The following is a 57671-nucleotide window of genomic DNA, read 5'->3' on the forward strand; positions in this document are numbered from 1 at the left end:
GGTAGTTCAGTTGGTTAGAATGCCTGCCTGTCACGCAGGAGGTCGCGGGTTCGAGTCCCGTCCGGACCGCCATTTAATTTCATATTTTTTGTGGCTCAGTAGCTCAGTCGGTAGAGCAATGGACTGAAAATCCATGTGTCGGCGGTTCGATTCCGTCCTGAGCCACCATCTTTATTTTTGCCGGCCTAGCTCAATTGGTAGAGCAACTGACTTGTAATCAGTAGGTTGGGGGTTCAAGTCCTCTGGCCGGCACTTTAATCCGTGTGGAATTGTCCATGCGGATTTTATTTTGTTTTTTGACTTAATTCCCTAAAATAACCAAAAATATGACAACGATATTACAATCTGTTTTCTGGTCTATTATTTTGTTTTTTTGTAATTAGAATGTGCTAGAATTAAAAAGGTTGCCGAATCTTGTCAAAAAATATCATTCTATTACATAGAGGTTTTGTTTTTTAGTAGGAGGAGAAAATGTTAGTTCAGGAAAATCAAAACGAACAAGAACAACTACAATTGCAAATACCCAGAAAGAAGTATATTCAAACATGTTTAGCTTTTTTATTAGCGATAATGGTTTCTTTTGCATTTACAAGTCAGATTAAAGCGGATGAACGATCTGTTCATACTATCTATCATGTTTATGTTGATGATCAACACCTCGGTATTATCAAAAACGATGATCCAATCTATGAATATATTAATGAACTAGAAGAGAAGCATGAAGAAAAATTCCCTGAATTATCGCTGGCTGTTGGGGAAAATGTTCGAGTGATTCCAGAGTTTGTTTTTAATAAAGAAGACGAAGATGAAGAAGTGTTAACGAAACTAGAAGATGAATCAATCGTTCAAGCAGAGGCTGTTGCCTTAGTCATAAATGAAAAGCCAATTGTTTATGTAGCGAGTCTTGAAGAAGCAGAAGAAGTATTACAATTGCTTATTACACAATATGTGGATGAAGAAGAGTATGAGCAATTTTTAGATGCCGAAAAGGAAGATGGTCAATTAGAGGTTGGTGACCAGCAGGTTACGAGTGTGACTCTTACAGAAGAAATAACTGAGGAAGAAGTATTGGTTCTTCCAGAGGAAGTTGTTTCTGTTAAAGACGCTATTAAAAAGTTTAACAAAGGTGTACTAGAAGAGCAGCCATATACCGTTAAAGAGGGCGACGTACTAGGTACGATAGCAAGTAATCATAACCTTACTACTTCAGAGCTTTTAGAGCTAAATTCAGAGTTAGATAGAGATAGTGTCATACGTGTCGGCGATGAGATGAAAGTGCAAGCTTATAAACCAGTTGTAAAAGTTCAATCAACATATGTAACAAAGAAAGAAGAAGAGATTCCTTTTGAAACAGAAGTGCAAGAGGATGAATCGATGTTCAAAGGCGACCAAAAAGTAACGCAAGAAGGTCAAGCCGGTGTGCAAGTGATTGAATATGAAGTAACAGAAGAAAACGGCAGTCTGACAAGGAGAAAGGTTCTTTCTGAGGAAGTTACAAAAGAGCCTGTGAAGAAAGTAGTAACAAAAGGGATAAAAGTGATCCCGTCGCGTGGGTCAGGAACGCTTGGTTGGCCTGCAGTTGGTGGCTATATTTCAAGTTATCAAGGAAACCGCTGGGGCAGGTTCCATCGTGGAATTGATATTGCAAGACCTAGCAATTACAATATATTAGCTAGTGATAATGGCACAGTTACATTTGCAGGGACTCAAGGTGGTTATGGGAATCTTGTTCGAATCAACCACAATAATGGAATGGAAACGTTGTATGCTCATTTAGCTTCCATTGATGTGAGCGTTGGGCAAACAGTTTCTAAAGGACAAAAAATTGGTGTGATGGGGCAAACAGGGAACTCCACTGGAATCCATTTACACTTTGAAGTCTATCAAAATGGTCAATTAAAAAATCCAATGGATTTTCTAAATCGTTAAGTAAGAGACGTTCCTCTTTTGAGGGACGTTTTTTTGTAAATAATTTTGCGTGAAAATAGCTGGATTACCAGTCGTTCCTATCAACGCAGGGTACTCACATGTGTTAGAATGAGTATTAGACTACAATGGACGGGAGAGATCTGCATAATGGATAAACGTATTTTAGTTGTAGATGATGAAAGACCAATAGCAGATATATTAAAGTTCAACCTTGAAAAAGAAGGATATGATGTCATTTGTGCCTACGATGGTTTAGAGGCCATTGACCTAGTTAATAAAGAAGAACCTGATCTAATCTTACTAGATATTATGCTTCCGCATAAAGATGGAATGGAAGTGTGCAGAGAAGTCCGGAAGAAATTCGATATTCCAATCATTATGTTAACAGCTAAGGACTCAGAGATAGACAAAGTATTAGGACTAGAGCTTGGAGCAGACGATTATGTGACGAAGCCATTTAGCACAAGAGAGTTGTTAGCTCGCGTGAAGGCGAACTTACGCCGTCATAAGTCAAGCGGAGAAGAAGCAACAAATCAAAAGGAAATAGCTGTTGGAGACTTAACAATTTATCCAGAAGCATACCAAGTAAAGAAACGCGGCGAAGCTATTGATTTAACTCATCGTGAGTTTGAATTGATTCATTATTTAGCAAAACATCTTGAACAAGTCATGACACGAGAGCATCTATTGCAAGCAGTTTGGGGCTATGATTATTTTGGAGATGTGCGGACAGTCGATGTAACGGTTCGTAGACTGCGTGAAAAAGTAGAGGACAACCCTAGTTATCCTATTTGGATTATTACAAGACGAGGGGTAGGGTATTATTTATCATCACCTGAACCAAAGGAGCAATCATAAATGGATCGAAAAGTTGGCTTTTTTAAGTCGATCCAGTTCAAATTAATCATTATCTATGTATTGATTATATTTATCGCTATTCAAATTATTGGTGTGTATTTTACGAGGCAGTTAGAAAGTCAGCTTGTTTCGAACTATTTTGAAATGTTAGATGACCGTGCGAACTTATTATCATTCAACCTTGCCCAGGAAATGACGAAAAATAAAGATGATCGTAATGCATTGACATCCAATATTAACAGCCTGCTTCGTGATACATTTACAATTGATCAGTCAGAGGTTCAGGTAATTGATCAAAATCGTGTCGTTATAAGTACATCTAATCTATCAAATCGTCATATTGTTGGCCAGCAAAGTACAGAGGTTCGAGTAAAGCGAGCTTTACTCGGAAATAAGTTCGAAGATGTGCTGCGTGATCCGGTAACAGGTCACAGGATGCGTGTACTTGCTGTGCCTATTAAAACCGATGATGGGTCTATTGGTGCATTATATATTGAAGCATCGATGGAAGATATTTATAGCCAAATTGGACAAATTAATAGCATTTTACTTAGTGGAACATTTATTGCCTTAATTATTTCTTCTGTGTTGGTTATTCTTGTTGCAAGGACCATTACATCACCAATTATGGATATGAGAAAGCAAACAATGCGAATGGGCCGAGGCGATTTTACAAAACAAGTTAAAGTTTATAGCGCTGATGAGATTGGTCAGTTAGCGGCATCCTTTAATGATCTAACAATGAAGCTCCAAGATGCAACCTTAACGAGGGATCGCGAGCAGAAACGGTTAAAGTCTGTGTTGACACATATGACTGACGGTGTAATTGCAACCGATCAAAATGGAAGAATTATATTAATGAACAAAAGAGCTGAAGAACTATTAACTGTCTCTAGTCATACTGTTATGGGTCAGTTGCTGCCAGATGTCCTTCGTTTATCAGATACATTCGCACTATATGATTTATATGAACACTCGGATTCTGTTCTTCTTGACTTTAGTACGTCTGAAGAAGAGTATTTGCTTGAAGCGAACTTCTCAGTCATTCAAGAAAAGGATGGACCGATTAATGGTCTTATTACTGTTTTACATGATGTCACTGAGCAAGAGAAAATTGAGCATGAACGTCGTGAGTTTGTAGCAAATGTTTCTCATGAGTTACGAACGCCACTGACAACAATGAAGAGTTATTTAGAAGCTCTAGAAGATGGTGCGATGTCTGATAAAGAACTTGGACCGCGCTTTTTAAGTGTAACTCAAAATGAAACAGAGCGAATGATTCGACTAGTGAATGATTTGCTGCAGCTTTCTAAAATTGATACTAAAGATTATAAATTGAAGTTCCAATCTGTTGATGTTGGATTGTTCCTTCATGATATTATCGATCGATTTGAGATGATTGCTGAGGAAAAGGAAATCACCTTCACTAGAAAAATACCAGCAAAACCTACGTATGCTAAAATGGCGGCAGATAAGATGACACAAGTTATTGATAATGTTATTTCAAATGCGATGAAGTACTCACCAGAGGGGGGCAATATTACAATTGCTATGCTGCATCAAGGACATCAATTGCAAATTAGTATTTCCGACCAAGGGATGGGAATTCCAAGAGAGAGTCAGGCGAAGATATTTGACCGTTTTTATCGTGTTGATAAAGCAAGGGCAAGGAGTGTTGGTGGAACAGGCCTTGGGTTGGCGATTGCTAGGGAGCTTATTCATGCCCATAAAGGAGAAATTTGGGCTGAAAGTGAGTATGGAAAAGGGACAACGATCTTCTTTACATTGCCATATTATGCAATGAAGGAGGGTGGACGATGAACTACGAGCATATAAAATCAACCATTTTAATTGGATTGATTGGGATAAGTATTATTTTGACCTGGCAGCTCTATACCTTTCAGCCAGAAATAGCCCTTCTTGATGATACCGTATCAAGATATGTTCCTGACTCTATGAATGAAGAACGTGAAGAGCGAATGATTTCAGAAGTAATCTTACCTGAGCAAATCATTGTTCATCGCGATGAAGAGTATGCCATGATTCCAAAAGATGCAAATGAGTTTGAACAGCTCTATAATAAGCTGTTTACAGCAAACTTTTATGAAGTGAATATGCTTTCAACTGACAGTTTCCCAACACGAGAAACAAACAGCGGGGTTGAGTTTATTTTTCCTGATGCCATTCCAATAGCAGTCTTTCAAAACGTATTTGGTTTAAATGAAGAAGAAGTTGCCTTTCCAGCTATTGAAGTTGATCGCTTGTTCCTTTTTGTAGAAGAAAACGATAAAATTCATATGCAAATTTTATCAAGTGAAGAAGAGCGCTTAGTAGAATTTGAAACTAGCTTATTAGCTCGAGAGTTTGAAGAAGCATATGTTGGAAAGTTTGAAGAGTTCATTAAAGTATCGACTGTATTGGATGAGTCAGAGTACGCGGATCGTCTTAATGAGAAAGTTTATGTACCATCTGAGCCTGTAATAGCTGAAAGATTATCTTTTGCTACTTCAGCTTTGTCTGCTGAATTTTATAAACAATCTCTCTTTACAGATCCAGGTTCAGTAAAATTTTATCAGCAAACAGATGGAGAAGATTCATATACGGATGGAAATCGAATCATCACAATGCAAAATAACGGCCTATTTATGGAGTATTTCAATCCTGTATTCGTTGAAACACAAGAGCGAAGTACAAAGCATATTGTCCAAAGTAGTTACGAGTTTATTAATGGCCATGGGGGGTGGACGAATGATTATTTCCTCTCTAGCTGGAACACATCAGATATCCGCGATGAGGTAACGTATCGGATGCATGTGAACGGGTTACCTGTTATTACGTTTGAAGGACAAGGAGATATGGCGTTACACATTAGCCGTTCAGGGACACAAATCGTTAATTACACGAGGCCATTATTCGAGTTGGATTCGTTTCCGATTGATGCAAGAGAGCAGATACAGTTACCTTCTGGTGAGGAAGTAATTGAACAATTAAAGAAGCAAGAGTTCTTTGATGAAAGAAGATTAACAAAGGTAACGGTTGGATATGAGATGGTCACAAGAAGTACCTCGTTTGTGACGATTGAGCCGCATTGGTTTATTTACTACGGAAACAGATGGCAAAAGGTAACCTTTGATAAGGAAGAAGGTGACGCTAATGGATTGGAGTAGAACAAAAACTATTTTCATTATCACCTTCTTGCTTCTGAATGTTTTCTTATCGTGGCAATTGATTGAAACACATAATATGAATCAGATTAGTATGATAACAGAAGCAACCATTCAAGAAGTATTACGAGAAAATAATGTGAAAATAGAAATAGATTTACCAGAAGAAGATTCTTCAGGACTACTTGTTGTTGGAAAACATGCAGATTTGTCACAAGAGGAAGTTCCAACTCTTGATGCACAAGAACTCGAATTAATTGATAAACACACAATCTTATCTGAATTAGAAGAGCCTTTTCCATTAACTCGGGAGGATTTTTTAGCAGAACTGAGTACATTTTTATCAACATATGTATTTGAGGGAGACGAATACCGATTTGGTGGATTTGATTCAGGAAAAAATCGAGTATTTTTGTACCAAGTGTTTGGAGATAAGACTGCTTACACATTGGATGATGAACCACTTATTCTTCAGCTTGATGAACAACTGCAAATTGTCAGCTATCAACAGCGCTATTTCCAGTTTGAAGAACAAGATGGAGAAGAACGTGAAATGCTTTCAAGCTTAAAAGCGATTGAAGTTCTATTAAATGACCAATTAGTACGACCGAATCAAACGATTACGAATGTTCAATTTGGTTATTATAGCTTTTTTAGCCCAACAGGTGATGTTCAAGTGTTTGCACCAATGTGGCGTGTCACAGTTGATGGAGAAACTTATTTAGTTCATGCCATAGGTGGGTCTGTACAGCAGCTCACATAAGTTTTGGTGAGGGGAATGATATAAATGACATTACGCTTTAGTGTGCTGGCAAGCGGCAGTACAGGCAATGCTGTCTATGTAGAGACAGAAGAGCAGCGTTTACTTATAGATGCAGGTTTAAGTGGAAAGAAAATGGACGAGCTCTTTCAAAAGATTAATCGGGATCCTAAAGACTTAAATGGAATTCTCGTAAGTCATGAACATTCAGACCATATTAAAGGGGTCGGAATATTTGCTAGAAAGCATAAGCTTCCTATTTATGCTAATGAAAAAACGTGGAAAGCGATGGAAGGTCAGCTTGGAACGATTGCTACTGATCAAAAATTTACGTTTGCAACAGGAGAAGTGAAGGCGTTTGGCAACATCGATGTTGAGTCTTTTGGTGTCTCACATGATGCGGCAGAACCGATGTTTTTCACGTTTCAACACGAAGGGAGAAAGCTTGTTCTTGCAACAGATATGGGCTATGTAAGTGACCGGATCAAAGGGACAATTGATAAAGCAGATATTTTTATTTTTGAATCGAATCATGACATGAATATGCTTCGAATGGGACGGTATCCATGGAGTGTTAAACGTCGTATTCTAAGCGACGTAGGACACGTGTCAAATGAGGATGCAGCGCTTGCTCTATCAGATGTGATTGGAGACAATACAAGCCGTATTTACTTAGCTCATTTAAGCCTTGATAATAATATGAAAGATTTAGCTCGTCTCTCGGTTGAACAAGTGTTAAAAGAGCAAGGAATGGCCATAGGAGAGCAATTTGAGCTATATGACACGGACCCACAAAACCCAACTGCATTAGCTGTAGTTTAGAGAAAAAGAGAATTCATTATAGAGGGCAATGAAAAAGGTTGTTTTCCCTTTTTAGTGTCCTCTTTCTCTGTTGTTTTTTGTAGAAAAAATGAATACGGCGGTAGTTTCAACGACTATGCGTCAATTTTGTTGGGAATTATAGAAGAAGTGTAAAAAATTTATAAAAAACGTTTAAGTCCCTATTTTTTAGGCAAATTCTTATTATAATAAGAAGTAAATATGACTAATTAATTAGGAAAAAAGGGTGGTGTTACAAAATGGGTTATTATGATGATCATGTAACAGAACAAATAAGTAGACGCAACAATCGGAATCGTGGAGTTCCTATCATTGCAGCGTTTATTGGATCCATCATTGGGGGATTGTGTGTATTATTTTCAATTCCTATTTTATCTAACTTTGGACTATTACCATATAATTTGAACACCGAGCCTGAATCGGTAGCTGTATTTGATTCACAAACACCGCAAGAGGGACTGCAAACGGTGAGTCTTGATGTAAATAGTAACGTCACACAGGCGGTAGACAGAGTTTCTGATGCCGTTGTTGGAGTGATTAACATGCAACAATCCAACTTCTTTTCTTCATCTGATTCGAACGAAGGAACAGGTTCAGGTGTGATCTATAAGAAGAGTGGAGATAAAGCATATGTTGTGACAAATCACCACGTCATTGAACGTGCGAATGAAATTGAAGTAAGCCTAGCAGATGGCACTAGAGTACCAGCCAAATTACTAGGAACCGATGTCATCACAGATTTAGCTGTTCTTGAAATTGACGGTGAAAATGTAGAAACGGTAGCAGAGTTCGGTAGCTCAGAGACGTTACGTGTAGGAGAACCAGCTCTAGCAATTGGAAATCCATTAGGTCTGCGTTTTTCTAGTACAGTAACACAAGGAATTATTAGCGCAACAGAGCGTAGTATTCCAGTAGACTTAACTGGAAATGGCCAAATCGATTGGCACGCAGAAGTACTGCAAACAGATGCAGCGATTAATCCAGGAAATAGTGGCGGTGCATTAGTGAATATTGAGGGGCAGGTTATCGGTATCAACTCAATGAAGATTGCGCAAAGCTCTGTAGAAGGGATCGGTTTTGCAATCCCAACAGCTATTGCTCTTCCGGTTATAGAAGATTTAGAAAGTATTGGTGAAGTACGCCGACCGCAAATGGGTGTCGGTATTCGTTCATTAAGTGAAATTCCAAGTGCCTATTGGCAAGAAACATTAAAGCTGCCTGAAGACATCAAAGGTGGAGTTGTTGTTACAAGCATCGCACCAACATCACCAGCAGATCGTGCCGGACTGCAAGAGTATGATGTCATTGTTGAAATTGACGGAGAAGAAATAGCAGACGGACACGATTTAAGGAAGTTTCTCTACACAGAAAAGAAAATAGGCGATGAAATAGACGTCACCGTTTACCGAAACGGAAACCGCGAAGTTATTAACGTGCAACTAGCAGAACAACAAAGTTTTTAAAGACTTAAAGGAAAAAGGTCGGTTTTTACCTTTTTCCTTTAAGTCGAAGCACTGAGCGGAGCCGCCGTAATGTTTTAAGCCTTTTGAGTGATCTTCTCAAAAGGCGCACGGCGAGTGGAGCCAAGTGCAACTCATGTTCGCACTATTCATAATGAAAGGTCGGTCCTATGACCTTTTTTCTTTAAGTCGAAGCACTGCACAGTCATGCAGTCAGTAATTGTTACGTTAGAGCAGTTGAGAACACCACTTCTCACTGCTCTTTTTCTATTTCATTTATCCACAGCTTCAAAACAGGGTATGCTATAATGGAAAATGCAAAACGAAAGGACGTTATATATGTACTATGCTTGCAATGAACACATTGAAGTGGCAATTGATATGGTAGTAGATGAGGAGGAATTAGCACCAGTTGTTGAAAAAGTAGAAACAAGTAAGGAGCCATTATCCACAAGCTGTAGTTTTTGTGATAGCGCAGCCATCTACAGTGTGGATACATAATTGTTTATCCACTATGTTGATATGTGGATAACTGCTGTGGATAATTATTAGGGGGTTATACACATTGTGAATATCCAAGTTGTTACGGTTGGCAAATTAAAAGAGAAATATTTAAAGCTGGGGATAGATGAATACACAAAACGGTTGGGTGGTTACGCAAAAATAGAAGCGATAGAGGTAGCAGATGAAAAAGCGCCAGAACAAGCTAGTGATGCAGAAATGAAACAAATTAAGGAAAAAGAGGGAGAACGGATTTTAGCAAAAATTCATCCTGATACACACGTAATTGCTTTAGCAATTGACGGGAAGATGATGACATCAGAACAGCTCGCAGATAACCTTGATAAGCTAGCTACTTATGGAAAGAGTAAGGTAGCTTTTGTTATCGGTGGGTCGTTAGGGTTAAGTGAAGATGTGATGAAAAGAGCAAATGAGAGTTTGTCGTTTTCAAAAATGACGTTTCCCCATCAGTTGATGAAGCTAGTGTTGCTGGAGCAGATTTATCGGGCTTTTCGGATTAATCGGGGTGAACCTTATCATAAATAAATGAGGTTAAATAAAAGCGATTCCTAAATATAGGAGCCGCTTTTATTCATTCTCCAGAAAAAGTTTTTTAGATAAGCCACAAATTTGAGCTACACACATGGCAAATTGTCATTACCTGTATAAAGAACAGATGGACTATTCCACCTATGAATTATTAAGGAAAAGATCTATCCAATTTGGCAAAAACAAATAGAAATTACTTGAAAATTTAAAAATATTGACATATACTTAGTTTATCGGATGAACTAAGTGAAAATAACTTGATTCTCATTATTTAAGAAGCGCAGAGAGTCTTGTCATGACTAATTAAAATTTGGAGGGTTGAAAATGAAAAAGGTAGTAATAACAGGTGGAAGTGGTTTACTTGGTTCAGCAGTAATAAAAGAATTTTTAGAACATGGTTATGAAGTCATTAATGCAGATATTAAGTATCCAAAAGAAGCACTTTGCAGGACAGTCATTACAGATTTAACGAATTTAGGTGAAGTATATGGGGTATTAGCAGGTGCTGATGCAGTTGTCCATCTTGCAGCTATTCCGGTAGCATATTCACATCCTAACGAAGTAACCTTTCAAAATAATGTCATGTCCACTTATAACATTTTAGAAGCTGCAGGGAATTTAGGGATTAAAAAAGCGGTAATATCTTCAAGTGAGTCTTCATATGGTATATGTTTTTCAAAGCAAAATTTAAAGCCTCAATATGTGCCAATAGATGAGGATCACCCGCAATTACCGGAAGAAAGCTATGGTTTATCTAAGATTGTAAATGAGAAAACCGCTGATATGATCCACCGCAGAACGGGGATGCAGGTAGTATCCTTCAGATTGGGAAATGTCATATCTCCTGAAATGTATAAGAATTTTCCTGAATTCATCCATAATCCTGAACAGCGAAAACCCATTTTGTGGAGTTATATTGATACACGAGATGCTGCGACTGCTTATCGCTTAGCCGTTGAAGCAGAGGGACTTGGTTCTGTTACCCTTAATATTGGGGCAGATGAAACAAGTATGGATATTGAGAGTAAACAATTAATGGAAATATGCTTTCCTGATGTAAAAGACTTTAGAAAAGATTTAACAGGCTTTGACCCTCTATTAAATAATGAAAAGGCTAAGAAACTCTTAAATTGGAAGCCTATTCATAAATGGAGAAATTATGTGAATCTATAATTCTATGTTTAACATTTTTATATAAGGAGAGATAAACAAAATGGGTAGCATACAAAATACAACCACATTACATAACGGTGTAAAGATGCCATGGTTGGGCTTTGGTGTTTTTAAGGTTAAAGATGGGGAGGAAGTTGTGAATTCAGTAAAGACGGCTCTAGAAATCGGCTACAGAAGCATTGATACTGCAGCCATTTATGGAAATGAAGCAGGAGTCGGTAAAGCAATTGCTAAATCAAATGTCCCTAGAGAAGAATTATTTATCACCACAAAAGTTTGGAACGCAAATCATGGCTATGAAGCTACTCTTGCAGCTTTTGATGAGAGTATGGAGAAGCTAGGTTTAGACTATTTAGACCTTTATTTAATTCACTGGCCCCTTCCTTCTCAAGGCAAATATTTAGAAACATGGAAAGCGCTTGAGAAACTGTATAAGGATGAACGTGTTCGTGCCATTGGTGTAAGTAATTTTAAAATTCATCACCTTGAAGAGATCATCGCAAACTGTGAAATCAAACCGATGGTCAATCAGGTAGAATATCACCCGCGATTTAATCAACGAGAATTGCATGGTTTTTGTAAAAAGCACGGCATACAGCTTGAAGCATGGTCTCCATTAATGCAAGGAGAACTGCTTAATGAACCAACTTTAATTGAAATTGCAAAAAAATACAATAAATCAACTGCCCAAGTCATTATCCGCTGGGATATACAAACGGGAGTAGTAACGATTCCAAAGTCAGTAAAACCTCACCGAATTGCTGAAAATGCAGATGTTTTTGATTTTGAACTTTCACAAGAGGACATGGACAAAATTAATGCCCTGAATCAGGATCAACGTATGTTTGCGGATCCAGATGATTTTGATAGAGTATAGGTTTAGTATCTTACATTTAGCATGTAGGGATTAATAAAGAGGGATGACCTGGGTAAGGGCGGAATCCCTAATGAATGGCACTATGTCGATTATGTCAGTTGGGCAATTTGGCGGCGCAGGATTGATTATTATTTAAATGACAGATGTCGAACCTGATGGACGCATTACAGGCCATGATTGGAATATGGTCAGAAACATATCTTGAGCCCTTCAAGAGAATTATAGAACAATGCCAACAACGTGGGGCGAAGGTTCTATTCAGATTGCAGAAAAGCAGAGGATGCTGACGAACATAGTACCCATCTAACCAAATACAAATCAGCTCTAGGAAAAACGGAGTTCCAAAGAATTGGAGCTCCGTTTTTCCTGTTATCTATTCGTTTTAGTAAGGAGAGTATGGGTATAGGTATGGGTAAGGCGAGTACGGGTAAGGCGGATAATAAGGGTATGGTGGGTAATAATAACCAAATCCAGGTCCCGGGGCCAATAGTGCACCAGTAGCAAGACCTCCTAAAAAACCTAATCCTAATCCTAAACCTGGTCTACCGAATCCATGGTGTATTCGTTGATTATTGACACCAATTAGTCCCTTATTAAATGCTTCTCGTCTACCGCAAAATGGATAATTAGTCAAAGCAAATCCCTCCTATTTATTTATATACTTAAGGATATGTTTAAGTAGCCTAATAGGGTTGGGCATATGCCATAAAACTAAGAAATTAAAACAAATGAGTTAGAATTCGCGTCCGATTGCTCTATTATGTTCACGAAATACTTCGCCAAACCCTTTCATACGAAAGTCGGTAAAAAAATGGTTTCTACCATGCGTACCATTTCAGATCTAATTTGGACTTTGATTTTTGTTATTTCTGTTGGTCTATTTGCCGTTAAGGTCGATCAGCAGGTCAAGAGTCTCAACTTGATAGGTAATATCTAAATTGGTTGTTGGTTCATCAAGAAACAATATGTCTGGCTAATTTTTATGTTTATCTTTAATCGCATCTTCAACAAGAATAATTCATATTGTTTTGTATGAAGTACTTTTTTCCAAAGCTTTTATGTCTGTTTCGGTCTTCAGCGGCATTATGAAGATGTCTTTCTCATGCTTTTACAGGCTGTTTCGGTCTTCATCAGCGTTATGAAGGCTCTTTCCCATGCTTTTCTGGACTCGTTTGGCCTTCATCAGCTTTATGAAGGGTATAAGCTTATTCAACTCTTTGCTGCGTTGAACCTGTTAGTCTCAAAAGGTCTGTTTTTGACCTTTTAAACTCCTACGAAGCAACTTTATAGTTTGTAAAGTGGGAGGGGATACCTTTCCTTCAGTCCATGTATCTACAGCTCGCTCACTCCCGCTTATTCCTCTATAGCCCGAACCTACAGTAAAACGAGTAGCAAGTATTCCCCTTCCTTATCATATAAATTTATATATCGATTCCATATATTTCGAAGAAACCATCTTTTCGAATTAAATGAAATGGGGAATGACATGATACATGTAGCCGGAAGGCCGTTTTCACTAGACAGTACAATAGACTTCGGGAGGGTAGAAAGAGTCATTATTCAACAAATGCTTGATTCGCCTGAATTTTTTTCTTATCATTCCATGAATGAATTTAGATTTGAAATAAACATTAGAAAAAATATTATGGAAAGTGCAAAAGAGATGAATGCGAGTCAAGTGACGTTTACGATCTTTGAAAGCGCATATTGTAATCCTACATACTGGGATTTAACAAATGCTGGAGGCTTTTTGTTAAGGCCTGGTGTGCGACCATCTGATGCCATTGTCGATATTTATCGGAACGGCTCTCTTTATGGATTTGAATGCGCGACTGCCATCATCATTATCTATTACCAGGCGATCTTAAAAAGTATTGGCAGACGTCATTTTGATTCTATTTTTCAAAATCTATATTTATACAGTTGGCATACAGATCCTGACTTACAATTACACATCTTCAATTCGAATCGTTTTTTGGCTGGCGATGTTGTGTATTTTAATAATCCTGATTATCATCCAACTACGCCATGGTATCGAGGAGTAAACGCCGTCGTGTTGAGTGATGGATCGTTTTTTGGACATGGAGTTGGAATCGTGACCGCTGAACAGATGATACAATTTTTAAATTCAGAAAGATCCCCAGGAAGTACGCAGTCTGCATACTTAGCCAATTTAATCACAAGGTTTTCCCCTGCAACGTTGCTGCTATTGACTTTACAAAGTCATCGTAATTTTTATAAAAAGCAAAAAATTGTCATACACCATAATCATTGTTCTATATCCAGTTTTGTTTATCAGTTTTATCTGGATAACCATATTGATTAATTCCTTGCTAACTGTTTGTTGTATGTAATAAACCGGGACATCCACCCATTTATTAGGTTGACAGGTTCATATTTCAACTAGGTGAGTATAATGTAGTGTAAAATATACTAACCGAAAAGGAAGTGTTGAGATATGTATGGTAACGCAAATATCCCCCCTAATATGATGGCTGGAGCAAATGTTCCACCAAATATCCCTCCTAGCATGGTGGCAGGAGTAATGGATGCACCTATGCCATATTCGGCTGCCCCTGTTTATGGATATGGATATACAGCTCCAACTCGTGGGCACGGCTTCGTATTAATTGTAGTCCTGTTTATTTTATTAATCATTGTGGGATGTAGTTTCCCTAAATGCTAATATAAGAGTCAAAGAGGGCGGTTTCCCTCGGTCGATGATGAACCGGAGCAATAAATCTTATAATTGAAATACGGTTGGATAAACAACCTCAGCAGGCAGCTAGGGGAGAAACAAACCCATAGATTTCAGTTATTTATTAAAAACTGTTTATCTATGGGTTTGTTATGAGTTTAATAAATCGTTTCCATTTTAAGCCGCTCGTTCCTTGAGTGCTGCTCGTATTTGAGAGAGTTTTTTATCGTCAATATTATAAAAATTAATATTAACTAAAGCTAACGCTAAGACAATTGCTGGTATTAAAGCGGTACCAATTAATATCCCAAACAAAGCTTGTGAGGATTGCGCTTGGTTTGCAACAAATCCAAATTGGGATAGTACGAGACCTGGAATCGCTCCCCCTAATGCCATTCCGCATTTAAAGAAGAAACCTATGAGTGAGTAAATAAGACCACTTAACCTCTTTCCTGTTACATACTCACCGTATTCAATCGTTTCGGGAATAAGCGCCCACATAAATGCTCCAGCCGTTAATGTTCCAATCGCTGTTACGACTCGTGAAATTAAAATCAATTCAATCATGGTTGGGGGAATCAGCAATAGAGAAAGCGTTCCCACGATACTTAGAATAAGAGAGAGATTAAGCAAGGCTTTCTTTCCAAGTTTTCTATTGAGCCATGGAATTAATGGAATACATAGAAAAGCAGGTAAAGAGCCTAACAATGCATATAGCCCAACAAGATCTTCTCTTCCAAGGTTATACGTGACATAATAAACACCAATCGAGTTACTTATAGAGTTCACACCGAAAATGAGAACAAAGAAAATACTTAAGACTACTAGTGGTCGGTTTTTTGCAAATTGCTCAAAGATATCAGTGAACTTAATTTTTGCATCATTGTTTACTGGTTTCACTCGTTCTTTTGTACTGAAAAAGCAAAAGAGTAGTAATAAGGCACCTACTAGCCCGATGATTCCCATTGTTAATTGCCAACTTCTAGTAGGGCTTGCTATTTCACCAAAGTAGTTTGATAGAAAGGGTACAAAATAAGCGACAATGACGCCCCCTAGATTCGCAAAGATCATTCGCACTGATGTTAAACTAACGATTTCATTACTATTTTTCGTGAGTGCCGGTGTCAATGCTGCATACGGAACATTAACGAAAGTGTAAACAATCGATAGTCCGATATAGGTTACATAAGCATAAATTAATTTTCCACCTTCAGTGAAATCCGGTGTCGTAAAACAAAGAAAAGCTAATCCTGCAAACGGAATTGCCCAAAACAACAAATACGGTCTAAATCGACCAAACCTTGTATTTGTCTTATCGACTAATGAGCCGACCAATGGGTCACTTATCGCATCAATTAAGCGTACAACAAGAAACATCGTTGCAGCGGCACCTGGAGAGATGCCATAAATATTTGTGTAGAAAAAAAGCAAGTAAATAGAGGTTGTTTGATAAATTAAATTACTGGCTAAATCACCTGATGCATACCCTATCTTTTCTCTCATTCCTAACTTAGAATTTTCTTGAAGAGAGGGCTGCGGTTGAACGCTTGGCATATGAGTCATCTCCTTGTTTTTTAAATCGAATGATTTATGGGAATATTATTTTTACGACTTTTAATAAAAGGGCTTATAAAACCAAATTTATATAATATAATCTTTAATTAAAGAGTTAAAGCGCATACAACTTAGTTAGTTCGGCGGATGAACTAACTAAGTTGCATAATTTAAATTACCACACACTTCCTCTACTTGCAATAAGAAAAAAATGAACTTATAAAACAAATATTTTTCAAGAGACTGTGCATATTAATACGGTTGTCAGGAAGTTGTTGTAATAATCCTCCATAACCTTAAGACATTAATTCCCTTAAATAAGTTATTTCCATCCATGAAGAATTGTGCTCTAATAATGATTAGAACAATATTCATTCTGTTCTAAGTAGTGATAGAAGTGAGGAATGAAGGTTGAAAAAGTTTAAAAAGTTTTACTTAGAGATTACAAGTATTTGTAATCTTGCTTGTAGCTTTTGTCCGCCGACAGAAAGGCAAAAGCAATTCATATCTGTAGAGGATTTTTCGAAGAGATTAGACCAAATAAAACCCCACACAGACTATATTTATTTACATGTAAAAGGTGAGCCACTGCTTCACCCTAAAATAGATCAATTGTTAGACTTAAGCCATGAGAAAGGGTTTAAAGTTAATATTACTAGCAATGGAACATTAATTAATAAAAACAAACACAAACTATTAAATAAACCTGCACTAAGGCAGATGAATTTTTCACTTCATAGCTTTGACGGGCATGCTGGTTCTACTGATAAAGAAGGATACGTGATGAGTATACTTTCTTTTATTAAAGAAGCAACTAGTCAATCAGAAATGATTGTGTCGCTAAGGCTATGGAATCTCACACAAGATAATATGACGAATCTTGAAAGACAACGGAATCGTAAAATCCTTGAAATCATTGAGAAAGAATTTGATTTAGATTACAAAATTGAAGAAAAAGTATCCCCTGGAAGCGGTGTGAAAATAGCTGAACGGATCTTCATTAATCAAGATTATGAATTTCAATGGCCCGCTTTACATGAAGAAGAGGATGATGGGAAAGGCTTCTGTCATGGGCTTCGAAACCAAGCAGGTATTTTAGCTAATGGGACGGTTATTCCTTGCTGTCTAGATGGGGAAGGAATTATTAACCTCGGCAATATTAATAAGAGTTCATTTTCTGAGATTATTGAAGGGGATAGAGCTAAAAAGCTTGTTGATGGTTTTTCACGAAGAGTTGCAGTTGAGGAACTATGTAGGAAGTGTGGTTATCGTAAGAGATTTGGGAAGTAGATAATAAAAGATGCAGTTCAGTTAAGCATGCTAGATGTATACAAAAAATGTAAAGGGGTGTCAAAATAACCTTGAGACGCCCCTTACATTCAATTGTACTTTTAAATTAATGTCACATTAGAACCGAACTTGCCATTTTGCACGTTTTTTCGGAGAAAAGAAACTATTTCTGCTTTTTCTTGATTCAATTCTATTTTCACAAATATCATTCGCTGCTTCAATGGTCGTAATATTTTTTGCATCGGCTTGTGAAAATACTTCGAGCAGGGAATGGTAAATGGCTTTTGTTTTATTTAAAACTCGATCTTTGTTTGGCGTATATAATTCGTCTGTAACTTGAATAATTCCGCCACTATTCACAATATAGTCAGGAGCATATAATATGCCTTTTTCCTTTAATTTTAGAGCACATTCTTCATGGAGAAGCTGGTTGTTAGCTGCACCTGTAACTCCCTTTACTCGTAGTTGATCAATCGTTTGTTCATTGATAATACCGCCAATTGCACATGGTACAAAAATATCTGCATCAACCCCATAAATTTCTTCACCTTTAACTGGTACAGCTGTTCTCCCCATTTTCTTAGCCTTTTCAACTAAGTGATTTACTGTTTCTAAATTAACATCTGTTATATATAAATCAGCACCTTCTGCTAATAGATGCTCTGCAACCTTAAAACCAACTTTCCCCAAACCTTGGATAGAAAAGCATTTCCCTTTTAAATCTTCATTACCATATAATGTGTTTGCTACTGCTTTAATACTATAAAGAACACCGAGAGCAGTTGGAATGGAAGTTTCACCCCCACCACCGTATTCTTCTGGTAATCCGGCAATACAATTGGTTTCTTTATAAGAGTAAACAAAATCTTCCAATTCTGTACCCATATCAGTCCCTGTATAGAACCTGCCATTTAGCGATTCAACGAATTGTCCGTATGCTCGAAACAATTCAGGTGTTTTATCTTTCGCTGGATCACCGATAATCACTGCTTTTCCTCCACCAAAATCAACATCAGCTGCAGCACATTTATAAGTCATGCCTTTTGACAGTCGTAATACATCCTCTAGTGCTTCTTCTGTAGTTTCATAGTCTCTCATTCTAGTTCCACCAATGGCTGGTCCTAAAGTTGTGTCATGTATTGCAATGATTGCTTTTAAACCTGTTTCTGGATCATTACAAAATAAAATCTGTTCATGCTCTTGCATCTTTTCGAATAAATCCATTGAAATTGTTTGCGAAGTTTCTTCAATGTTACTTTTTGTTAGAATAGTTTTCATTCCTAATTACCTCCAGTTATATGTTCATTTGTAGCAAAATTGTAAACACGCTTTCGTTAAAAGTGGGCGTTGATTTAACCGCTTTCATTTATTTCGGTTTGAAAAAACAGTGCTTAGCTAGAACTACTAAGCTCTTTATAAGGCATTGGATTTGAACATTCAATTTTTGTCTTTTCTATATATTCAATGATGTTAGGATAGAGGTCACTAACATCATCACAGGTAATATTCTTCCCATTAATGAGAGAAAAAGGTTGTACAATACATTGCCCACAATAGTTTAGACATTCATCTTCTATAACATTGATAGTAGGTAATTTGTTTAAATGGAGTTTCACTTCCTGTAATTCATTTTTAAAGTTATTTGGACAAAATTTCACTTTATGTTTCATTTTCAAACCCTCCTTACAAATTTATTTGGTGATGTAGTGATTATAGTTATAGGTGAAAAACTTGTGCAAGTACGGATGTGAAAGCACAACCGCACTATCGTGATAAAGTAATTTGACCGTTATCAACATTCATATAGAAAAGAGAGATCAGAGTAATGTTAGATGTTATATCTTTATTCATCTACTAGTTTCATGCGTTAAAGTAAGCGTTTGCAATAGGTCGTTCGAAATATTATTCTTTTTACAGATCCAAACTTCAATTCAAGGGGGACCTAACAATGGCCAAAGATGTAACGGAATTAAATAACCACACAAAGAAGGATGTTTTTCCAGTAGAAAGTTTTCATCACTTGGAGCTCTACGTTGGCAATGCGAAACAGTCTGCTTTTTATTTCTGTCATGCATTTGGATTTGAGATAAAGGCATATCGTGGACTTGAAACAGGAAGCCGCGACCGTGTTTCCTATGTACTTGAACAAGGAGCCATTCGTCTTGTTGTTACAGGTTCATTGACAGATCAAACGGATGTTTCATCTTTTGTGAAGCTGCATGGTGAAGGGGCAAAGGATATCGGTTTAAAGGTATCAAATGTGGAAGAAGCCTATTATGGAGCAGTTGAACGTGGGGGGATTCCGATTCGAGAGCCTTGGACAGAAAGTGATGAGAATGGTTCGGTGAAAAAAGCGGTTATCGGTACATACGGAGATGTTATTCATACGTTAATCGAAACTCAAGATTATCAAGGATGTTTCTTACCAGGTTATCAATTATATGAGGGACCGAATACCTCTTTGTCAATAGGACTTGTAGGAATTGACCATGTTGTAGGAAATGTTGAAAGTATGGACGAGTGGACTACATATTATGAGAAGGTTTTTGGTTTTAGTGTACTAAGACATTTTGATGATGAAGATATTTCAACAGAATATTCAGCATTGATGTCCAAAGTTATGACAAGTGGGACTGGTCGTATCAAATTCCCAATTAATGAGCCTGCTGAAGGAAAACGAAAGTCACAAATTCAGGAGTACTTAGATTTTTATAACGGGCCTGGTGTACAGCATCTAGCTATTCTGACAAATGACATTATTACAACGGTAAGATCGTTACGTGAAAATGGCGTTGAGTTTCTTGAAACACCGAATACGTATTACGAAGACTTAGTTGCTCGGGTTGGTGACATTGATGAAGATGTTAAGAAACTGCAAGAACTTAATATTTTAGTAGATCGTGATGATGAAGGTTATTTACTTCAAATTTTCACTAAACCAATTGTTGACCGTCCAACGTTATTTATTGAAATTATTCAACGTAAAGGTGCAAGAGGCTTCGGAGAAGGGAACTTTAAAGCATTGTTTGAATCAATTGAACGTGAGCAAGAGCGAAGAGGGAATATTTAATTTGAGATAACTTTAAACAAATAAGGAAGAAAGGAGTGTCGAAGTGAGTAAAAATTGCTTCAAATCTAGTAATGTAGCATATTTATCTAATTTAATTGATTATGCTGGATTATTTCCACCTGCACAACTGCCTTTAGAGAGGGCAATACAAAATTACGCAACTTATAAATCTTATGAAGATTCATGGATGTTAGGACGTTTTGTCATACCTGCAACTAGATTAGATGAACTTGATTCTTATGTATCTTTATTCTCAGTAGAAAAGAGGTTGAATATTTCGGCTATCGGTGGGCGAAGTATGGGATTCGATGATTGTCTTCATGGTCTAGAAGTAGACTTGAGGAAACTAGCTAATTTTTGTGCAAAGCATGGAGAGGCTGTTGGGATTGATGTGTTTGAGATGCCACTTCCTTCTATCTTACCTAACCAGAAGTTACTTGAGGAGATTGCAACAGAAACAGCTAACTATAACCTGCAAACTTTCTGTGAAATGACGATGCCTCTAGGTGAAGAGTGGGAGGAGAATATGCTCAAAACTCTTGATGAAATCGCTCAATATAACCTAAAGAATGGACCTGTGCTGGGTGTGAAGCTTCGCACAGGTGGTGTTACAGCCGATGCATTTCCAACTCCGGAGCAGGTGGCGGCTGTCCTAGTTGGCTGCAGTGAACGAAGCATTCCTCAGAAGTTTACAGCAGGGTTGCATCATCCTATTCGGATGTATCGTGAAGAAGTCAAAACAAAGATGCATGGGTTTTTAAATGTATTTACAGCAGGTATGTTAGCGCGGATTCACAAATTGGATAAAGCTACTATAGCAAAAGTTTTAGCAGATGAAGAAGCTTCGAATTTCACTTTTACTAATAAAGGGTTTACGTGGAGGGACATGAAAGTTCAAGATTCAGACATAGAACAACTTCGCCGGAAGGCACTTTGCTCCTATGGAAGCTGCAGCTTCGATGAACCACGTGAAGATCTTAGAACACTACAATTAATTTAAAAATGGAAAGGGCTGTTGAGAATTGATGAAGTCTTTTATTAACGTCGATCCAGAATCTCACTTTCCGATCCAAAACATACCCTATGGTGTATTTAGGCCGTTAAATGGGGGAGCGCCTCGAGTCGGAGTGGCAATAGGTGAGTATGTGTTGGATCTGTCTGTGATAGAGTCAGCTGGTTTTTTTAAAAAAGTAGGGATTGAGGAAGATGGGATCTTCAATCAACCTTCACTTAATAAATTTATGGGACTTGGAAGCAAAGTATGGAAAATGGTGAGAGGGGAAGTTCAACAGCTTCTCATGGAGGATGAGCCGACTTTACGTGATAATGCACCCCTTCGTAAAAAAGCTATTATTAGCTTAAATGACGTCGAGTTATTATTACCGGCACAAATCGGCGACTATACGGACTTCTATGCATCAAGAGAACATGCTACAAATGTCGGAACGATGTTTAGAGGAAAAGAAAATGCACTGATGCCGAATTGGACCTATTTACCAGTAGGATACCATGGGAGAGCAAGTTCAGTCGTGATTAGTGGTACGGATGTACACCGACCAAAAGGACAAATGAAACCAGCTGGTGAAGAAAATCCTATTTTCGGACCGACCAAACAACTCGATATTGAGTTAGAAATGGGTTGGTTCATTGGACCTGGGAATGAACAAGGCAAACCGATTGCCATTGCAGATGCTGAAGATCAAATCTTTGGACTAGTATTGGTAAATGACTGGAGTGCCCGCGATATTCAGGCTTGGGAGTATCAGCCACTTGGGCCATTTTTGTCTAAAAGTTTTGCAACATCAATATCGCCATGGGTTATCCCTCTTGATGCGCTTGAACCATTCCGAGTAGAAGGACCGAAACAGAATCCAACTCCATTACCATATCTTCAAAAAGAGGGAGCGAGCTCGTTTGATATTAATCTTGAAGTCTATTTAAAGGGAAAAAGGATGGAAAAGGCACAAAAACTTGTCTCTACAAATTTCAGCTATCTCTACTGGAGTATGGCCCAGCAAATTAGTCACCATACAATCGCTGGATGTAACCTACAGCCAGGAGATTTACACGCATCTGGAACAATAAGCGGACCTGAGAAAGAACAACGTGGCAGCTTATTAGAGTTGACTTGGCGAGGAGCGGAACCAATTCAATTGGAAAATGGCGAACAACGAGTATGGGTTGAAGACGAGGATGTATTAACGATAACTGGTTGGTGCCAAGGAGATGGATATCGAATAGGATTTGGAGAAGTAACGGGTCGAATCCTTCCAGCAGTGGACTAACATAAGTTTAGGTTGTATGTATCAATCATTTAAGGAGGGTAAACGAATGCCATTTTATAAACAAATGGGGGAGATCCCTAATAAAAGACATACCGTTTTTCATAAAGAGGATGGGTCATTATTTCGTGAACAAGTGATGGGGACGAAAGGATTTTCTGGAATACAATCGATTTTGTACCACCACAATCCGCCTACAAGTATTGTTAAATCAGAATTGCTAGAGGATTGCAGAATTCAATATGAGGAACAAAGTGACTTAGCTCCACGTCATTTACATTCTCATCAATATAATGAATCAACAGATGCGGTTTCAGGAAGGCAATATTTACTTGGAAACGAAGATGTCCTCATTGGTGTTGTGAATCCTACAAAACAAATGGATTACTTCTATCGAAATGGTGATGGCGATGAAGTGTTATTTGTACATTACGGGTCAGGTAAGGTTGAATCGACATTTGGAACCTTACCGTATAAACCTGGTGATTATATTGTTATTCCAATCGGGACGATTTATCGAGTAGTCCCAGACGAAGGTGAAACGAAATTTCTAGTGATAGAAACGAATAGTTGGATCACAACACCAAAGCGTTATCGGAATGTCCATGGCCAATTACTTGAACATAGTCCGTTTTGCGAAAGGGATTTCCATGGGCCAGAAAAGCTAGAGACACATGTCGATAGCAATGAATACATGGTAAAAACAAAATCAAGAGGATTTATGCATTTACATACGTTTGGTCATCATCCGTTAGATGTTGTTGGATGGGACGGCTATCTCTTCCCTTATACATTTAATATAGCTGATTTTGAACCAATTACTGGGCGAATTCACATGCCACCACCAATTCACCAAACGTTTGAGGCTAATAATTTTGTTATCTGTTCATTTGTGCCTAGAATGTATGATTATCATCCAGAGGCGATACCCGCTCCATATTACCATAGTAATGTCGATAGCGATGAAGTTCTTTACTATGTAAAGGGGAATTTTATGAGTCGAAAAGGTGTAGGAGAAGGTTCAGTTACATTGCATCCTTCTGGAATTCCGCATGGTCCTCATCCAGGAACAATTGAAGCAAGCATCGGAAAGAAGGAGACGATTGAGTTAGCGGTGATGATTGATACATTCAGGCCACTAAGAGTTGTAAAACAAGCACATCAATATGAGGATAAAGATTATAAGTTTAGTTGGAAATAAAAGGAGAAAAGTACAATTGAGTTTGTATTATTTAAGGTATTGAGTTCTTCCTATAATGAACGCAGGGGCTTATGGATGTAAGAAATCCAGTTGGCCCTTGCGTTCTATAAAGTTAATCCATTGATTTCACTTTCTTCCTTTTAAATTATTGTAGAATACCTTCTATACAAACTGCTGAGTATCACCTATAATGGATGATATTGCAAGAAAGAAAAATCAAATTGGTCTGAAATTGTATTTCAATACAAGAAAGCTTATTTGTACTTCAAAACAACCAATAACAGTGGCTTTATTTTGGGTTGTTTATTTTTGATAGCGTTTACAATAAATTTATTTTGGAGGAATAATATGACGAATCGTACCCCTTCTTTTTTCATGTCTGTTCTGTTGATAATCTTTATTACGTTTATACTAGGTGTTAGCATTTTGTACTATCAGGTTGCACCACAGATTCCGATTGTCATTGCTGCTACTGTAGTAGCATTGTATGGCTATATTCTCGGATATAGATGGAAAGCGCTAGAAGGAGCAATGGTTAAAGGAATCTCGGCTGGTCTTCCTTCGATACTAATTTTATGCATAATTGGTATTGTAATAGGGGTATGGGCAATGAACGGTACGGTACCAACAATGGCTTATTATGGGCTCCAATTTTTATCACCACAGTATTTTCTTGTTTCATCGGTTATTCTTTGTGTAATTGTCTCAGTAATGACTGGTAGCTCATGGAGTGCTATTAGTACAATGGGTGTTGCACTAATGGGTGTTGCCTACGGAATGGATATTTCACCGGCGATGACAGCTGGGGCAATTGTATGTGGTGCGATATTTGGAGATAAAATTTCTCCACTTTCAGACACAACCAATCTTGCTTCAGCGATAGCAAAAGTAGATGTATTTGAGCACATTCGTTATATGTTATGGACAACAGTCCCAGCTCTGATCATTACACTGGTAATTTTTACGTTTATTGGTCTTGACTCACGATTCGTCAATCCTAATATTAGCCAAATTGAAGAAATGACTCATGCATTGAGTGAGCAGTTTCCTCTTACAGTGATAACCCTACTTTCTCCGCTTGCGATCATTGTTTTGGCTTTGAAAAAAGTACCATCTATACCAACATTAATGTGTAGTTTATTTATTGCGGTCATCACAGGATTGTTTACAGTACCTGATGCTTCAATTGGTGATTTAATGGTAACGGCTCACTTTGGTTTTGCAGCTGAAACAGGCGTTGACGCAATTGACAATTTATTATCACTCGGTGGTTTGTCAAGCATGATGTTCGGTGTGTCGATTATTTTGGTAGCGCTTGCATTTGGTGGACTCTTTCAGTTAATTGGGTTTCATCAAGTTATCATTGAAGGAATCGCCAGCTTTTTAAAACGGAAAGGGAATGTTATTTTGACGACTGTTTTATCTTGTATTGGTGTTAATGCTATCATTGGGGAATTATATTTATCCATTGTGCTACCTGGACAAATGCTAGAATCGTCATATAAAAAAGCAGGACTACATCCGAAAAATTTATCAAGAACGCTTGAAGATGCTGGTACAGTGGTTCATCCACTGATTCCTTGGGGTGTAACAGGGGCATTTATAATGTCTACATTAAATATTGGTGTTGAATACGTATTATTTTGTTTTATGTGTTTCATTACACCTATCATTGCAATCATTTATGGGTACACTCGCTTTTTAACGGCTCTTCCAGACAAAGAAATAGCTGAAACTTACGAAGAACTAGGAAACAACAAAATGTCACTTTAACTGTTTCGTTTTTTAAAGATAGAATGGGGGAATCGGTATGAAAATAGATAAAGAAAAGGCGAATAGAGAGCAGTTTTTTAAGGCACTGCTCTCACTAAATACAGTTGAAGAGTGCGTTGACTTTTTTGACGATTTAGCGACTGTGAGGGAGTTAGAGGCATTTATGCAACGGTTTCAAGTAGCAGAAAGGCTTCTAAACGGAGAAACGTATGAAGAGATTGAATTAGAAACGAATGCTCGGTCGAGTATGGTATCACGCGTGAAAAGATGTTTAGAAAAAGAACAAAGCGGCTTAAAAAAGATTTTGGAACGGTTGGCTGAAGCTCGGAATATGGAAAAGCCCTAAACATGTCGTAATTGATAATTTTTCAATAGACTATATGCGATTGGTAATAACAGATAAACTGTAAGCAAGGGGGTGTCTCAAAGGCCTGATTTTGACCTTTTGAGACACCCCCTAAGCAATGAACGGAGTGGGCTTCTCCTCTTCAAGGCGCATACTGAACGGGACTTTGGGACAGTCTTTTGTTTTTTACAAAAGTTATGGTGCCTATGAAATAATACCCTAACTAAGATACATTGCCTTAAGCCTTATTATAAATAGCACAATGCTGATAAAATGAAGTGAAAGTGATTTTTTATGCAATTGTTATGAGCTATTAGTGAGATTAATAAGTAAGGAGTCATAGTATTGAAGATTACTAGAATTTTATTATATGGTTTTCTACTCGCAAATATTTTTGGGTTACTTTATTGGATTACTATAATGTTATTAGACATTTTTAATTCATAATACGATCTAGGAGTTACTAAATAAACTTTCTTTTTTAGATGGTGGAGAGTCGTTTTGTCTTATATTGTTTAAATTAACAGAGAAAAAAGTATATAAATTAAAATATTTATCGAGACTGAAGTGATATATATATCTTCTGAAAATAATTAATGAAAATGCATTTGTATAAAGAAAAAGACTGATTACATTTATATTTCCAGAAAGGATAAAGTTAATGTGCATAAAGAGACAAACAAGAATAGAAGGTATGGTGAATAAACCTACTATAAGAAATATACCTAGCATAATTTGAGTAATTGGTATGACATAGTTGAAAATCAACACTTGCTCTAAAACTACATTCTCTACGAAAATTTTATAAAAGGTCGGGACATTAGGATTTTGTAATGAATCCAGCAGATACTCACTCAAAAATACCCCTGGTTCTTTATACCATGAATTTTCGATAAGCTTAGTTACCCCTGCTAATAACCAACCTACTCCAAAAAGAACACGCATTAAAACGATTAGAGATGGAATCGCTCCTCCTACAACCTTAAAAAACCTCATTTATTACTCCTCCTTGTTCCGTTGTTTGCTTAGATCATTTATTTTGCCTAAGGGAAACTTTTTAGGTGAAAAAATTTGCTTAACGTTTATTGTAGAGTTTGTTAATTGAATTATATGCCTTATACGTTAAAATGTTTCCTTTGTGTTAAAAAGTTTACCAAATGCAAAAAGTAATGTAAATAACTATTTCCATAAATCTGAGGTGGAATGAATAAATGAATTCAACAACAATACATAATTTGTTTTGTTTGGTAAATAATAATTATGTGATTGCAGTTAAAGTAATGGAGTGAGGAAATCGATGGAAAACAACCAACATATAGGTATGACCTCAATAGAAATTGGTGCCTTGTGGAGTGCATATTTTTCAGAAACTACAACCAAGTGCATGATTATTCATTTTTTAGAGAACGTCGAGGATCCAGATATTGAATCACTTTTAATAAATGCATTAAATATCTGTAACAAACGTATTCCTAAGATTAAAGAATTGCTTTCAAAAGAGAATGTGCCTATTCCTCAAGGATTTACTGATAAGGATGTGTATTCAGAAGCACCACGTCTTTTTTCTGATCCCTTTTACCTCTATTATATTTGGTTTATGAGTAGTATGGAATTACAAGCTCATTCATTATCAATGGCATTGTGTGCCAGATCAGATGTGAACGATTTTTATCGAGAAGTTTTAAATGGTTCTGCTGATACAGACACGAAGTCGCGAGAATTAGCTTTAAAAAAGGGGTACTTTATTCGTGCACCATACATTCCGACTCCACAAAAAATAGACTTTGTAAAAAAGAAAAGTTTCTTAACGGGGTGGTTTGGCGAACGAAGGCCTTTACATGCACTGGAAATAACTCATTTATTTAAAAATACAATGACAAATACAATAGGTCATACATTAATAACAGGATTCAGCCAAGTAACCAAATCAAAAGACATTCGTAATTTATTTGTAAGAGGAAAGGAAATTGCAGCTAAGCATTCCAACATATTTACTTCAATCTTAAAAGAAGAAGAACTTTCTTCTTTTGAATCTTGGGCTGCATATGTAACTGATTCAACTAATCCACCATTTTCTGAGAAGTTGATGTTATATCATATTACTGCATTAAATTCAGTAGGTATAGGTAACTATGGAGTATCTATGTCAGCTAGTTCAAGAAGAGACCTAGGGACTCATTACACACGTTTAATGGGAGAAGTAGCACTGTTTACAGATGATGCAGCAAACCTTATGATTGAAAAAGGTTGGCTGGAACAACCTCCGCAAGCAGCAAATCGAGATGAATTAGCAAGATAATTTATAAATAGTTATCAATGAGAAGAAATTTAATTTAAGTATATAAAAACAACAAAAATCACGGAGACCAGGATAACCAGGTCTCTGTGATTTTTAGTTTTCCAGGGCCTTTGGGACAACTCCTTATTTTTCCTTGCAAATATATAGAAACGTTTATTGCTTTTCCTACATAATTAATTTTCCAATCTGGAAAATACCATTGCATAATTATACATATTGATGATATATTACTTATTATCTAAAAAAAGCAATGTTATGAGAAATAGAACAAATGGGAGAGAACATATATGGAAGTTGGAAAAATACAAAAGGTAGAGGAATTTAGTAAGAAAAAAGAGTTTACAGCAAAACAATATATGAAGTTTTGGCTACCTTCATTAATTGGAGTGTTACTATTTCTCGTGCCTATTTCTGTAAATGACAAGGTGACTATCGGATTAGGAGTGTTAGCAGATGCCTTGCAGGGTGCCATAGCTGATTATATTCCTTTGTTTATGACAATCATACTTTTCTTATCGGCTGTTGGTAGTTTTGTAGTAAAACTTACAAAAATTGAAGCTATTAATAAAAGTATATTTTTAAGTAGTTTATTTGATATTACACCATTCTGGGTAACCTTGAGGTGTATTGGGGCGGTATTTGCTGTTGTTACATTAAATGAAATAGGTCCTGAATTCATTTGGTCAAGCTTCACTGGTGGGGTTGTTCTCTATGACTTAATACCAGTATTAATGGTTTGGTTCTTATTTGCTTGTTTATTTATGCCGCTATTGCTTCAGTTTGGGTTGATGGATTTTATCGGAACATTGGTACGTAAAATCATGTTTCCTTTATTTAAATTGCCTGGACGTTCATCTGTTGATGCATTAGCATCTTGGATGGGAAGTGGGACAGTTGGAGTTTTATTAACGACACAACAATATGAATCTGGTTATTATACAAAGCGGGAAGCTTCTGTTGTTGCAACGAACTTTTCCATTGCATCAATTGCCTTTAGCCTTGTTATCGCGAAGTTTTTAAACATTGATCATATGTTCATTCAATTTTACTTTACAGTCATTGTCACGGGGATCATAGCTGCTGTTATTTGCCCAAGAATTCCACCGCTTTCGCTTAAAAAGGACGTGTATTACGAGCCGGTAGGGAAACAAATTGATGAAGTAGTTCCTGAAGGGGTATCTAGTTTCCGCTGGGGAGTCCTGCAAGCTGTTGAAAAAGCGAGTCAAGTGAAGAGCTATCGCAGTGTTGTAAAAAGCGGGGTCCAAAATGTTATTGATATTTGGTTCGCTTTAATTCCATTAGTTATGGCACTAGGGACGATTGCCCTTATTATTGCGGAGTTTACTCCTATTTTTACTTATTTATCTTATCCTTTTGTTCCATTCCTTCAATTATTGCAAATTCCTGAAGCGCATGCCGCAGCACCAGCTATGATTGTTGGTTTTGCAGATATGTTTTTACCAGCTGTAATTGGAAGTGGGATTGAATCAGAATTAACACGTTTTATAATAGGTGTTATGTCTTTAACACAGTTAATTTACATGTCTGAAATTGGAATTTTATTACTAAAATCGAAAATCCCACTTTCATTTGTTCAATTATTTATTATCTTTTTGCAAAGAACGATTATTACGTTACCAGTTGCTGCAGGAATGGCACATTTTTTATTCTTCTAAAAATAGGGGAATGCCATACTACTGGTTATCAATTTGAACTGTTATAACATTTTAGTTTAATATAGTGAGAAAGCATTGGTGGACACCAATGCTTTCTGCTTGTACATAAAAATACTTTGTTCTGAATATGTCATATGGAAAATCAACGGAAAGGTGAATGATAAAGTGAATATCGAATCTTTTTTTTCTGAAAATATAAAAGCAGCTCTTAAGAATGATCCACCTGGTGAGTGGATGCCAACCTTGCCAGGCAATTGTATCCGTCTAAGCTCGGGTTATCCAGCACCTCATCTTGTCCCTGTTCGGCAGCTTAAGGAAGCTGTGGTCAACCTTCTTAAAGAAGAGCAAGATCTGCCTCTTCATTATTTAGGTAGTCCTAAAATGGCAAAGCTTACGGACCAGATTCAAAAAAGATCCGTAGAACGTGGGATGAGTGTGTCAAAAGATGAACTTTTAATTACGTCTGGTGCCTGTCAGGCGATTGATCTCATTGCTCGTATTCTCATTGATGATCAAACATTCGTAGCAATTGAATCGCCAACATATATGGAGGCGTTAGAAGTATTTCAAAACTATACGGAGCATTTTATCAGTATTCCAGTTGATGAGCATGGACTTCAAACGGAACGATTTGAAGAAGTACTAGAAGAAAGAAAAAGGAAAGGTCTCAGTCTTCCGCGTTTTTTATATACTATCCCAACATTTCAAAATCCAACAGGTACGACGATGACAGAAGAGCGAAGAAAGCATGTTTTAGAGCTTGCGTCTAAATATAATTTCCTTATTTTAGAGGATGATGCATACGGAGAATTATACTTTGATGAGCATTCGACCCCATTAAAAGCAATGGATAGGGAAGACCGTGTTCTTTACGTCGGTTCTTTGTCTAAAGTAGTTGCACCAGGTATGCGAATTGGATGGGTAGCAGCAGCACCTGAGTTCATTAAGGCTATAGCTTGGTTTAAAAAGGATTTGGATCATCCGTTTGTTCAAGCAACAATGGCTTCCTATCTGGATCGTATTGATTTGAAAGACCGACTCAACATGTTGCGAGACACGTATCAAGAGAAATGTAACGTGTTAATTTCTGCACTGAAACAATACTTGCCCAAATCAGTTTCTTGGTATGTTCCAAAGGGAGGTTACTTTGTGTGGGTCAAAATTGCAGGTGTTGATACGTCGGAATTGCTAGTTCATGCGCTAAAAGAGGGTGTCTCATATGTTCCTGGTAAGTACTTTTTCCTAAATCAACAAGATGGAACGGAATATCTTCGTCTTTCTTTTAGTTATGCAGATGAAAGTGAAATTGTTGAAGGGATTCAAAAGTTGGGTGAAGTTATAGATAGGACCTAGGTTTTTAGTGGAGATTATGTTTTTTCAGTGAAAACAGAGTAAGAATTCAAGAGTGAGTAGTGGTGTGTTTACTCAGGACTTGTGAAGAGGCACTCTCAAAAAAGTTGTGCACCTGTTTGAGATGCCTTGTGAAGTTAGATTTAGTCTCTAATAAATATCAACTGTATTGATTCCTGTCTTATGGGTTTCAGTACGGTTTCTTTTTTTATCTAAAAAGCGAACTCCTGCAATAAACAAGCGAACGATCCAAAATGTAAAAGAAAGAACAGCGACAGTATAATACCCGTTCCAACCTTTTCTAAATTCGACAAGCTTTGTGTTTTTTTCAATGATGTTTTCTGTAAGAGCCATTGGTACACTGAAAAGAAAAACGCTTAAAAAGGTTTTTAATGGCTTCATTTTATAAGTAAATTGGTTGTACATAACACATGATAAAGGAAACAAAATGTAAAGAAATACAATATTAGAATCGAAAAGTTTAGGTAAATATCGTTCTGGGTATATTACGTATTTTCTTTTAATAACGGGGCCATCAATTAAAGTAGAAACCAATGTTTTAAACAAATAAATGAGAAGTCAGTCTTTAAAGTTGTCTTTTCGACGGAGCAATATAGAACAACCTGATATACCTAATATGGTTATGATATGTAATATGATTCGATCTTTCATATAATCGCCTCCTTGTTAGTAAGGTGCTCTTTCGAAGGTGACTTATTCCAATCGGACCGTATTTTTTCTTTTTTGTTGATGCGATGAGCTGTTGGGTTCATCCTAATAATTCCTTACTTGTTTTTTTATATAGTTACCTAAATTGGGCTTAAATATTTTGGGAGTTACACTAAACAAGTTAAAATGATAAGTAAGGTATAATTAAATTTATAAAAAGTTAAAAGTTATACTACTGTGTACGATACGGAGGAGTTTAATAGTGAGAAGCGTTACAGTCGAGGACCTAGTTAAGAAGTTTTCGTTAAAAGTGTTAGCAGGTGAAGATCAGTTACAGAAAACAATTACTCAATCACATGCTCATCGTCCTGGCTTGGAATTTGTCGGTCATTTTGATTTTTTCCCGACGGAACGAGTTCAAATATTAGGGAGAAAAGAAATAAATTATTTGCATAAGTTAAGCCATGAGGAACGAAAAATTAGGATTGGAAATATCGTCCATTACCATCCGCCGTGTTTTATCGTGACAGCTGGTGAAGAAGGACTTACATATTTAACTCATTACTGTATAGAAGAGGGCATCCCTTTGTTAGTGACAAATAAAGTAGAAACAACATCTGAATTTATTATTATGTTGGATGCATACTTGCTAAAGAATTTGGCGCCTGAAATGTCAATCCACGGGGTTTGTTTGAATGTGTTTGGTGTTGGGATATTACTTCGAGGTCAGTCTGGAATAGGGAAGAGTGAAATTGCACACACATTAATTGGTCGTGGACATCGTCTTGTTGCTGATGATGTCGTCGTTTTAAGAAAGCTTAGTCCACGAACACTTTTAGGAACCCATGATGAAAAAACAAAGGAGTTTTTGGCTCTTCGTAGTATCGGTTTATTAAATGTCGTCAGGATGTATGGACGTAAGGTATTTCAAGATGAAACAAGAATTACACTAGATATTAACTTAACGAAATGGCAAAAAGATTCGTTGAATAATGAGTTGGAGCAAGATGCTGCCTTTACCGACTATATGGGGGTCAAGGTTCCTTCCATTGAAATCCAACTTCAGCCTGGACGTGACGTAGCAGGGCTTATTGAAGCTGCAGCTAACAACTGGTACTTAAGGCAGCAAGGGTATAGTGCTGCAGAGGAGTTTATGAGCAGGATTGAAGCAGACTTGTCGAATAAAGGGAAGGAATGAAACCTTTTGCCTACCAGTCTCCGAGCGGTGGACGAGTGGGAATGAAGAAGCAATGTGCAGAGCCGCTTCTTTTTTGAAAAGCCTGCTATGAGCGGGTTTCTCATAGCAGGCGCGCAGCATGCGGTACCTAATCGAGGCACTGAAAAAGGTTGGTTTGTACCTTTTTCAGTGGCTTCGGTGAGTAACAAACGGCGTCATTACCAGCTCTATTCCGGATTTTGGACATCCCTCTTCATAATACCTAGGTACACGTTTACTAATCGAACAAACCACCTCATAATTAATTGTTCCGGTTACTTCAGCCATTTCATCGATTGAAAACTCAACATTATCTCCAATCTGAACATCAGCTAGATCAGTTACATCAATCATTGTTTGATCCATGCAGACTCGTCCGACAATTTGAGCTATTTGTCCATTAACTATAGCAAAGCCTTTATTAGAAAGGGCTCGCGATAATCCATCAGCATAGCCTATAGGCAAAGTAGCAATGGTGCAATTAGCTGGCAGTGTATACGTACGACCGTAACTAATTGAAGAGCCTTCATGAAGCTTTCGTAATGAAACAATACTTGAGTAAAGCCGCATCGCTTGCTTTAGTTTCAGCGGCATCTTAAGAGATACATCTGGTTTTAGTCCGTAGAGGCTTATGCCAACACGAACCATGTCAAGGTGTTTATCCTTATGAAAAAGAGTTCCAGCGCTATTGCAACAATGTTTTATTGGTACGAACATTCCCTTGTCTTCTAGTGCATGAATGAAAGTAGTGAACCTCTCAAATTGTTGATCGGTATATGTAGAGGCAGGGGAGTCTGCTTCGGCAAAGTGAGTAAATAGGCCTTCAACTTCGATATTGTGATGAAAGAGTGGTGTAGCGAGGTCGCGCAATTCTTCTGTCGTTTGAACACCTACTCGTCCCATTCCTGTTTCTACTTTGATATGAACCTTTATGGGGGTTTGCTCTAAGGCGGCAAGTTCTATTAATGCGTCCCGTACTTCAACTGAGAAGACGGTTACAGAAATGTTGTTTCTGACGGCTTCTTTCAGAGCTTCTGGTGCAGTATAACCTAATACAAGTATCGGTGTCTCAATTCCTGCGTTTCGAAGCTCAAGTGCTTCATCTAAAATGGCTACACCTAAGTAGGTTGCACCGCCGCGTAAGGCTGCTTTTGCTGCTTCAATGGCTCCATGACCATAACCTTCACCTTTGACGACAGCCATAAGCTTGCAATCAGGAGTTTGTAACCAATCTTTAAATGATGCTGCGTTTTCTTCAATTGCCTCTAATGAGATTTGGGCATATGTAGTTCGATAGCTGCTTACTTTCATTTTGTAAAACTCCTATAGTTTGATAGACCCTCTCCAACTAAGCTTGGAGAGGGTGAGAATTAACTTTATCTGTATAATATATATGTTATGCTAAAACTGTTTCGCCTTTACGAAGTGCATCCTCCACAGAGACAAGTTCATAGTCGAGGTCACGAGCTACAGCATTATATGTTACATGCCCATTTGCAACGTTTACTCCAAGGGCTAGTGCTTTGTTCTCGGCTACAGCTTGTGCTACGCCTTTGTTAGCAATTTGCAATGCATAAGGAATGGTTACGTTTGTCAAACCGATAGTTGAGGTGCGTGGAACGGCACCAGGCATATTGGCTACTGCATAATGAACGACACCATGCTTTGTGTACGTTGGATTATCATGAGTTGTAATTTGATCAGCTGTTTCAATAATTCCACCTTGGTCAACTGCTACGTCAACAACAACAGCACCAGGTGCCATAGATTTGATCATTTCCTCTGTTACAAGTTTAGGTGCTTTTGCCCCAGGAATTAGGACAGCGCCGATGACAAGGTCAGATTCCTTCACTGCTTCTGCGATATTTAGTGGGTTAGACATTAATGTTTGAATGTCATTACCAAACTGATCATCAAGTTGACGAAGACGATCTGCACTTAGATCGATGATAGTAACATCAGCACCAAGTCCAATGGCAATCTTTGCAGCATTCGTTCCAACTACACCGCCACCGATAATCGTAACTTTTCCACGTTTCACTCCTGGTACTCCAGATAAAAGAATGCCTTTTCCGCCTTTAGGCTTCTCTAGGAATTGAGCGCCAATTTGTGATGCCATACGACCGGCTACCTCACTCATTGGCGTAAGTAACGGAAGAGTGCGGTTTACTTCAACTGTTTCATATGCGATTGCAATTACACCACTGTCAACAAGTGCTTGAGCAAGTTCTGGCTCAGCAGCTAAGTGTAAGTATGTGAATAAAATAAGGCCTTTGCGGAAGTAGCCATACTCTGAGCTTAATGGTTCTTTCACTTTCATGACCATATCTGCTTTCGCCCATACATCTTGTGCTTCTTCTATAATGGTTGCACCAGCTGCGGTATAATCAGCATCTTCAAAGCCACTGCCAATTCCAGCACTCTTCTCAATTAAAATTTCATGCCCGCTTTTTGTTAGTGCTACGACACCAGCTGGAGTGATCGCTACACGATTTTCATTATTTTTAATTTCCTTTGGAATACCAATAATCATTATGTCGTCCTCCTCAGAAGGGATTTATGTTTGCTATACCGCTAGTATAAATCCCAGTGAGAAAGAGCGCATTGTGTGCAACACCAAAAAATGAAAGCGTTTATTTGTTGGTTTTAACAAATCGTTATAGTTAGCTAGTAATCGTTGTTCTTATAAGTTTTATGTCTAAGTAGAGTCCAAGTTTTTGTACAGGGTCCTTTAATTGAATCGATGTAATGTCTTGAATTCTTTTTAGACGGTACGTTAATGTGTTGACATGACAGTGAAGAGATTTAGCCGCTTCGTTCATATTGCCATCCTTATTTAAGATTACTTCTAACGTTTCTAGTAAGTTTGAACGATTTTCTAAGTCATAGTTTTGAAGCTTTTGGATCGCTGGACTTACAGGGAAGCGGCGAATTTCCTCTGTTTTTTTCAGTATATCAATGTAGCGGAACACGCCTAGTTCATGGTAAAAGGTCACATTAGAGAGCTCATTTGGGAATGCTTGTTTAAAAGCAATCACTTTGGCTGCTTCATCATAACTTCTCTTAATTGAGTTGTAATTTTCATACATATATCCACACCCTGATTGGAGATCGGTAATTCCGAATCGGTCTTTAACTTGGGCCTTGAATGTATGAATAAAATCAAATGCATCATTAATTTCATTTTTCAGTGAGGTAGGCGAGAACAGGAAGATTAGTTGATTTTCATCAAGTGTTTCAATGAGAATATTTACTTTTTGGATCGTTTTAGCAGTATAGACTACCTTCTTATAAAGTTCTCGATCCATTGAATCAAAGGTAAATAGCATCATACCTAATGGCTTATTCAAGTGTAAGCCAATGTTTGATAGTTGGCTTGCAATGGTTTGATGACTTTTTATATCCCCAGTAATGATTTGCCAAAGCAGTTCTTGGTGACTTTTTTCTTTTTTCTTCTTTTGGAGATTTAGTTGGAGCAGTTGGTTCTTTGCTTTGCTAGCTATAAGCTTTAAGTCAGCAAGGTCTTGTTCGTTTAATGTACATCCAACTTCCAGCACCCAAATATAACCGAGTACCTCTTGATTTTGACGAATGGAAATAGCAACCCGATTTCCTAGGCCTATCTCACCAATCTCAGGAATGACGAGTGGTTCATCACTTTGATTAAGAGTAGGAATGACACCTTCTTTCCAAAAGCGATGAATAACCCGCTCAGGGACACGCCGGCCGATGATTGTTGAAATTCTTGCGGCATCAGTCCCTTCATCATGAGAACTGTAGGCAAGGAGATGATGATTCGCATCTTCAATTGTCACAGGACATAAGTAACGTTCGCTAATAGCATCAACAAACTCCTCTAATGAATCAAATGGACGATAAAACATCTGTCTGTTTTCGCCGTTCATATATATATAAACACCTCTTCCAATTATTAAAAAATCTCAATTTGTTTGTTTGAGAAATACAAATAAAACGCTTACATTTTGTAAAAATTCACAAACATAAACGATCCTTATTATGTTAGGATAGCATAAGTGGCATAACCACAGCAATTGAAAGCGTTATCTTGCGGGAGGGGTTTTATGGATATCTTAGAAATACTAGGGAGGATCAATAACGTATTGTGGGGGCCGCCCAGTTTAATTTTGTTATTTGGGACAGGCTTATTTTTAACAATTGCTTTAAAAGGATTACAATTTCGCAGACTTATCTATGCTTTTAAAATTGGTTTTAGTAAAGAAGATAGTAAAGATGCAGTCGCAGAAGGAGATGTAAGTCATTTTAAGGCGCTTATGACAGCACTTGCTGCCACAATTGGTAACGGAAATATTGCCGGAGTAGCAACTGCAATCACGCTTGGTGGACCTGGTGCAATTTTCTGGATGTGGATTGTTGGTTTGCTAGGTATGGCGACAAAGTATGGTGAGGCATTGCTTGCTGTTAAATACCGTGTGAAAAATGAGAATGGTGAATATTCGAGTGGTCCAATGTATTACATTGAGCGAGGACTCGGTCGAAAGTTTAAAGGACTTGCTATTGCGTTTGCATTATTCGGTGCGTTTGCCGCGTTAGGAATAGGGAATAGTGTACAATCGAACACGATTGCTGATGTAACAAGCAACAGTTTTGGTATGCCAAACTGGGTAACTGGTGTCATTTTAGTCTTACTTGTTAGTTTTATTATTTTTGGTGGAATCCAACGAATTAGTGCTGTTGCTAGTTTTTTTGTTCCGATTATGGCTTTCCTTTACATTGGTGGAGCACTTTTAATTCTTATTTTAAATTATGATATGATCTTCCCGGCATTTGAACTTATTTTCTATTATGCTTTTAATCCTGTTGCTGCTGCGGGTGGTTTCTTAGGTGTCGTTGTATCAGAAGCTATTCGTAACGGTGTTGCTCGTGGTATCTTCTCAAATGAAGCAGGTTTAGGTACAGCGGCACTGATTGCAGGTAACGCACGTGCGGATCATCCTGTTAAACAAGCTCTTGTAGCAATGACAGGTACGTTTATCGTAACAATTGTTGTTTGTACGATGACTGGTTTAACGCTTCTTATTACAGGTTTCTGGGATCCTTCAGGCGGTATGCTTTCTGGTGTCACCCATGATGCAACTCTTGAAGGGGGAGCATTGACAAGTGCAGCATTCGGATCGGTTCTTGGTGTAGTAGGGGAATACATTGTTTCCTTCTCCGTTATTTTCTTCGGGTTCTCAACCATTGTTGGTTGGTACGTTTATGGAGAGAAGTGTTTTGAGTATTTAGTTGGTTCAAGAGGAATTGCAGGCTATCGTCTTGTTTACATTGGAGCTTGTGGTGTTGGAACAATAGCTAATCTTGCAACGGTTTGGGCATTTGCAGACATGGCTAATGCATTAATGATGATTCCAAACTTAGTCGCTCTTCTACTTCTGTGGAAAGTGATTGTGGCTGAAACAAATGATTACTTTAATAATTTCTATGAAAATGCGAAAGTTGCTTCTGTAGAGAGAAAGATTGGTTAGTTCTTTGTAAAGTGGTTTTGCTAGTGTTGGAGGTCTCTATTATGAACGGATAATATTGATATAATATATGGAAGAAGCATCTCGACTATTGGTTGAGGTGCTTTTTGTCTGAGGAATTAATGAGGAAAGTTTAGGTGGAGATAAAAATCTAATCTATGAGGCAGGAGGAAGAGCTAGGGGAGGAGGGACCCTGAAATCAAGAGTCCGAAGAAGCTAGGGCCCCAGAAGAGGGGGCAGGGACCTTAAAATCAAGAGTTCGAGGAAGCTAGGGTCCCAGAAGAGGATGTGCGCCCACTCACCGCTTAAAAGTTTCAATCATAATCTAACATAATGAGATGAAGAGCTATGTCCGATTTGTTTATAGTTTTGAGATAGAATCTTTCGGATGGTTTTTTTGGATTTTATGATACTACACCATTCATGGATTATGTTAGTTGTTACTTTTCTTTTTGGAAACAGGAAGATGAATTCTTCGATATTTCGTAAGAGGGCATTATGATAGTTTTCGCTGCTTCCACATTTATTACATTTTAATGTTTTTTTATTTGGAAATGAGGAATAGAACGATAGGCAGAGAGGACAGTAAATACCTTTTTTAAGAGTATCAAATTGATAGTGTGGTAAGCGGGTGTAGGGAGATTCTGTTAAATGGAGAGACAGTAATTGTTTAGCTAACTTTATATGTGTATCTGTTAATAACGAAGAGGAGTATTTTTCCAATTTTTGAGAAAAACGATGTAATTGTGTTGAAAAGACAAGGGGGAGATTAAGAGGTGTTTGGTATAGCTGAAATTCAGGGTTTACGAAGATAAGGTATGTTTCAATGGGAAAGGTAAACGTAAGTTCTTCAAGTAACCTTCGAAATATTGATTCTGTTCTTCTAATTTGAAGCAAGGGATCTTTTATTTCGGTATTTGATAATGAAAACCATCTACCTCCTTCAATATAAAAGTCACCTTCGTAATTTTTTATTTCAAAGAGATAAATTGTATTTGAGGTGATTAGTAGAGAATCAATTTGAAAAATTGTGTTGTTATGTTCTAGAAGTATATCATGTAGAATAATCTTATTTTTTAAATGAGGCTCCAACCATTTATCGAACTGCTGCTCTCCTTTGTAGCCTTTTTCTAAATTGAGGTAGTAATGGTGGTTTTTTGCATCGAGCTTCATGCGAATATGTAAGGACCTCAATATCTTTAATTCTGGTGTCTCATACCGATGCTTCATTATCATAGTTTTTCCTCCAAATAAACATATAGCTGGATCAATGATTCAATCAAATTGACTGTTCTGATAGTCTGAAACAGAGGTATGTCTTAAAAGGCCGAAAACGAACTTTTGGGACATACCTGTTCGTAGCGATATTACGAATTTACTTTTTTGTCTATCCATTCACCGACAAATTCCACCTCATTGTACTCAAAGAAATCTTTTAATATCTCATCTCGATCATCAAGGAATAACTGATCGGCGACAGCAGCAACAAGTTTTGGTACACCGAACCTCATCCCAGACAGGGCGGATGCTGAAATACCACAGCTGATTAAGGCAGAATAATTAAATGAAAATAATCCATGCAAATATTTTTCTCCTTGTTCGTCACGGCTTAAAAAGGAAAAACCAGGGCTCAAATAAGGGTGTGCATCAAGTATAGGATTTGCTAGGTGTTCGGGAGCGTGGTAGCGATCACCCCAGCGAGCAATATGATGTTCTACAAGCTTCAGCTCTGGACGTAATGCTGGGTCTGTGAGTAGACCTGTACTAATAATGAGAAAGTCAAAAGTGAATGAACTATGAGGTGTGGTGACAATAGCCCTGTTACCATCGGTCTCTACGTTTACCCATGGTGAATCTAAGTGCAGATGAAAGCCGTCCCAAGATGATGCTCGATCAAATGTGTCGTTAGTGGGAGGTTGGTTGTGTTTAAAAAAGTGAGCAATAGCAGCGTACTTATCGGCGTCTTCTAAAGCGTGGAATCGTTCAATCATACCCGACCCTTCCATTTGTCGGATTGGGTTGATTCGTGGTAGCTCTTTTCGGCGGACGAAGACGTGTGCTTCTGCTACTGCTTCTGACAATGCAAAATTGGCATTGTCAAAGGCGGATGCTCCGCCACCTAAAATAGCAACTTTTTTCCCTTTCAGTGATTCAAAATCGATTGTCTCTGAAGTGTGAGCATAAAGGTGTTTCGGTAAGGAATCTGAAACCGTCGGTGGAACATGCCACTCGCCACCACCTTGAATTCCAGTTGCGAGAATGACTTTGCGAGCTAATAGTTCCTCTTTTGGTGCACCAGAGCCTTTAATATGAAGTCGGTGAAGACCTTGTTCAATTGGTTCAATTAGTTTTAATTTCACTTCATTTATAACAGGTAAGTTAAGCACTTTTCGATACCAACGTAAATATTTCATCCATTCGCCTCGTGGGATCTTATCGACTGCTTCCCAAGCTTCTTGACCAAATTGTGCTTCCCACCAACAACGGAATGTAAGAGAGGGAATACCAAGGTCTACCGATGTTAGATGTTTTGGTGTGCGTAACGTTACCATGCGTGCATACGTTTCCCATGGTCCTTCTAAGCCTTCTGGATTCTCATCTATAACAAGAATGTTAGACACTCTCTCACGCAATAGACCAAATGCTGTTGCTAAGCCGCTTTGCCCGCCGCCAACGATAACAACATCGTAAACATGACCTTTTGGGTGTGTAAGTGGGCGCACCCAATTATCTCCGCCAAACGCTAAGTGAGATAGATCTGTTTTTACTCGTTTATTTAAAGCTTCTAAGCTCATCTGGCTTCATTCCTTTCGAGGGAAGTTTACTAAATAACTGGTTGCACTATATAAAAATAGGTTAGAGTTTAATACTTTATATATTCATATCTTAGTCATAACTCTCGCTTATTTCATTATTCGAGTTATCTAAATTTAAACTTGTGAATTGGTTAAAATATCTCATGGGATAAAATAATTTTTTCTGAATGGAAATTAAAAATAACTTGAAGTCGAATGATTACTTACGAAACCTTTGTGAACGGCGCTTTCCGAGGAGTAGATCTATTACTATGCCTTAGTTAAGGTGTTGTCAGATGATTATACATAGTAGTTTCTTATAGAGGTCTGAATAACAGAATAGGGGTGCTCCAAAAGGGACACCCCCTATTCTGTTATTCAATTTTAACTTGGACTTTATCAATCGCATGATACCCATATCCTTTTCCGTTCCAAAACGGTTCAAACGGTTGGGTTCGACCAGATGTATCAGTTGCTTTAGACATGATTGTGTATTCTCCGGGTTGGAACACTGACCACTCATATGTCCAAGAAATCCAACCGTAATTTCCATAAGATGGTTCAAGTTCGGCCTCAAGCCACGTTACCCCTTGATCCATGCTTAGCTCGACCTTTGCTATTTCACCAGCACCTGTCCATGCGATTCCATTCACTAAATGAGTTCCTGTGTTCATGATATCCATATTAACGGGCTGTTGTATCGTGGAATTAACATTCATAATCGTAACAGGGTAGGCATCTGAATCGTTTTCTTTATTAGGGTAATAAACATAATCAACAGACTGGTAGGGTCCCTTAAACTCGGAACTAATTAAGCTGATTTGTTTGATCCACTTAACAGAAGCCATGCCGTACCAATTGGGGACGATCAGTCTTAACGGATACCCGTGTTTAAAAGGGATGGGTTGGCTATTATATTCATAAGCAATAATCGTATCAGGATCTAACGCTTTATCTAATGGTAAGCTTCTCGAATACGAATATTCATTATTTTTATCCGTTCGTTTTCCTTTATCGTAGCCTTCAATTAAAACCTCTTTTGCATTTGAATTGATACCGGTTGCTTCAAGCAGAGTAGTAAGGGAAACACCGGTCCAGTAACCTTGGCTTATTGCTCCCTTTTCCCATTGCTCTCCAAATATTTTTGGTTCAAATAGACTTCGTTTGTTTCCAGCACATTCCAAGACAACTTTGATTGTTTTTGATGGAAGCTTAGCAATCTCCTGTAACGAAAATACTTTTGGTGTTCGGACTAAGCCATTTATAGGTAACCAATAATTTGAGTACGTTAGTGTTGGGTAGGAGAAATGGTTTCTATTAAAAAACAAATGAGAGGGTATGATGTCTGTGTTCAGAAATGAGATCGGTGTTTCTTTGTTTTCTGGTTGTAATCCACGAGTCGAAAGCGTAGGTTCATTTAGACGATCTTGAGGATTTGACATGATTACCTCCTATCTAAAAATGGTTCGTATCTATACCTATGCAACAAGTTAAATAAATATTGTGAATACGGTCACTTTAGTTATTTATTCCTCCTTCATGCATAGGTTCAATTCATGATAAAATAACGTTTAGCACTTTTAACGAACTTTTGTAATGGGAAACATAGGAAAGGCAGAAACGTTTGCTTGCATTGTTTTCTTTCAGTAGAATAAGAATGAATGTTAAACGCAGTGAAAAGAGGGTAACGAATGAATAAAGAGTCCATCTATGGATTAACGTTTGAACAATTGTCTACATGGTTATTAGAACATGGACACAAAAAAGGGCGTGCCTCTCAAGTATGGGAGTGGCTATATAGAAAACGGGTAACATCCTTCATTGATATGGTGGATGTGAATAAGGATCTTCTTACATTATTAGAGAAGAATTATTCGATACAAACATTAACTGAGCATACAAAACAAGAATCAGCGGATGGGACGATTAAGTTTCTTTTAAAGTTAAGTGATGGCAATTTAATTGAAACAGTTTTAATGCGTCATAAGTATGGTTTGTCGGTTTGTGTTACAACACAAGTAGGCTGTAATATTGGCTGTAGTTTTTGTGCGAGTGGTTTGTTGAAAAAGGATCGTGACTTATCCAGTGGCGAGGTTGTTGAACAGATTATGAAGGTTCAACTGCACCTTGATCAAGTTGGTGAAGGGGAGAGGGTCAGTCATATCGTTGTTATGGGAATTGGTGAGCCATTTGACAATTTTGAGAATATGGTCGACTTTTTGGAGATTGTAAAAGATCAAAAAGGTCTCGAAATTGGTCCAAGGCATATTACCGTATCAACAAGTGGTCTAGCTGATAAAATTTACGAGTTTACTGATTTGAAACTGCAAGTGAACTTAGCGATTTCACTGCATGCTCCAAATAATGAATTGCGAACTCGGATTATGAAAATAAACCGTGCGATTCCACTTGAGAAGTTAATGCCAGCCATTGATTACTATATAGAAAAGTCAAACCGTCGAATTACGATAGAGTATATTTTATTAAAAGATGTCAACGATCAGAAGGAACATGCGCTTGAGTTGGCCCAATTGCTTGGAGACCGCCGAGTTTATGTGAACTTGATTCCGTATAACCCGGTTGATGAGCATAGCCAGTATCAAAGAAGTGAAGAACGTAAGGTACTAGCTTTTTATGATACATTAAAGAAAAAAGGAATTACATGTGGAATTCGGATTGAACATGGAACAGATATTGATGCTGCCTGTGGACAATTACGAAGCAAGCAGATGAAGGAACCTCAAACTAAATAAATGGGGAAGCACAATGGATGTTGTTTTATATCTGTTGTGCTTTTTTTGTGTCGAAAAATCGGGTTTAAAATTCTCACCTATAGTTATTATTGTAGAAACACAAAAATTAGATAAAATGCTTTTTGGGAATATTAATTAAAATATCTTTTTCATGGCTTTGTGAATTTTGATGTTTTAGGATGTCTCAAAAAAGAGTATTGTTATCGGTGTTTGTATAGGTTTTTTAGAGGAATAAATCTAAATTTGTCGAAACCTTTTAAAAAATATAACAAAATAAAATTTTCAGGGAATAATTTTTTACAAATGTGAAATAGTATAGTAGTTTTGTACATGGCAATTTTCTTGCTTCGCAAAAGCTAAGTTAGACAGGTTTTTTTCTAATTCGAAATAAGGTGGAAATACATATATCATTTTTCTTACGTCTATGTCATGGCGTAATCAGCCACCTACTCTATTTTTATTTAGACAAAAACCTGAAAATTCAATTATCAGGGAGGGTAACATGTTTAAAAGCAAATCATTAAAAACAGGAATTTTTTCATTGGCATTTGGTTTCATGCTCGTAGGTTGTGCGAGTGAGCCAAGTTCAGGGGATGATGTTGAACAAGAAGTGGAACCTGGTGAAGAGAATGTAGCAATAGAAGGTGGAGAAGAAGGTGGCGACCTTGTTGTCGGCGTTCTTTCAGATGCGACTATTTTGGATCCGCATTCATCAAGTGATGTTCCATCAGGCAATGTTCAGTCAAATATTTACGAAACATTAGTGAAGTATGATACAAACATGGAGTTAGAGCCACGCCTGGCAACAAGCTGGGAGCCGATTGAGGATAAAGTTTGGGAATTTAAGCTGCAAGAAGAAGTATATTTCCATGATGGTTCTGAATTTAATGCAGAAGTAGTAAAGGCTAACATTGAGCGTATCTTAGACCCGGAAGTGGCTTCACCTCGTGCCATTTTATTTGAAATTGTTGAAGAAGTGATTGTCGTTGATGATCATACCGTTCAATTTGTTACAGAAGAGCCGTTCGCTCCACTACCTGCTCATTTAGCCCACTATGCTTCAAGTATTGTTAGTAAAGAAGCGATTGAAGCAGACTATGCAGCTGTTGAAGAAGGAGAGCAGCACGGTTCCTATATTAATGAAAACCCAATTGGAACTGGATTTTTCAAATTTGATAGCTGGAATCCTGGTGAGCAAGTTGTCTTAAATAGGTTCGAAGACTACTGGGGTGAATATGCAAAGGTAGATACCGTGACGTTTAGAATTATTCCAGAAGATTTAACTCGTATTGCTGAGCTTGAAACGGGTGCTGCGCATATTATTGATCCTGTTACACCTAGTGATTTAACCCGTGTAGAAAACACAGCGAATGCGTATATCCGTAATGCTGCAAGTATTACGTATCTTGGCTTTAACATGGAAAAAGAGCCATTTACAGATGCAAACGTAAGAAAAGCAATTGCCAAAGCTCTTAACAGAGAAGCGATGCTAGAAGGTATTTTAGATGGTACTGGAGAAGCTGCTGTGGGGCCAGTTAATAATACAAACTTTGGTTACAGTGAGAACGTGGAAGGTATTGAGCGTGATCTAGAGGCGGCTAGAGAACTTCTTGCTGAAGCTGGATATGAAGAAGAAGGTTTTGAAACAACAATTTGGACAAATGATAGCCGTGAGCGTATCGACATTGCAGAACAAACGCAAGCTGAACTAGCTCAAATTGGTATCGATGTTAACATTGAAGTGGTCGAGTGGGGTGCATACCTTGAGGCAACCGCTGCTGGGGAACATGACATGTTTATTTTAGGTCTTTCTCTTGGTACAGGTGATGCTGATTACCCAATGCACATGTTATTCCATTCAAACAACGTAGGGGACGGCAACCGTGTACGTATGGCAGATGACGTATTCGATCAAATGCTTTATGATGCACGTATTGAACAAGATGAAGCAACTCGTTTAGCTCTTTATGAAGAAGCAACGAACTACTTAAACGAAGAAGTACCGATGGCATTCCTTTACCACCCATCTCATATTATGGGGTACGCTGATGGAGTGGAAGGATTCTGGGCAGACGCTTCTGGTGTGTATCAATTACAAAATGTAACGATTCAATAAAAAAGAAGTCAGTTGAGGACACTGAAAAAGGTGGATTTTCCTTTTTCGGTGCCCTCAATGCATAACAGGCGCGCAACTTGCGGAGCCGATGTACATAATTAAATATAACCTCCCAAAAAAGCCAAGCCAGGCTTACCACCTGGCTAAGGTGTTTTTTCACTCTTTAAATAAAGAAAAACAGAAACGATAATGAATAGAATTAAAAAAGTAAATGGGGGTGCAGCGATAATGGCAGCACTTTGCAACCCATCCAAACCACCGCTAATCAATATAACGCAAGATACAGCTGCAATTAACAAGCACCAAATGGTCATGACTTTATTGCTTGGATTAAGGCTGCCTCTTGAAGTAAGGACACCTAAAACAAAGGTAGCAGAATTAGCCGAAGTAATGAAGAAAATCGTTGTTAATAGTAATGCTAAAAAGCTGAGCACGACTCCTAAAGGCAGCGTATCTAAAAATAGAAAAAGCCCCGCTTCAGGATCAGACTGAATTGGACTAGCCAGGTTAGCTCCTTCAAATAACTCATAATAAAGCGCAGAACCACCAAAGGCAACAAACCACAAAATTGTACCTAGCGTCGGAACAAATAGAACACCAAGAACAAACTCTTGAAGTGTACGTCCTCTGGAAATTCTAGCAATAAACGTTCCAACAAATGGGCTCCATACAATGACCCAAGCCCAATAAAAAAGGTCCATTCGCTTAACCATTCGTTGTCACTGTACGGCATCGTTTCAAAACTTAGCGTAATAAATTGACTTATGTACATCCCAGTAGTTTTCACCATATGCTCAAGGATGAAAATGCTTGGCCCAACAATGAGCATAAAAAGGAAGAGAACACCTGCTAAGGACAAATTAAACTCACTTAAATATTTCATTCCACGGTTGATACCTGATAAAACTGAGATCATATAAATGACGGTAATGATAACGATAATGGCGATATAAAGTGTATTTCCTGATGTGAAACAAAACATTTCTTCTAAACCGCCACTTATCTGTAATGTACTTAACCCAAAAGAGGTTGCAATTCCAATTGAAGTACCGACTGTAGCCGTAATATCAATACCCTTTCCTAATGGGCCATAAATTCGCTCTCCTAAAAGGGGGTAAAAAATGGAGCGGATTAAACCAGGTAACTCTTTGCGATATTTCACTAAAGCAAGAGCCATACCAATTAATGCATAGACAGCCCAAGGGTGCATTCCCCAATGAAAGATTCCGAACAACAACCCTTCTTTAGCAGCGTTAGTACTTTCTGCTTCAACTCCTTCTGGGGGATTTATGTAATGCGACATGGGCTCAGCGACACCCCAAAAAACAAGGCCTACACCCATGCCAGCTGAAAATAACATACCGATCCAAGCAAAATAACTAAACTCTGGCTCGTCATGGCTTTTCCCTAATTGCATTTGCCGGTATGGGCCAAATGCGATAAAAAGACAGAATGCCACAACCAATGCTGTAATGACAACATAAAACCAGCCGATTGATTCAGTGATGAAAGAAAGTATGGAAGCTGTTGTATCTTCCATATGTTGTGGAGCAAAAAATCCCCAAAGGACAAAGCCGATCACAATAAAAGCAGAGATTGGCAACACGATCCCAGCCTTCTCTTGTTTGTATTGATAAGACACGAAGTACACTCCTTATTGGTTTTACAGACATGTACCCGGCTTATAATTTAGACAAACATAGCAAAAGGGGATATCCCAAAAGGTCTGCTTTTGACCTTTTGGGATATCCCCGAAGCACTGAGCGGAGTCGCTACATCTTTTAAAAACCTTGAGAAGAGTGGGTTTCTCTTCTCAAGGCGCGTAGCGAACGGAGCCATTGCAACCTCTGTTCTCGGATTTTGAGACAGCCCTGAAGCCACTAAAAAAGGTAAAAACCAACCTTTTTGTATCGTTTTTATTCATAAGAACGGTCAGAAACCTCTTTGAATGACTGCTTGTATTGCTCAAACTGTTCTCGAACTAATTGAACGGCATCTTGATTGTCGAAATCTGCAGCTTGAGAAAGAGCGTGCTCGGCTTTTTTAATCGAATTTTTTGCGTTTTCGACTGTTTGTTTTTCAGGATGTGATAACGCATCATTGATTGCTTGGTGTGCATGTTCAACAGATTGTTCAGCTTGGAATATTTGGTTTTGTCTTTGTAGACTGGACACATTATTTTTCATTATTACCTTCCTCCTTCTGTTTAGTAATGTGCGATTCAGTCACTTTTTATATACGAATTTGTTAGGTCTTTTTATGTTTAAAAAGGCGTAGGAAATCTATACCTTTAATCAGAGGAGGGCACTTGAGTTGGAGTGCTTTGGTTTTGACAGTTGTTAAGAAGCTGTTTATGAGGACATAATAAACAATTCATACAATGAGAGCTTTTCTCGAGATTATTATCGTTATTTACAAATGTCATTTTATCTTTAGGTGGAATTGAGCAGTTTGAGTGCATTGTGTATAACCTCCTATGAATTAGGAATTGCAGACATTTTTGGCTTCCAAATGGTAAGCATACTTAATGTAATACTAATTTTGTACAAAAAAATCGAAGGGATGGCAACCAGGATGTCAGAGACAAAATCGGGAGGTGTAATCAACCAGACGTGATAACAAGTATAAAATAAGCAAGAGAAGACACCGCCATAATAAAAAATAGCAAAGTTGTAATAATTCGTTTGTGTAATTCACCTAAATGGTCAACTAGCTGCAGCGTGGTCTTTTTCCATATGTAGAGCTCCTTTAATAGAAAGAGAAAGATGTAGGCAAGTCGTTTTGGCTTACATCTTTCTCTTTCTTACATGCCTGTCTTGCTTTTTGCTTTTTCAATGGCTTGGAGCTTATGCTGCTCTTCAGGTTGAGCGTTTGACTCTGTTACAAGTTCATTTGTAGCTTTCTTGAATTCCTTTAATGTGCTTCCAAATGCACGGCCAATCTCAGGAAGCTTAGATGGACCGAATATAATTAGAGCAATCACTAATATAAGAATTAAACCTGGAATTCCAATACCTGATAGCATCAAGCGACCCCTCCTGTGTATTTAAATAGTAATTCCATGGCGATCTAGTGCTGCCGCTTCTAAAACGGAAATTCCTTGTTCCTCTGCAAACACAGTGAGCTTGTCCGAAACAACAGGAGCGAAGCCAGCAGGTGGAGATGCGTGGTTCATCGCGCGTTGGCGGGCGGCGTTTCTTCTAGCGAAAGGTCCCCAAATTGCAAATGTGATTCCTGGACTTTGGATGTTAACAAATAGTGTATTTCCATCAGGGGAGAACACAGGGCCAGCAAATTCCTCCCCATTTAAGCGGTTATAAGCAAAAGGGTATACTTCCCCTTCAGGAGTAAGACCAATAATGCGATCAGGTCCAGAACCATCTTCTGCAATCCAAAGGTCTCCCCAAGGAGTGATCGTAATATTATCAGGCGCGCGTAAGTCATTGGCGCTTGAAGATTCATAAAAAAGTTCTAGTGTATTCGTAGTTGGGAAGTAACGATACACACGTCCATGTCTGCCTTTACCTGCATTTGTATCATCAAACCAAAATGCGCCAGCTGAAAACCATGCTCCCTCTAATCGACTGAAACGAATACACCCTAATGCATCAGCATCTTCTTTTGCTCGCTCTGGTTTGACTTCTTTCCAAACGATCCCATATTTTTGTCCGCTTGAAAATTGACTTGCCTGATTGGACGGAAGCTCATCAAATGCAGCTGCTTCAAGAATGCCGCCTTTTTGTAAAGAACCAAGCTTTTGGCTTCTATCATGTGGAGTGAAACGGTAGAAAAAGCTTGGATTGTTATCCTCTGTTAAGTACCAAATTCCTGTAGCGGGATCAACAGCACATGCTTCATGAGAGAAACATCCCATATCCCTGATTGGTGTTTTAGACATTTCGTTTTCAGGGTCATTTGGATTTACTTCAAAGACAAAGCCATGTCCCATATTTCGTGTTTCTTCACACGTTAACCAAGTACCCCAAGTGGAAGGACCCCCTGCACAGTTACGGATATTTCCTGAGTTTGTGACATACTCATCGATCACTTCATGGCTTGGTGTGACTACAAGAGCCGTTGTTCCACCTGCGGCCCCGTTACTCCAAGGGTTTTTCCCGTTTACAGGGTATTGGTGGTTTGTGCTAAGTTCATGATTTCGTACAAGGATTGTTGTGTTTTTTGGTCCTTTAAAAGCTGCCATTCCATCTAATAAACCAGGAACTAAATCACCATTTGTCATTTTGTCACCTGATTTTGAAATGATTTTGTACTGAAATCCTTTAGGAAGATCCAATATTCCATTTGGATCTTCAACTAATGGTCCATAACCTCCGAATCCACTCGATGGGTTTCCTGAAGCCGCCGCGCTGCTAGCATTTCCAGTTAATGAGAACATCCCCGTTGTGCCAAGTGTCAAAGCTAGCGTACTCATACCACCAACTTTCAAAAACTCTCTTCTGTTTAAGCCGCCATTACCAGAATTCATTACTCATACCTCCAAGGTTTATGATTGAGGTTGTTCCTGAAGCGATGTCTATTAACAAAATAACAAGTCATTGTAAGGAAATGATGAATTGCATGTTAGCGTTTTGTAAAAGAAGGAAAGTTGGTTAAAAGGTTACATTCTAACAGTAGAAATTTAAAATAGGTAAAGAAGAAAAGGGATAAATATCCTATTTATGAATGGGGCAAGCTGGGTTTGTAACCGGTGAGTGAGAATGATGATAAGTACATTGCATTGATCAATAGAAAAAGTATTAAGGGCATTTGAAAAGTTATAGTAGAACACTAAATTATCAGAAAAGATTGGCTATTCTCAGGGTTTTCTGATAAAATATACTACAATGCACTTAGGGACGGAAATTGACCTTGAGGGACTAAGTGTGTCCCTGATTAGTTGTGGTATAATATAAGGAAAGCAGTGCAACTTAGATTTAAATAGGGGGATTAGTAAATGATTAATGTAACAGACAATAACTCTCTTTTACGCAATGATGTCAAAAAATTAGGTAATATTTTAGGAGAGATTCTCGTACATCATGGTGGTATCTCGCTATTTAATAAAGTCGAAACAATTCGAGAGATGACCAAGAACTTAAGAAAAGATTACAATGAACAAGACTATAAAAAATTAAAAGAAGAGATTAGTACATTAAAGCCACCTGTACGTCAACAGGTCATTCGTGCATTCTCTATTTACTTTCATTTAATTAATATCGCTGAGCAAAACCATCGTATTCGTCGCAGCCGCGAGTATCAGCTGCAAGAAGATGGAGTCATCCAACCTGTATCTCTAGAAAGCGCGATGATTTCTATTAAAGAAAATGACTTCTCTAATGAAGTGATTCAAAAAGTGTTAAATGATCTGTCAATTGAATTAATTATTACAGCACACCCAACAGAAGCGACAAAGCGTACGGTGCTTGAAATACAAAAAAGAATTTCAAAGCTTCTTCAAGAATTCGACAATCCTCTGTTAACAAAAAAAGAAAGAACAACTCTTGAAGAAAGTTTATTTAATGAAGTAACAGCTTTATGGCAAACGGATGAATTGCGACAACGTAAACCGACCGTTTTAGATGAAGTGAAAAATGGTCTTTATTACTTTAACGAAACGTTATTTGATACATTGCCTGATATTCATCAGGACCTAGAGGCTCAGTTAGACCAACACTTCCCAGATCATAAGTGGAAAGTCCCGAACTTTCTTCACTTCGGTTCGTGGATAGGGGGAGACCGTGATGGAAACCCAAATGTAACTCCAGAAGTGACATGGGAGACATTGAAATTACAGCGTCAAGTTGCTCTTAAAAAGTATGAAGACTCAATTGTTGACCTTATGAAGCGCTTTAGTCAAACTACAACTAGAGTTGATTTAAGTGAAGTGTTAATTGATTCAGTTGAAAGAGACGAGCAGGCTTATATGGAGACAGGAGAAGCATGGCCAATTAAGTCTGAAATTTACCGACGTAAGTTTGCTGTCATGTTAAAGCGTCTTCGTCAAGTTGGCGAATCAGAAGTCGGATATCAAAATGCGGAAGAGTTTTTAAGTGATTTGATTTTAGTTAGGGATAGCGCTGAGCAGCATCAACCATCGAACCATAAGTTAAAAACGATTCGAAAGCTCATTCGTCAAGCAGAGCTGTTTGGTTTCCATTTAGCAACGCTTGATATTAGAAATCATAGTGGTGAGCACGAAGCAGCTGTGTCTGAAATTTTGAAAGTAGTTGGAATTGCTGAAAATTATGCATCTCTTCCAGAAGAGGAGAAGGTAGCTATTCTTGAGCAAGTCCTTAGTGAACCAAGACCTCTATTATTACTAGAAGAAGATTATTCGAAAGAAACACAAGAAACATTTAAAGTATTTAAGATGATTAAACAAGCTCATAAAGAATTTGGAAGACGTTCAATCGAAGTGTATCTTGTCAGTATGACTCAATCACCAAGTGACTTATTAGAAGTTCTTGTTCTTGCAAAAGAAGCTGGCATTTATCGTCTTCATGCGGATGGAAAAGTAGAGAGTCATTTGCATGTAGCACCGCTTCTTGAAACAATTGATGATTTAGTTGCTGGTCCAAAAATTATGAAGACGCTGTTTGAAATGGATGTATATCGCAACCACATTAAAGAGCGAGGAAACCATCAAGAAATTATGCTAGGGTATTCCGATGGAAGCAAAGATGGTGGAACATTAACAGCGAACTGGAAATTATTCAAAGCTCAGCAAGAGATTCATAATATGGCAAAAGAGTTTGATATTCGCTTGAAATTCTTCCATGGTCGTGGTGGATCATTAGGCCGCGGAGGTGGCCCGTTAAACCGCAGCATTCTTTCACAGCCATCAGAAACATTAGGCGATGGCGTGAAAATTACGGAGCAAGGTGAAGTATTATCATCACGCTATTTGCTGGAGGATATCGCTTATCGAAACCTTGAACAAGCAGCATCTGCTTTGTTAGAAGGTTTTGCTAAAGCACATAAGAATCCAGTACAAGGACATTTCCGTGATAAGAAGTGGGAAGATGCGATGGAGGAAATGTCACAAACTTCCTTAAAGAAATATCAATCGCTCGTTTTCCAAGATAAAGATTTCTTAAAATACTTTACTCAAGCTACACCTTTAAATGAGTTAGGAGCCTTAAATATTGGATCGCGTCCAATGAAACGTAAAGGTAGTGAGCGTTTTGAGGATTTACGTGCCATTCCTTGGGTGTTTGCTTGGACACAATCAAGACAAATGATTCCAGCTTGGTATGCTGCAGGTACAGGATTACAAACATTTGTCGGACAAAGTGCAGAGAATCTAGCATTGCTTCAAGAAATGTATAAAAAGTGGCCGTTCTTCCAAGCGACGATTAATAATTTACAAATGGCATTAATGAAAGCAGACCTAACAACAGCTAAAGAATATATTCATCTTGTTCAGGATAAGGAGATCGGAGAAAGAATCTTCAAAAATATTTCTGAAGAATATAAACTAACAAAAGATGTTCTCTTGCAAATTACTGGTAATGAAGAACTTCTTGATCATACACCAAATATTCAAGAGTCCGTTTACAGACGTAATCCATACGTTGATCCACTCAACTTCCTACAAGTTGATTTAATTCAAAAAATGCGCGAATCAGATGAGAAATCTGAGGAGTTACTTACAGAAGTGCTGCTAACGATCAGTGGTGTCGCTGCTGGGCTAGTGAATACAGGTTGATATAGAACATCCGCTGTAATATGTTGCAGCGGATGTTTTTTCTTACCCTACATTTCTTATTTTAAAGGCTGTTTTTCATAACGGTTGATGCTGTGAAGAAACGTTTTTCTCGTAGGGAAATGGAGCGTAAGTCACTCGACTCCTGCGGGATGCAGAGGTAGGGTCGAGACCCCACAGGCGCAGCCGAGGAGGCTCGGCACCTCCCCGCGGAAAGCGAGTGGCTGGAGCGCAATGGAACGAACATGAGGAGAACACGTATCCCAAAAAACAACAATGTATGCGAAAACAGCCTTTTTAAAAGACTAACTGTCAAAATACTTTATTACCACTCAAAAAAGAACTTGAGCGCAAATGTAATGAGTGTATAGGATATCACCCCGAAAGCGAAGGTAGGGAAGTGGGCATGTTGTTCGTTTGGTAACTCATTTTTTAAAACGTTTAAAATCATAGCACCTGAAATAAAAGCAAAAATCATAGCCTGTGCGAAGGAAGAAAGGGTAACAAATACTCCGATAATCCAACCTATGATAATGCCTGATGCAATGACAAACCTGCCTACAAGGTTATATTGTTTCGGATTCTCACGCCAAAGATCGTGGGCAACAGCTATGAAATGGAGACCAATCGCTATCCCGTAAAAAACGGATTGTATCCCTGTGACATTTGACGCCATAACGATATATACGATTAACATATTATAAATTGTAAAGAAGATAATTTGCAGCCAAAGAGTAGAACGATTATCCTGACTTTGCACAACTTGTTTAAACGTTTTTTGTATACCGTAAAATATCAGCAAGCCAAGTAATCCAACAAAATAAAGCTCTGATTCCATTGTTAGATTATCGGTATATACTTCCACAGTTTGTTGTTCCCTGTGCATGGATGGGAGTATATAGACAAACACATAAGAAACTGCCATCCCACCTGAAAACGAAAGCCATTTTCTACGACGAATTTGATTGGCCGGAATGAAATTGTTGGCAAAAAGGTGAATGATAATAAATAGAATACCTAATAAATAAGCAGACATAATGACACTCCTTATTTAACAGTACCCACACTTTTGAAAAGGGAAACGTGGTGTAAGACTAACCGATCTGATTTTGGAAAGTACGAAAGGCAAACACTCAGTTTAGGATGTTTGCCTTTCGTTTCACGTGAAACATTAACTTTAAAATTGCGACAATTTATGATTCCTGCATGTTTTTAAGTTCTTGTAATCTCTCAACAAGCTTATTAAAAAGCGGTTTATCATTTTGGTCGAGCGCTTCATCAATTTGCATTCTAATTTTTTCAATTTCTTGATCGAGAAGAGCCTTCTCTATAATAAAATTTGTTTCCTTTTCATATTCCTTAAATTGCTTATATTGAACAAATGAATTTGTTTGTGACTCGACTAGGTTGAGGTAGCGGTGATTTGATTGTTTTCCATAGAAATGAAGTTTTACATATATTTTTTCTGCAGGATTACTCATAAGGTCACCGAGGGCTTTTGATACATCTTCTGATTTACGCTTATTGTAATAATAAACAAAACCAGACTTATCTGAATGCATACTTGAAATAACAAAGGTTCTTCCTTTTGATGGGACCGTTTCGACAAAGGAAAGGTTCTCAAGTATATGATGGTTTTTCAATATATGTTCAAGCAACATCCTTACATCTTTATGCTTAAGCTGGTGCTGTTCTAAAAACCATTTTAAAAAACTACTTTTTTCTGCTGCGGATACCCAGTTTCTCATAAACACCACCCTGAAATTCTACTTTCTTCAAGCATAACATGATATACATATATTTCAATTAAGAACGTGTTGTTTCAAACCAAATAGTCTGATAACAATTTAGTAACTTATGAATATAATAGGATACCAGTTTGATAAAGGGGGGAGTGGCGGGTGTTCATTCGAAGGGCTACTGCCGAAGAGCTGAGGTTTATTCAAAGTTATGCGCCAATCGTACAGCAAGAAGCTACTTTAGGCTATATGGATGGGAAACATGTATTGAATGAAGAGATGCACTATCATTATAAAGCAGAATACTTCACATTATTGGATAATCATCGAATTTGTGGATGGGTTCTGTTAGGAGAAGCAAAGACACCAGTTAATTCTGAGACGATGGGAATGGTCTTAGAGTTATATGTGTTACAACCTTATCGAAAAAAAGGGTTTGGTCATATGTTAATGAATTATGCTCTCCATTATTTTAAGCAAAAAAAATTAAAGAAAGTACAGTTAAACGTTTTTGCTGGGAACTTTGCAAAAAAACTTTATGAACAAATGGGCTTTAAAGATGTTTCCACGCTTATGGAAAGGCCATTATAAAAATGTTTCATGTGAAACAATAGGTTAGCCCATTGACAAATCCTTACAGGCCGATTATAGTTTGAGTAACAAATTGATGGAAGGGTGACCCAACTACAATGAAGTACTAATCCTATTTACGAAAGCAATCAATTGAAGGTGTTTTTTGCAGATGAATATTCTGCTTTCTTTAACATGCCTTCAATGGGAGTTTTCAGGATAGGATTGGATTTCTATAGTTGAGCCTAAAAGGAGTAGTCTCTTTCTTTTTGGTGTGCACCTATATTTATGCCTCCTATTCTGACTGTAGATAGGGGGCATTTTCATGTCCCCAAAAACATAATGAAGATGGGGATGATTGTATGATTTTATTAGAAGCTCAAAAAATAAAGCAATATATAAAAGAACGAATCCTATTTAGTATAGACCATATCCAAATTCATAAAAATGATCGTATTGGCTTAGTAGGGAAAAATGGCAGTGGGAAAACAACTTTATTGCATGTATTAGCAGGAAAGAAATTGCCGGAAAAAGGGCGGATTATTTCTCATACTCAAAGTGAACTGCTACCGCAGCTAAAAAGGACAGACACAACAAAAAGCGGTGGAGAAGTAACTCAGGAGTACATTAATGAAGCAATTATAAAAGATCCTGAACTATTGTTTGCTGATGAACCAACGACAAACTTAGATACAAAACATATTGAGTGGTTAGAAAAGAAGTTATCTAAGTGGAAGGGAGCATTTGTTATCGTTTCACATGACAGAGCCTTTCTTGATGCTCTTTGTACAAAGGTATGGGAAATTGAGGAGGGGAAGATTAAAGAGTATAAAGGAAACTATCAAGACTATGCAAAACAAAAACGTTTAGAGATAAGGCAAGAACAACAAGCCTATGAAATATATGAAAAAAAGAAAAAACAGTTGGAAGAAGCATTGAAACAAAAGGAGAAAAAAG

47 protein-coding genes, 3 tRNA genes and 2 pseudogenes (1 of these 52 running past the window's edge) are annotated in these 57671 nt (G+C 37.8%); 33 read left to right on the forward strand and 19 right to left on the reverse strand.

Annotation, left to right across the window (positions count from 1 at the left end):
• Position 1: 1 nt before the first annotated feature.
• The 14 genes from SAY88_RS14070 to SAY88_RS14135 all read left to right on the forward strand — a co-directional run bounded on the left by SAY88_RS14070 (position 2) and on the right by SAY88_RS14135 (position 12111).
• A tRNA-Asp gene (locus SAY88_RS14070) sits at positions 2-72 on the forward strand.
• Positions 73-92: 20 nt separating this feature from the next.
• A tRNA-Phe gene (locus SAY88_RS14075) sits at positions 93-168 on the forward strand.
• An 11-nt stretch (positions 169-179) separates the two neighbouring features.
• Positions 180-252 (forward strand) — tRNA-Thr (locus SAY88_RS14080).
• Positions 253-471: 219 nt separating this feature from the next.
• Complete coding sequence (locus SAY88_RS14085; protein WP_332632445.1) at positions 472-1929, forward strand: M23 family metallopeptidase; 1458 nt, start codon at positions 472-474, stop codon at positions 1927-1929.
• A 147-nt stretch (positions 1930-2076) separates the two neighbouring features.
• On the forward strand, positions 2077-2787 hold the full coding sequence (yycF, locus tag SAY88_RS14090; RefSeq protein ID WP_332632446.1) for a response regulator YycF: 711 nt from the start codon (positions 2077-2079) through the stop codon (positions 2785-2787).
• The gene (walK, locus tag SAY88_RS14095; RefSeq protein ID WP_332632447.1) at positions 2788-4608 is read left to right on the forward strand and encodes a cell wall metabolism sensor histidine kinase WalK; all 1821 of its coding nucleotides are present in this window, start codon (positions 2788-2790) and stop codon (positions 4606-4608) included.
• A complete protein-coding gene (locus tag SAY88_RS14100) occupies positions 4605-5954 on the forward strand; it encodes a YycH family regulatory protein (RefSeq protein ID WP_332632448.1) in 1350 nt (449 codons plus the stop codon). Before walK ends, SAY88_RS14100 begins: the two co-directional genes overlap by 4 nt.
• Positions 5941-6714: a two-component system regulatory protein YycI gene (locus tag SAY88_RS14105; protein WP_332632449.1), complete on the forward strand. Its 774-nt coding sequence runs from the start codon at positions 5941-5943 to the stop codon at positions 6712-6714. Before SAY88_RS14100 ends, SAY88_RS14105 begins: the two co-directional genes overlap by 14 nt.
• 24 nt (positions 6715-6738) lie before the next feature.
• Positions 6739-7533 carry an MBL fold metallo-hydrolase gene (locus SAY88_RS14110; RefSeq protein ID WP_332632450.1) on the forward strand — a complete coding sequence of 265 codons (795 nt, stop codon included), beginning with the start codon at positions 6739-6741 and terminating at the stop codon, positions 7531-7533.
• Between the two features lie 257 nt (positions 7534-7790).
• On the forward strand, positions 7791-9014 hold the full coding sequence (locus SAY88_RS14115; protein WP_332632451.1) for a S1C family serine protease: 1224 nt from the start codon (positions 7791-7793) through the stop codon (positions 9012-9014).
• 336 nt (positions 9015-9350) lie between these two features.
• Positions 9351-9512 (forward strand): CxxH/CxxC protein, encoded by a 162-nt coding sequence (locus tag SAY88_RS14120; protein ID WP_332632452.1) that lies wholly within the window; start codon positions 9351-9353, stop codon positions 9510-9512.
• A 66-nt stretch (positions 9513-9578) separates the two neighbouring features.
• The gene (gene rlmH / locus SAY88_RS14125; protein ID WP_332632453.1) at positions 9579-10058 is read left to right on the forward strand and encodes a 23S rRNA (pseudouridine(1915)-N(3))-methyltransferase RlmH; all 480 of its coding nucleotides are present in this window, start codon (positions 9579-9581) and stop codon (positions 10056-10058) included.
• A 327-nt stretch (positions 10059-10385) separates the two neighbouring features.
• Positions 10386-11234 (forward strand): NAD-dependent epimerase/dehydratase family protein, encoded by an 849-nt coding sequence (locus SAY88_RS14130; protein WP_332632454.1) that lies wholly within the window; start codon positions 10386-10388, stop codon positions 11232-11234.
• A gap of 40 nt (positions 11235-11274) precedes the next feature.
• Positions 11275-12111, forward strand: a complete 837-nt coding sequence (locus SAY88_RS14135; protein ID WP_332632455.1) for an aldo/keto reductase — start codon at positions 11275-11277, stop codon at positions 12109-12111.
• A gap of 382 nt (positions 12112-12493) precedes the next feature.
• Here the strand turns inward: SAY88_RS14135 and SAY88_RS14140 are convergent, their stop codons facing one another.
• A complete protein-coding gene (locus SAY88_RS14140) occupies positions 12494-12694 on the reverse strand; it encodes a hypothetical protein (protein WP_332632518.1) in 201 nt (66 codons plus the stop codon).
• Positions 12695-12991: 297 nt separating this feature from the next.
• Positions 12992-13081 (reverse strand): annotated as a pseudogene (locus tag SAY88_RS14145) (ABC transporter ATP-binding protein); the annotation flags it as partial.
• 516 nt (positions 13082-13597) lie between these two features.
• On the opposite strand from SAY88_RS14145, the gene SAY88_RS14150 reads away from it, so the two are divergent.
• Both SAY88_RS14150 and SAY88_RS14155 read left to right on the forward strand, forming a co-directional pair.
• Complete coding sequence (locus SAY88_RS14150; RefSeq protein WP_332632456.1) at positions 13598-14437, forward strand: protein-glutamine gamma-glutamyltransferase; 840 nt, start codon at positions 13598-13600, stop codon at positions 14435-14437.
• Between the two features lie 231 nt (positions 14438-14668).
• Positions 14669-14797 carry a YjcZ family sporulation protein gene (locus SAY88_RS14155; RefSeq protein ID WP_332632519.1) on the forward strand — a complete coding sequence of 43 codons (129 nt, stop codon included), beginning with the start codon at positions 14669-14671 and terminating at the stop codon, positions 14795-14797.
• Between the two features lie 189 nt (positions 14798-14986).
• Here the strand turns inward: SAY88_RS14155 and SAY88_RS14160 are convergent, their stop codons facing one another.
• Positions 14987-16363 carry an MFS transporter gene (locus SAY88_RS14160; RefSeq protein ID WP_332632457.1) on the reverse strand — a complete coding sequence of 459 codons (1377 nt, stop codon included), beginning with the start codon at positions 16361-16363 and terminating at the stop codon, positions 14987-14989.
• 411 nt (positions 16364-16774) lie between these two features.
• Here SAY88_RS14160 and SAY88_RS14165 point away from each other — a divergent pair, with 411 nt between their 5' ends.
• The gene (locus SAY88_RS14165) at positions 16775-17653 is read left to right on the forward strand and encodes a radical SAM/SPASM domain-containing protein (RefSeq protein WP_332632458.1); all 879 of its coding nucleotides are present in this window, start codon (positions 16775-16777) and stop codon (positions 17651-17653) included.
• A 117-nt stretch (positions 17654-17770) separates the two neighbouring features.
• On the opposite strand, the gene SAY88_RS14170 is transcribed toward SAY88_RS14165, so the two are convergent.
• Positions 17771-18931, reverse strand: a complete 1161-nt coding sequence (locus SAY88_RS14170) for a Glu/Leu/Phe/Val dehydrogenase dimerization domain-containing protein (protein ID WP_332632459.1) — start codon at positions 18929-18931, stop codon at positions 17771-17773.
• Positions 18932-19044: 113 nt separating this feature from the next.
• Entirely contained in the window at positions 19045-19323 is a 279-nt protein-coding gene (locus SAY88_RS14175) for a YuzB family protein (RefSeq protein WP_332632460.1), read from the reverse strand.
• A 278-nt stretch (positions 19324-19601) separates the two neighbouring features.
• Here SAY88_RS14175 and hppD point away from each other — a divergent pair, with 278 nt between their 5' ends.
• The 6 genes from hppD (at position 19602) to SAY88_RS14205 (ending at position 26325) form a co-directional block, all read left to right on the forward strand.
• Entirely contained in the window at positions 19602-20723 is a 1122-nt protein-coding gene (hppD, locus tag SAY88_RS14180) for a 4-hydroxyphenylpyruvate dioxygenase (protein ID WP_332632461.1), read from the forward strand.
• Positions 20724-20766: 43 nt separating this feature from the next.
• Positions 20767-21723, forward strand: a complete 957-nt coding sequence (locus SAY88_RS14185; protein WP_332632462.1) for a hypothetical protein — start codon at positions 20767-20769, stop codon at positions 21721-21723.
• Between the two features lie 25 nt (positions 21724-21748).
• Positions 21749-23008, forward strand: coding sequence for a fumarylacetoacetase (fahA, locus tag SAY88_RS14190; RefSeq protein ID WP_332632520.1), 1260 nt, complete (start codon positions 21749-21751; stop codon positions 23006-23008).
• Positions 23009-23054: 46 nt separating this feature from the next.
• Positions 23055-24206 (forward strand): homogentisate 1,2-dioxygenase, encoded by a 1152-nt coding sequence (locus SAY88_RS14195; RefSeq protein ID WP_332632463.1) that lies wholly within the window; start codon positions 23055-23057, stop codon positions 24204-24206.
• 348 nt (positions 24207-24554) lie between these two features.
• Positions 24555-25979 carry a Na+/H+ antiporter NhaC gene (gene nhaC / locus SAY88_RS14200; protein ID WP_332632464.1) on the forward strand — a complete coding sequence of 475 codons (1425 nt, stop codon included), beginning with the start codon at positions 24555-24557 and terminating at the stop codon, positions 25977-25979.
• Between the two features lie 37 nt (positions 25980-26016).
• Positions 26017-26325, forward strand: coding sequence for a YerC/YecD family TrpR-related protein (locus SAY88_RS14205; protein WP_332632465.1), 309 nt, complete (start codon positions 26017-26019; stop codon positions 26323-26325).
• Positions 26326-26778: 453 nt separating this feature from the next.
• Here SAY88_RS14205 and SAY88_RS14210 read toward each other — a convergent pair whose 3' ends face one another.
• Positions 26779-27321: a TQO small subunit DoxD gene (locus SAY88_RS14210; RefSeq protein ID WP_332632466.1), complete on the reverse strand. Its 543-nt coding sequence runs from the start codon at positions 27319-27321 to the stop codon at positions 26779-26781.
• 301 nt (positions 27322-27622) lie between these two features.
• On the opposite strand from SAY88_RS14210, the gene SAY88_RS14215 reads away from it, so the two are divergent.
• The 3 genes from SAY88_RS14215 (at position 27623) to SAY88_RS14225 (ending at position 31653) form a co-directional block, all read left to right on the forward strand.
• Complete coding sequence (locus SAY88_RS14215) at positions 27623-28624, forward strand: DUF3231 family protein (protein WP_332632467.1); 1002 nt, start codon at positions 27623-27625, stop codon at positions 28622-28624.
• Between the two features lie 287 nt (positions 28625-28911).
• A complete protein-coding gene (locus tag SAY88_RS14220; RefSeq protein ID WP_332632468.1) occupies positions 28912-30300 on the forward strand; it encodes a YjiH family protein in 1389 nt (462 codons plus the stop codon).
• A gap of 165 nt (positions 30301-30465) precedes the next feature.
• Positions 30466-31653 (forward strand): aminotransferase-like domain-containing protein, encoded by a 1188-nt coding sequence (locus SAY88_RS14225; RefSeq protein WP_332632469.1) that lies wholly within the window; start codon positions 30466-30468, stop codon positions 31651-31653.
• A 147-nt stretch (positions 31654-31800) separates the two neighbouring features.
• Here SAY88_RS14225 and SAY88_RS14230 read toward each other — a convergent pair whose 3' ends face one another.
• Positions 31801-32217 (reverse strand): CBO0543 family protein, encoded by a 417-nt coding sequence (locus SAY88_RS14230; protein WP_332632470.1) that lies wholly within the window; start codon positions 32215-32217, stop codon positions 31801-31803.
• A 364-nt stretch (positions 32218-32581) separates the two neighbouring features.
• On the opposite strand from SAY88_RS14230, the gene hprK reads away from it, so the two are divergent.
• Positions 32582-33517: an HPr(Ser) kinase/phosphatase gene (gene hprK, locus SAY88_RS14235; RefSeq protein ID WP_332632471.1), complete on the forward strand. Its 936-nt coding sequence runs from the start codon at positions 32582-32584 to the stop codon at positions 33515-33517.
• Positions 33518-33682: 165 nt separating this feature from the next.
• On the opposite strand, the gene alr is transcribed toward hprK, so the two are convergent.
• From alr to SAY88_RS14250, 3 genes are all read right to left on the reverse strand, one after another.
• Positions 33683-34846 carry an alanine racemase gene (alr, locus tag SAY88_RS14240; RefSeq protein WP_332632472.1) on the reverse strand — a complete coding sequence of 388 codons (1164 nt, stop codon included), beginning with the start codon at positions 34844-34846 and terminating at the stop codon, positions 33683-33685.
• Between the two features lie 85 nt (positions 34847-34931).
• Positions 34932-36068 (reverse strand): alanine dehydrogenase, encoded by a 1137-nt coding sequence (gene ald, locus SAY88_RS14245; RefSeq protein WP_332632473.1) that lies wholly within the window; start codon positions 36066-36068, stop codon positions 34932-34934.
• A 130-nt stretch (positions 36069-36198) separates the two neighbouring features.
• A complete protein-coding gene (locus tag SAY88_RS14250; protein ID WP_332632474.1) occupies positions 36199-37440 on the reverse strand; it encodes a PucR family transcriptional regulator in 1242 nt (413 codons plus the stop codon).
• A gap of 177 nt (positions 37441-37617) precedes the next feature.
• Here SAY88_RS14250 and SAY88_RS14255 point away from each other — a divergent pair, with 177 nt between their 5' ends.
• Positions 37618-39039 carry an alanine/glycine:cation symporter family protein gene (locus tag SAY88_RS14255; RefSeq protein ID WP_332632475.1) on the forward strand — a complete coding sequence of 474 codons (1422 nt, stop codon included), beginning with the start codon at positions 37618-37620 and terminating at the stop codon, positions 39037-39039.
• 315 nt (positions 39040-39354) lie between these two features.
• Here the strand turns inward: SAY88_RS14255 and SAY88_RS14260 are convergent, their stop codons facing one another.
• The 3 genes from SAY88_RS14260 to SAY88_RS14270 form a co-directional block, all read right to left on the reverse strand.
• The gene (locus SAY88_RS14260) at positions 39355-40272 is read right to left on the reverse strand and encodes a nuclease-related domain-containing protein (RefSeq protein WP_332632476.1); all 918 of its coding nucleotides are present in this window, start codon (positions 40270-40272) and stop codon (positions 39355-39357) included.
• Positions 40273-40403: 131 nt separating this feature from the next.
• Positions 40404-41831: an NAD(P)/FAD-dependent oxidoreductase gene (locus SAY88_RS14265; RefSeq protein ID WP_332632477.1), complete on the reverse strand. Its 1428-nt coding sequence runs from the start codon at positions 41829-41831 to the stop codon at positions 40404-40406.
• Between the two features lie 374 nt (positions 41832-42205).
• Complete coding sequence (locus SAY88_RS14270) at positions 42206-43273, reverse strand: sulfite oxidase (RefSeq protein ID WP_332632478.1); 1068 nt, start codon at positions 43271-43273, stop codon at positions 42206-42208.
• 249 nt (positions 43274-43522) lie between these two features.
• On the opposite strand from SAY88_RS14270, the gene rlmN reads away from it, so the two are divergent.
• Both rlmN and SAY88_RS14280 read left to right on the forward strand, forming a co-directional pair.
• A complete protein-coding gene (gene rlmN / locus SAY88_RS14275) occupies positions 43523-44584 on the forward strand; it encodes a dual-specificity RNA methyltransferase RlmN (RefSeq protein ID WP_332632479.1) in 1062 nt (353 codons plus the stop codon).
• 502 nt (positions 44585-45086) lie between these two features.
• On the forward strand, positions 45087-46700 hold the full coding sequence (locus SAY88_RS14280) for a glutathione ABC transporter substrate-binding protein (RefSeq protein WP_332632480.1): 1614 nt from the start codon (positions 45087-45089) through the stop codon (positions 46698-46700).
• A gap of 143 nt (positions 46701-46843) precedes the next feature.
• On the opposite strand, the pseudogene SAY88_RS14290 reads toward SAY88_RS14280, so the two are convergent.
• The 4 genes and pseudogenes from SAY88_RS14290 to SAY88_RS14305 all read right to left on the reverse strand — a co-directional run bounded on the left by SAY88_RS14290 (position 46844) and on the right by SAY88_RS14305 (position 51186).
• Positions 46844-48351, reverse strand: a pseudogene (locus tag SAY88_RS14290) (BCCT family transporter).
• A gap of 265 nt (positions 48352-48616) precedes the next feature.
• Positions 48617-48886, reverse strand: coding sequence for a hypothetical protein (locus tag SAY88_RS14295; RefSeq protein WP_332632482.1), 270 nt, complete (start codon positions 48884-48886; stop codon positions 48617-48619).
• Between the two features lie 617 nt (positions 48887-49503).
• Positions 49504-49725, reverse strand: a complete 222-nt coding sequence (gene tatA / locus SAY88_RS14300) for a twin-arginine translocase TatA/TatE family subunit (protein WP_332632483.1) — start codon at positions 49723-49725, stop codon at positions 49504-49506.
• A 21-nt stretch (positions 49726-49746) separates the two neighbouring features.
• A complete protein-coding gene (locus tag SAY88_RS14305) occupies positions 49747-51186 on the reverse strand; it encodes an alkaline phosphatase PhoX (RefSeq protein ID WP_332632484.1) in 1440 nt (479 codons plus the stop codon).
• A 468-nt stretch (positions 51187-51654) separates the two neighbouring features.
• On the opposite strand from SAY88_RS14305, the gene ppc reads away from it, so the two are divergent.
• On the forward strand, positions 51655-54408 hold the full coding sequence (ppc, locus tag SAY88_RS14310) for a phosphoenolpyruvate carboxylase (RefSeq protein ID WP_332632485.1): 2754 nt from the start codon (positions 51655-51657) through the stop codon (positions 54406-54408).
• A 322-nt stretch (positions 54409-54730) separates the two neighbouring features.
• Here the strand turns inward: ppc and SAY88_RS14315 are convergent, their stop codons facing one another.
• A complete protein-coding gene (locus tag SAY88_RS14315) occupies positions 54731-55441 on the reverse strand; it encodes a DUF3270 family protein (RefSeq protein WP_332632486.1) in 711 nt (236 codons plus the stop codon).
• A 157-nt stretch (positions 55442-55598) separates the two neighbouring features.
• The gene (locus tag SAY88_RS14320) at positions 55599-56153 is read right to left on the reverse strand and encodes a YpiB family protein (protein WP_332632487.1); all 555 of its coding nucleotides are present in this window, start codon (positions 56151-56153) and stop codon (positions 55599-55601) included.
• Between the two features lie 153 nt (positions 56154-56306).
• Between SAY88_RS14320 and SAY88_RS14325 the strand changes: the two genes are divergently transcribed.
• Positions 56307-56735 (forward strand): GNAT family N-acetyltransferase, encoded by a 429-nt coding sequence (locus SAY88_RS14325; RefSeq protein WP_332632488.1) that lies wholly within the window; start codon positions 56307-56309, stop codon positions 56733-56735.
• A 341-nt stretch (positions 56736-57076) separates the two neighbouring features.
• A protein-coding gene (locus SAY88_RS14330; RefSeq protein WP_332632489.1) for a Vga family ABC-F type ribosomal protection protein crosses the window boundary here: on the forward strand, positions 57077-57671 show its start. 980 nt of this gene lie beyond the right edge of the window; the window shows 595 of its 1575 coding nt (coding positions 1-595); its start codon is at positions 57077-57079; its stop codon lies off the right edge, out of view.

It is taken from the genome of Halalkalibacter flavus, assembly GCF_036663575.1.
GTDB classification, from domain to species: Bacteria; Bacillota; Bacilli; order Bacillales; family Bacillaceae_D; genus Halalkalibacter; species Halalkalibacter flavus.

Bases quoted from the DNA above. Each gene is read 5' to 3' on its own strand.
- SAY88_RS14120 (WP_332632452.1), top strand. From the start codon at position 9,351: ATGTACTATGCTTGCAATGAACACATTGAAGTGGCAATTGATATGGTA.
- SAY88_RS14220 (WP_332632468.1), top strand. From the start codon at position 28,912: ATGGAAGTTGGAAAAATACAAAAGGTAGAGGAATTTAGTAAGAAAAAA.
- ppc (WP_332632485.1), top strand. From the start codon at position 51,655: ATGATTAATGTAACAGACAATAACTCTCTTTTACGCAATGATGTCAAA.
- SAY88_RS14280 (WP_332632480.1), top strand. From the start codon at position 45,087: ATGTTTAAAAGCAAATCATTAAAAACAGGAATTTTTTCATTGGCATTT.
- SAY88_RS14265 (WP_332632477.1), bottom strand. From the start codon at position 41,831: ATGAGCTTAGAAGCTTTAAATAAACGAGTAAAAACAGATCTATCTCAC.
- rlmN (WP_332632479.1), top strand. From the start codon at position 43,523: ATGAATAAAGAGTCCATCTATGGATTAACGTTTGAACAATTGTCTACA.
- SAY88_RS14210 (WP_332632466.1), bottom strand. From the start codon at position 27,321: ATGAGGTTTTTTAAGGTTGTAGGAGGAGCGATTCCATCTCTAATCGTT.
- SAY88_RS14110 (WP_332632450.1), top strand. From the start codon at position 6,739: ATGACATTACGCTTTAGTGTGCTGGCAAGCGGCAGTACAGGCAATGCT.
- ald (WP_332632473.1), bottom strand. From the start codon at position 36,068: ATGATTATTGGTATTCCAAAGGAAATTAAAAATAATGAAAATCGTGTA.
- SAY88_RS14115 (WP_332632451.1), top strand. From the start codon at position 7,791: ATGGGTTATTATGATGATCATGTAACAGAACAAATAAGTAGACGCAAC.
- hppD (WP_332632461.1), top strand. From the start codon at position 19,602: ATGGCCAAAGATGTAACGGAATTAAATAACCACACAAAGAAGGATGTT.
- SAY88_RS14215 (WP_332632467.1), top strand. From the start codon at position 27,623: ATGGAAAACAACCAACATATAGGTATGACCTCAATAGAAATTGGTGCC.
- SAY88_RS14315 (WP_332632486.1), bottom strand. From the start codon at position 55,441: ATGTCTGCTTATTTATTAGGTATTCTATTTATTATCATTCACCTTTTT.
- SAY88_RS14170 (WP_332632459.1), bottom strand. From the start codon at position 18,931: ATGAAAACTATTCTAACAAAAAGTAACATTGAAGAAACTTCGCAAACA.
- SAY88_RS14100 (WP_332632448.1), top strand. From the start codon at position 4,605: ATGAACTACGAGCATATAAAATCAACCATTTTAATTGGATTGATTGGG.
- walK (WP_332632447.1), top strand. From the start codon at position 2,788: ATGGATCGAAAAGTTGGCTTTTTTAAGTCGATCCAGTTCAAATTAATC.
- SAY88_RS14155 (WP_332632519.1), top strand. From the start codon at position 14,669: ATGCCATATTCGGCTGCCCCTGTTTATGGATATGGATATACAGCTCCA.
- SAY88_RS14105 (WP_332632449.1), top strand. From the start codon at position 5,941: ATGGATTGGAGTAGAACAAAAACTATTTTCATTATCACCTTCTTGCTT.
- SAY88_RS14160 (WP_332632457.1), bottom strand. From the start codon at position 16,363: ATGCCAAGCGTTCAACCGCAGCCCTCTCTTCAAGAAAATTCTAAGTTA.
- SAY88_RS14130 (WP_332632454.1), top strand. From the start codon at position 10,386: ATGAAAAAGGTAGTAATAACAGGTGGAAGTGGTTTACTTGGTTCAGCA.
- SAY88_RS14205 (WP_332632465.1), top strand. From the start codon at position 26,017: ATGAAAATAGATAAAGAAAAGGCGAATAGAGAGCAGTTTTTTAAGGCA.
- SAY88_RS14260 (WP_332632476.1), bottom strand. From the start codon at position 40,272: ATGATAATGAAGCATCGGTATGAGACACCAGAATTAAAGATATTGAGG.
- SAY88_RS14295 (WP_332632482.1), bottom strand. From the start codon at position 48,886: ATGAAAAATAATGTGTCCAGTCTACAAAGACAAAACCAAATATTCCAA.
- SAY88_RS14150 (WP_332632456.1), top strand. From the start codon at position 13,598: ATGATACATGTAGCCGGAAGGCCGTTTTCACTAGACAGTACAATAGAC.
- SAY88_RS14135 (WP_332632455.1), top strand. From the start codon at position 11,275: ATGGGTAGCATACAAAATACAACCACATTACATAACGGTGTAAAGATG.
- yycF (WP_332632446.1), top strand. From the start codon at position 2,077: ATGGATAAACGTATTTTAGTTGTAGATGATGAAAGACCAATAGCAGAT.
- SAY88_RS14250 (WP_332632474.1), bottom strand. From the start codon at position 37,440: ATGAACGGCGAAAACAGACAGATGTTTTATCGTCCATTTGATTCATTA.
- SAY88_RS14085 (WP_332632445.1), top strand. From the start codon at position 472: ATGTTAGTTCAGGAAAATCAAAACGAACAAGAACAACTACAATTGCAA.
- SAY88_RS14270 (WP_332632478.1), bottom strand. From the start codon at position 43,273: ATGTCAAATCCTCAAGATCGTCTAAATGAACCTACGCTTTCGACTCGT.
- nhaC (WP_332632464.1), top strand. From the start codon at position 24,555: ATGACGAATCGTACCCCTTCTTTTTTCATGTCTGTTCTGTTGATAATC.
- SAY88_RS14175 (WP_332632460.1), bottom strand. From the start codon at position 19,323: ATGAAACATAAAGTGAAATTTTGTCCAAATAACTTTAAAAATGAATTA.
- tatA (WP_332632483.1), bottom strand. From the start codon at position 49,725: ATGCTATCAGGTATTGGAATTCCAGGTTTAATTCTTATATTAGTGATT.
- fahA (WP_332632520.1), top strand. From the start codon at position 21,749: ATGAAGTCTTTTATTAACGTCGATCCAGAATCTCACTTTCCGATCCAA.
- SAY88_RS14320 (WP_332632487.1), bottom strand. From the start codon at position 56,153: ATGAGAAACTGGGTATCCGCAGCAGAAAAAAGTAGTTTTTTAAAATGG.
- SAY88_RS14195 (WP_332632463.1), top strand. From the start codon at position 23,055: ATGCCATTTTATAAACAAATGGGGGAGATCCCTAATAAAAGACATACC.
- SAY88_RS14305 (WP_332632484.1), bottom strand. From the start codon at position 51,186: ATGAATTCTGGTAATGGCGGCTTAAACAGAAGAGAGTTTTTGAAAGTT.
- SAY88_RS14255 (WP_332632475.1), top strand. From the start codon at position 37,618: ATGGATATCTTAGAAATACTAGGGAGGATCAATAACGTATTGTGGGGG.
- alr (WP_332632472.1), bottom strand. From the start codon at position 34,846: ATGAAAGTAAGCAGCTATCGAACTACATATGCCCAAATCTCATTAGAG.